A 57,671-nucleotide genomic window follows, 5' to 3' on the forward strand; every position below is an offset into this window, starting at 1 on the left:
GGGTGGTGGCGCGGCGGGGTCTCATCCTGAAGCAGGCGAACGCGAGGAGCACCGCGCTTGTCAGGATCATGAGTGCGATGGCCACCCATTCGCGGGAACCGTCCGGGCCGTACACACGGCTGGCGCGTCCTACATCGATGGCCTTGGTCTGCGCTCCGACATGAAGTGAGTCGCGGCCTGCGCCGTGGAGGGAGACGCCCGTCCGGTGGATTCTTCCGGTGTCGGACCTGAACTCGCCCTTCCAGCTACAGCTCTCATGTCCGGGATGCTTGATGCACTGCAATTGTTGCGCGGTGAATACGCCTGGAGTTCCTTCGGCACTGGCGGCGCGGAAGGCCGGTCCCACGTTCGGGATGGCCAAGTAGAGCAAATAGGCCGCCACGACGATCGAGATTACGGTCAATGCGTGAGAGCGACGCCGGTCGGCCATCCCCGGCCTTTATCGTTTGGCATGGACGGCGCAGGTGCAAAGCATGCGACCCTGCTCGGAGTCGCGCGGTCGCCGGTGCAGGAGCATCGCCACCACCATCGGCATGAAGACGATCGCGTTGTAGAACAGGTGGAGCTCGACCCGTGGAATGAGAAGCTGGATGATGCTCGTCGGGACGGGACGGCCAGCGATGTTGTTGCCGGTGACTGCCTGCAGGAGCAGGAGCAGGTGCTCGAAGTGGTGCCAGACCTGGATCAGCAGCGCCGCGTTCCACCAGGCCTTCGACCTGCCGACGAAGCCGGATCGCAGCAGGATGAAGCCGGCGAGCATGATGAGTGCGTAGCCGTAGTGCATCCACTCCGATGTGACGAGCCAGGGGAACGGCATTCCGAGCACGCCGCGGGCGTCCTTCACCGGCCAGCCGAGCGCGTAAATCTGAATCGCCTGCGCGATGTGCTCGGCCCAGTGCGCGACGACGATCAGAAGGAAGAGGCTCAGAGCGGCGCGGTGATAACGCTGGTTGAGTGGTTGCAGTCCCGATCCGAATCGCCTTGCCGGCGCGGTTTCCGTCGCCATGCCCAGGTCTCCCTCCCTGCGTCGGCTGGTCCCGCCCTTTGATATCCAACACCTGTGCGGAGCGGCGGCTCTACTTGGAGATTGCTTTCATACCTTCTCGCCACACCGATCTGCTCTGCGTGAATTGGTGTGCCGGTCGATCGTCAACGGCGGTGACCTGAGACGGGGGCGGCGCCGCGCCGTGCCGGTCGCGGCAGGGACATGCGGCGGGCGTGCTCCTTGTCGGAGGACGCGATGGGCTGGTGGACGGCGCCCATGTCGGGCCGGGCCGTCCGCGTGCGCCCCGGATGATCGGGGCGTCCCGGGAGGTCGGGTCGTGCCGGAGGCCGCTCGTAGGAACCCACCTGCGGAAGGCGCGCCTTGTCGCCGAGGCCGCGCCGGTCGGCCGCGTGCGACGTGTCGAGAAGGGCGAGGAGGACGGGAGGGTCGAGCGGCTGCATTCGCCGGAGCCCGAGCCGCACCATCGGGAGCTGCTGGCCGTTCCTGACCGTGACGGGGCCGTGCATGGCCACCCGTGCGCTCTCGGGGTCGTCCGTTTCACCTGGCCTGGCCGCGTACGCCAGCACGTACCACGTGCCCTCCGGCACATTATCCATTTTGAATGGTCCGGGGCCGTCCAGTACCGCGCATCGAGCGGGCATGCCCTGCGGAATCGCGTCGGGAAAGAGCCCGACGAAGACGGTTCTTTCAAAGCTGTCCGGCTCGGCCGGCGAAAAGTCTCCCTGCAGCGTCGTGGAGAGTGTTTCCGGACGCTGGGTCTCGATGGGGGAGGTCAGCTGCAGGCTCTGCAGGTCGCGATAGTCAGTGGGACAAAGACCGACACTGCTCTTGAAGCGGGAGCTGAAGGTGCCGACGCTGCTGTATCCCACCATGTGACTGATCTCGGTCACGCTCAGGGACGTTGACAGAAGCAATCGCTTGGCCTCCTGGAGGCGGACCGCGGAGAGGAACCGCCCAGGTGAGACGCCCGTGGCCTGCTGGAAGAGGCGGGTGAAATGGAACTTGCTGAACATCGCCGTGCGGGCCATGTCGTCAATCGTGATCTGTTCGCCTATGTTCTCTCGGATGCTTTCGATGACACGCCGGATGCTTCGGACGGTGGCGTCGTTCATGGGTTCCCGTTTCGTTGCTGACCGTGTCGAACTAGTGCGATTCTGTAAAAGCAATGCCAGTTCCGAGTGTTCTGGTCGGACGTCCAGGGTCAAGAAGCGGAGAGCTGCGGGGGAGGCGTGCGCCGGAGATGCCGGAGAGCTTCTCGGTCGCTTTTTATGGCCATCATATTATCAGAGCTATTTTGCGGGTAAAGGGCGGGAAGTTGAACATAAAACAGCCCTGCGGACCAATTCGGCTACCCAGAGTGCCGGTCGGAGCACCGAGCCCGGCGCAGGTGGTCGAGCCGATCCGTGAGGTGGCGAGTCAGTCGGCGGCGAGGCTTCGGTCCTCGAGAGCGCGCGCGAGATCGTTCCAGCTCTCCTCGCACAGCCGGGCGATCGTCGCGACCGTGGTGGCCTGGTAGGGCGGGACGGCCTCGACGAGGGCGGTCCAGTTCTCGATGGCCGTCGACCAGGTGTTCAGCAGCCGCAGGAGCTCGCGGCCTCGGACGGTGTTCCGGAGTGCGGGATCCTTGGCGATCTTTCGCAGCAGGAGCAGCGGGTCCTCGGCCGGTCCGGCCGGGCACGCGATGGGGGCGGTCTCGGGGTTCGGGGCGTCATCGTCCCTGGCGGGGGGCTGTTCGGTCGTGGTGGGGTTCTGCCCGCCGTCCCTCGTCCGGCGCTGGCGGGCGGGCAGGGGATCCTCGCCGCGGTCCAGCCGGCGGCGCACGTCGTGGACCGTGCCGAGGGAGACTCCGGCGATGCGGGCGATCTCCCGGAGCGAGGCGCCGGGGTGCCGGGCGATCGCCTCGGCGGCCCGGTTCCGGCCCGCCTTCCCGTTCAGCGGGCGCACCCGCCCGTCGGCCCCGAGGCGCGTGTTCGACTTCTGAGATTCCTCGGTTGAACGCGTTCGGATCGCGGCGACCGTCTTGGCCGCGAGGCCGGCGTGCCGGGCGATCTCCCGGTCCGACAGCCACGGGTGGGAGACGATGATCCGCTCCGCGGCGGCCTTGCGGTCGGCCAGGCAGAGCGGCAGGCCGTGCGTCACGTTGTGCGACACCGCGCAGAGGAAGGCGTCCCTCAGGTCGCCGTCGAAGTAGCGGACCTCGATCTCGGTGTGCCCGCGCCGGGTCGCGGCCTGCAGCCGGTGCACGCCGTCGACGACCCGCAGGGTGTCTCGGTGGACGAGGATCGGCGGCAGCCGATCGACGATTTCGCTGAGCCGCCGGACGTGCTCCTCGTCCAACCGGCGGCGGGGAGAGAGACTCGATGTCAGCGCGGAAACGGCAACGGTCCCGAGATCCGGGCGAGCAGTGGACGGCGCCTCTCCCCGTTGATCTTCCAGCGGTCCGTTGCGAGGTAAAGGCCCAGGTCGTCTCACGGAATTACCCCCGTCCTTTCCGGCGCGGTGTCGCCAGAGGGGACGCGGTCATCCCGACGATGGCGACGTGACGAGCACCATGCCTGTTCCCGATTGAGTCAAAAAGATACCGGCTGTCCGACTTCTGGCAATACTTCGTGGATGCTCACCTTGATTGGCCGACGTGCGGCGGGCGCCGTCCATGTCAACGCACAGTACACAGACATGGCGGTGATCAATCTCCGGACCGGTGGAAATCGGCTCCGCTCGGTGACCGAAAAGGCGGGCGAACATTTTACTCACCTGCACTTGACAAGCGCCACGACGTGCAGCAAAGACCTTTGTCCCCAGGTGGTCGGCCTGTCCCGCCTCGGCGCGTTCCGGTCGCCTGACGTCACGGAGCGTGGTGATCGCGGTGCGGCTCCGGCTCGATCCCGCGCCGCCGGGCGGGAAGGTGCGCGGACTCGCTGTCAGCTCAGCGCCCGAAGGGCAGGTCGTGGCGTCCATAGATGATCTCCTGAGCGCATTTCTCCCCAGCCGGGAGGCGAAATGGAGTCGGCGTCCATGTCCACGTTCTTACTGGCCATCGAGGCCCTCAAGGTGATGCGCGCAGATAGCCGCGAGTGTTCATCTGAGATTCACGCACAGCGGCGGCTCTGATCTGCAGGTGGGCCGGCAGGGCTATTTCCGCGAAGCACGGCGCGGGCGATTCGGTTGGGCGGCAAGCCAGATGGATGAGGACTGTGCCAAGCCTTCTTATCTTTGTTGCGTTTGTGGTTGGAGTGATCTCTTGTTCCATGGGTCGGCGAGGGATGCCAACGAGGTGAGAAAGCCTTGCTGCCGCCTTGGGGCAGGGAAGCCCTGGCGCGGACCGGGCAGGGGCAGGCGGGCCGCCGGCCGGCCGGGCCGGACCGCATGCTCAGAGATGCGGCGGTGATCGTCGCTGGGCAGGCTGGGAACGCCGGGGCCTTTCATTCTGCGTCATTGAATGGCTCCGTTGTATTCGGCGTGTTTCGCGAAATATCAATGGCGCGGGAGATGGTTCGATGTTGGTCAGCGTGACCGGCGGCACCGGGTTCGTCGGGGCGCATTCGGTCGCCGCGCTGGTGCGGCGGGGGCATCGCGTCCGTCTGCTGGTCCGCGACGAGGGCAAGGCCGAGCGGGCGCTGGCCCCGCTCGGCGTCGACCTCGGCGCCGTGGAGACGGCGGTCGGCGACGTCACGGACGCGGCGGCCGTCGACGGTGCGGTGCGGGGCGCGGACGCGTTGCTGCACGCCGCCTCGGTCTACTCCTTCGACAGCAGGCGCCGCGCCGAGATGCGCAGGGTGAACGAGCGGGGCACCGAGGTCGTCCTGGACGCGGCCCGGCGGCACGGCGTGGGCCAGATCGTCCACGTGTCCACGTTCGGTGCGCTCGCCCCCGGTCCGGGAAGCACCGTCCTCCAGCCCCCACCCACCGCCATCCAACGGACGAGCTCCGCTCGACGGATCGTCGGGGTCGACGCGCCGGTGGGCCGTCCCCGGGAGCCGTACACGGCGACCAAGGCGGCGGCGGAGCGGATCGCGCGCGGCCACCAGGCGGCGGGCGTTCCGGTGACCATCACCTATCCGCCCGCGCTCCTCGGCCCGCACGACCCCAATCTCGGCGACCAGACCGCCCGGCTCCGGAACGCGCTGCGCGGGCTGATGCCCATGTGGCCGACGGGCGGTTTCCCGGTGGGCGACGTCCGCGATACGGCGCAGTTCCACGCGGACCTCTTCGACGGCGGGCCCGGCGGCCGCGGCCGCCACCACACGCCGGGGCGCTACCTGTCCACGCGGCAGTACGTGGCGGCGCTCCGGGAGGTGACCGGCCGGCGGCTGCCGGCGGTGTTCCTGCCCGCGCGGATGATGCTGCCGGTCGGCCTGCTGACGGACGTCCTGCAGCGCGTCTGGCCCTGGCACATCCCTGCCGAGTACGGCGCCGTCCACATCTGCGCCGCGGACCTGCGGCCCGCCGGGGCTCCGGAGCCGCGGCCGGTGGACGAGACGTTCCGCGACGCGGTGCGGTGGCTGCGCGGGACGGGACTGCTGACGGCGGGGCAGGCGGGCCTCGCCGGGCGGACCGGTCCGCCGGGCGGCGGGGGCCTGCCGGGCGATGAACGCGAACTACGGAGGGAGGGGCGGTGAGCGCTCCGGAGGCCGATTACGTCCCGGTCGCGGTGCCGCGGCCGAACGGGCAGGGGCCCCGGCCCGTCCGGGAGGGAACCCGGCCGGGCGCGGACGGGGCCGGGCCTGGCGCGGAGGGGCGCGGGCCTGGCGCGCCGTCCATGCGGGAGCTGCGCGAGGAGCGCGAGCGGCTGCGGTCGCGTGTGCTCACCGGGAGCGAGGCGGCGGTCGAGCGGCAGCACCGGCAGGGCAAGCGGACCGCGCGGGAACGGCTGGACCGGCTCCTGGACGAGGGCTCGTTCGTCGAGATCGGCATGTTCCGGCGGCACCAGGCGCACGGCCTGAAGCTCGGCGAGAACCGTCCGCACACCGACGGCGTGGTGACCGGGTCGGGGACGATCCACGGCCGCCGCGTGTTCGTCTACGCGCAGGACTTCACGGTCTTCGGCGGCTCGCTCGGCCAGGCGCACGCCGCCAAGATCCACAAGGTGATGGATCTGGCGCTGGAGAACGGCGCCCCGCTGATCGGGTTGAACGACAGCGGCGGCGCGCGGATCCAGGAGGGCGTGCTGGCCCTCGACGGCTACGGCGGCGTCTTCCAGCGCAACGTCCAGGCGTCCGGGGTGATCCCGCAGATCAGCGTGGTGCTGGGGCCGTGCGCCGGCGGAGCGGCCTACTCGCCCGCGCTGACCGACTTCACGTTCATGGTGCGCGACACCGCGCAGATGTACCTGACCGGCCCGGACGTGGTCGAGGCCGTGAGCGGGGTGCGGGTCACGCACGCCGAGCTGGGCGGCGCGGACGTGCACGGCGGCAAGACGGGCGTGGCGGCGTTCGTGTACGACGACGAGGAGACGTGCCTGGACGAGGTGCGCTTCCTGGTCTCGCTCCTGCCGAGCAACAACCTCGACCTGCCGCCCGCCGCCGCGCCGACCGGCGCGACCCGGGACCAGCGGCCGCGGCTGGCCGAGATCGTCCCGGTGGAGCCGAACCGGCCCTACGACATGCGCCAGGTGATCGAGGAGCTGGTGGACGACGCCGAGTTCTTCGAGATCCATGAGAACTGGGCGCGGAACGTGATCTGCGCGCTGGGCCGGATCGACGGCGAGGTGGTCGGCGTCGTGGCCAACCAGCCGCTGGTGCTGGCGGGCGTGCTGGACGCCGACGCGGCGCAGAAGGCGGCGCGGTTCGTCCGGTTCTGCGACGCGTTCGGCATCCCGCTGGTGTCGCTGGTGGACGTCCCCGGGTTCCTGCCGGGCGTCGACCAGGAGCACGCGGGCGTGATCCGGCACGGGGCCAAGCTCCTGTACGCCTACTGCGAGGCGACCGTGCCCCGCGTCCAGGTCATCGTCCGCAAGTCCTACGGCGGCGCCTACATCGTGATGGACTCGCGCTCCATCGGCTGCGACCTGTCGCTGGCCTGGCCGACCAACGAGATCGCGGTCATGGGGGCGGAGGGCGCGGTGAACGTCCTGTTCCGCAAGGAGCTGACCGCGGCCGCCGACCCCGGCGTGCTGCGCGCCGAGCTGGTGGAGGAGTACTCCAGGCAGCTCATGCATTCCTACTACGCGGCCGAACGGGGGCTGGTGGACGATGTGATCGATCCGGTGCAGACCCGTGCGGCCGTCGCCCGGGGGCTGGCGATGCTGCGGGACAAGCGAAAGCAGGGGCCGCGCCGCAAACACGGCAACACCCCCCTCTGAGAGACGGACGCGCGACGGAGAAGGAGTCGGCATGGGCGAATGGGAACCGGCACCCAACCACCTCGTCTACGAGCGGGTGCGGAACAACGTGATCGGGTTGCTGGAGGAGCGTCCGGACGCCGCCGGCCTGCCGGTGCCCGCCTGCCCGGAGTGGACGGTGCTCGACCTGGTGGGGCACCTCCTCGACATCTGCGGGCTGGCGACCCGCCGGCTCACGGGTGACGGGCCGGACGGGAAGCCCCGCGCGGTCCCGCCGCCGGGCGACGCGCCGCGGCTCGCGCGGCTCCTGTGGGAGTGGCGCGAGTCCGGTGCTCGGCTGGACGACCTGATCGCCGCCCAGCTCAACCCTTCGACGAACGTCCTGGTGATGGACGCGTTCACGCACGAACTCGACCTGCGCGAGGCGCTGGGCGAGCCGCTGGAGGAGGCCGCGGTCGGGGCGGTGGCCGATGCGCTGGTCGACGCGCATCCCGCCTATCCCGGCGTGCTCGGCGTCGTCGTGGGCGGGTTCTCGGGCGAGGTGCGCAAGCGGGGCCTGCCCGCGCTGGAGATCACGACTCCCGGTGCGCGCTGGAGCGCGGGCGTGGACCGGCCGTCCGCGACGCTGACCGTCCCGAGCCCGCACGACCTGCTCCGCAGCCTCACCGGCCGCCGCACCGTCGAGCAGATCGCGGCACTGGGGTGGAGCGCCGACCCGGCGCCGTGGCTGCCGGCCTTCGCGTGGGGCCCGTTCACGCCGCCGGAGCGGCCGGTCGAGAAGGCCGCCGGATCGATGAGGGCCGGGTAATGATCGTTCCCATTACGCAGGCCAGATGGACGGGTGCGCGAAAGGCGCTCGACGAGACCGGTGACCGTTTCGCCGAACTGCTGGAGAGGGCGGCGCGGACGCCGTCCAACGCGACCCGGGACTGGTCGGTGACGGACACCGCCGCCCATGTCGCGACCCTGGCGCGGATCTACGCCTCGATCGTGGACGCGAACGGCCGCCCCTATCCGTTTCCCGGGGCCGAGAGCCTGGTGAACGAGACCGTCGTCGACACGGTCGACGATTTCAACGAGGTGCTCCTCAGCGAATTCACCGAACGGGACCCCGAGAAGATCGGCCGCATCCTGCGCACTGACCTGGACACGATTCTCCAGGTCACGGAGGGAGCAGACCCCGCGGCGGCCATTCCGTGGCTGGGCGGCTCGGAGGTCCCGCTGGCCGGGGTCCTCGCCCATCTGGTCAACGAGCTCCAGATTCACGGCCGCGACGTCGCGCTGGCCGCGGGCTCTCCGTGGTCCGTGCCGCCCGAAGAGGCGGGCCTGTTCTTCGACCTTTTCCTGCTGGGCGTCACCCACTACGGCTACGGCAGGCTGCTCGACGGCCATGGGCCCGCCCCGAAGGGCCGGGTCGCAGTGGAGTTCTCGTCCAAGTTCACGTCCACTCGTGTGATGGCCTTGACCGATGGGTTCGTCACGGTGGAGGAGCCCGGCGCCGGCCCGGTGGACGTGAAGTTGTCGTTCAACCCGGTGGCGCTCAACCTGATGCTGTTCGGGCGGATCAGCAAAGCGCGCGCCGCAGTCACCGGCGGGGTCGTCCTGCGGGGCGGGCGCCGTCCGTGGACGCTGCCGTCGTTCCTCCGCATCGTCCGGCTCCCGTCGTGAGCCCTGCCGAGAGGCGCTAAAGAGGAGGGCCGGGCGGGGCGAGGCCGGGCGTCAGCTTGGCCGCGCAGACCGGCGTGACCAGGCCGGGGAACATGTGGCGCCACATCGCCCGTATCCGCCGGTTATGGTCGACGGTCCAGCCCTCGACCGGCCGGGACGGCTTGCGCCCGGCCACGCCGACGGTGGCGACGATCACCTCGGCCACGCTCCTGACCTCGACGTCCGGGAGCAGATCGCCCTGCTCCCTGGCCTCGGTGAGCAGGTCCTCGACCGCGTCGGTCCAGGTGGGCAGGAGCGGCGGCGCCGGTGTCCCGATCCGGTCGAACTCGCAGGCGAGGCGGGTCCCGGCGCGGATCGCGACATCGTCGCGGAGCATCTCGGTCGTGCGCAGGGACAGGTCGACGAGAACCTGGATCGCGCTCCGGCGGCGGTCGCGGAGCTCGTCGGCCAGGGACGGTACCAGGCCGAGTTGTTCCTCCAGGATGGCCGTCGCGAGCGCCTCTTTGGAGGGGAAGTGGAAATAGAGGGCGCCTTTGCTTATACCTCGGCCTCTGACTATGTCACTGAGGTGCGTGCCGACGTAGCCCCGGGCCTCGAAACGTTCTGCGGCCGCTTGCAAGATGAGACGCCGGGTACGGTCAGCTCTTGCCTGCATGTTCCTGCCGTCCTTCCTGGGGGTCTTTAAGCCTACCGCAGAGACCGATCTGGAGAAATTGTCCGCTGCGCCGTTTCCGGCTTCGCCGGGTTTGGCGATGGAGGGGTGAGTACGGTTTTGACTCTGGTCATGTGCAGGGTGGCAGGCCCTGGTGGAAGGGGCGCGCCGGCCCTTCGGGCGCCGTGACGCCTTCGCCCTCGGTGCGGGGCATGGTTACAGAGTTCTTCCCCTCTGGCGTGAGGGTCCGAACCAGGAGACGCCGGTCGGATGGCGCGGGAGACACGGTTCGGCGGTACGCCTGTGCCTCCGGCCTACTTTGGCCCGCTCCACCGATGTCTTCTCGCCCGACCGGAACCGATCAAGATCATTGACGTGTCGCCGACATCCGCGCCCGGCCGTGCCGGGGCATGACGGGAGAAGCGTCCGGTCCGGCGGTGTGCGAACGTTGGTCGTGAATCGTCGGATTTCCGATGGGGAGATGTGATGGCGACCGTTCTCGGGTCGGTGCGCAGGCTCGTATTGGCTCCGTCTCTGCGGGACGTGACCTTTGTGGAACGGGGCTTTCCTGCCGCGCCGGCGCCCGCGACCGAACATCTCGAAGCGATTCCCCAGTCAGTGGTCTGCGGATTTGAATGGGGTATCGACGCGTCCGGTCTCTGGGAGCTCCAGCGCCGGCTGGACATGGTGACCCCGGAATTGCGCGGCTTCGCCTACGAGGGCGCGACGATGGCCTGCACGGTGCGCGACGTGATGCCGGGCCGCGGCGGACGCGCGCATGAACTTCTCGCCGGGCCCGGCAGGGCGCATATCTTTCTCGCCTACATCGGTATCGGCTTCGCGATGGCGCGGCTGCCGAGAATGATGTGGAAGAAGGTCCTGCCCGACCTGAAGGACAGCGGATACTACCCCGAGATGAATTGGCTGGCCGTGGACGGCTACGGCTTCGATCTCGCCTACTTCGACGTCAAGCGATGGGTGCGGGGCCAGGAGCGTCCCGCTTCCTATCCGTGGCAGGGATTCCCCGACTACTTCCCGCGGGCGGTGGACCAGGGAATCGGCCGGGCGCTGTGGTTCATCTGCGGTGCGCAGGTCGCGGACGTGGGCGCGGCGGTGCGGCGCTTCGCGTCCGGACGGCACGCCGACCTCTGGAGCGGGGTCGGGCTCGCCGCGGCGTTCGCGGGCGGCAGCGACCCCGCCGGCCTGGCCGCGCTCGCGGACGAGGCGGGCGAGCACCGGGCCGAGCTGGCGCAGGGCGCGGTCTTCGCGCTCAAGGCGAGGTCGTACGCGGGACACGTGCCGCCGAGTGGCGAGCAGGCGGCGTCCGCCCTGGTCGGCATGCCCGTGCCGGCCATCGTGGACCTCGCTGACGACACCGCACCCGCAGGCGGCCGAACGGACGGCCGAGCGAACGGCCGGGCGGACGGCCAGGCGGACGGGGTTCCGCGATACGAGCATTGGCGCCGGAACGTCCGGGAGCGGCTCGCGGCACTCGGCCCCTCCCGCCACATCTGATCAGCCGAGGCCCCTGCTTACCCGGCCAGGCCGTGCCGCCGGATGCGGGACCGGGTTCGTGCGCGCCCCGGCCCGCCGGGCGATGCCCACCGGCGGCGCGGCCGCCACCCGTTTCCGATTGCCGCCGACTTATCTCGCAAATTGCTCTTCTTGTTTTGGCGGGTTGCTCTTCTGTTGGGTGAGCACAGATGAAGTAGCCGCCGACTTGCTGGCCTTGTTTCCATGAGTCAAGGTGCGCCACGGGTTGCCGGGCGAAGGAGTCGGGTGGATCAGCGGCGGGAGAACGCCCGCGGATCGAGGAGTAACATTGTCCAGAGGATCGAAAGCGCTGCTACGTCGAATGCTCACTCCGAATGTCTCGGCGACATCGCTTGAGACGCGCAAGTTCCACGTCAAGGACGCAATCGCCAAAGACCTTCTGGAAAAGGTCGGACGCACATTCCTCGCCGGCTACGGCCACGCGGTGGAGACGGGCGACGACGCGGCGCTGGCGGAGCGGCTCGCGGAGATCCCATCCCGCTTCCGCGGCTTCGCCTACGAGGGCGCCGCGATGGGGTTCACCGTCGTCGACGGGCTGACCTTCGCCCGGGGCCGCAGGGTCGGGCGGTTCATGGCCGGGTCGGGCGCCCCCCACATCTACATGGTCTACGTCGGGATCGGCTGGGCCATGGCGCGGCTGCCGAGACCGCTGTGGCCGAAGATGGCGTTCGACCCGCTGCTGCAGTGGTTCATCCTCGACGGCTACGGCTTCCACCAGGCGTACTTCAAGACCGGCAAGTACGTGAAGGGGCAGCACCAGGACCCGGCGTTCCCCTGGCCGGGCGGCCCGCACCAGTGGTACGCCGACCGCGCCCTGGACCAGGGCATCGGCCGCGCCCTGTGGTTCGTCGGCGGGACGGACGCCGACGTCGTCACCGACCTCATCGGGGAGTTCCCCGTCCGGCGGCGTCCGGACCTCTACGCGGGCGCCGGGCTCGCGGCCACCTACGCCGGCGGCGCCGACGAGGACGAGCTGCGCCGCTTCTGGAAGGCCGCGGGCGACTGCCGTCCCCAGGTGGCGCAGGGCTCGGCGTTCGCGGCCGAGGCCAGGCGGCTGGCCGGGCTGGAGTCCCCGCACACCGGGATCGCCACCGGGGTGTTCTGCGACCTGCCGCCGGACGAGGCGGCCGACATCTGCGTCCGGACCCGTCCCGACGGGCGGGACCAGGGCGAGCTCCCTGCCCACGAGGTGTGGCGCAGGCGCATCGCCGACGAATTCGTTTCGCGTGGGAGGAGCTGATCCATGGCAGTCCTCAGCTGGCTGCGCCGGCAACTGCCGGGTGTCGTGGCGCTCGTGGCGGTGGTCGGGATGTTCTTCGCCGTCCGCCTGCCCGACGCGCCCGCGGCCGAGAAGTCCGAAGTGGCGCAACGCTACAGGTTCACGCCGATGAACATCGCGCTGCCCGGCGGGTTCCGGCAGCAGACGATCCGGCGCGTCAACAAGGACTACAAGAACATCGACGCCTGGATCTCGTCCGTCGGCGCCGGGATCTCGATGAACGACCTCGACGGCGACCGTCTCGCCAACGACCTGTGCGTCACCGATCCCCGCATCGACCAGGTCGTGGTGACACCGACGCCGGGCGCCCGCGCCGACCGCTACCGGCCGTTCGCGCTCAGCCCCGGCTCGCTGCCCATGAACCCGGCCATCGCGCCGATGGGCTGCTCCCCGGGCGACTTCAACGAGGACGGCCGCATGGACCTCCTCATCTACTACTGGGGCCGGACGCCGATCATCCAGCTGGCCAAGCCGGACGCCAAGCAGCTCACGGCCGCCGCCTACACCCCCGTCGAGGTCGTTCCCAACGCGGGCGGCTCGACCTACACCGGGGCGGAGTGGAACTCCAACGCCGTGGCGGTCGACGACTTCGACGGCGACGGCCACGTCGACTTCTACCTGGGCAACTACTTCCCGCACGGGCCCGTCCTCGACGACCGCAAGAGCGGCGGCGTGGCGATGAACCGGTCGCTGTCGGCCGCGCACAACGGCGGCGAGGACTACTTCTTCCGCTGGACGGGAGCCACGTCCGGGGACAAGCCCTCGGTCACCTTCCAGCGGGCCGACCACGCCCTCCCCAAGAAGATCTCCAAGGGCTGGGTGCTGGCGGCGGGCGGCAACGACGTCGACGGCGACGGCCTGCCCGAGCTCTACATCGCCCAGGACCACGGCACCGACGCGATGCTCTACAACATCTCCCGGCCCGGCAAGATCGAGTTCCAGTCGGCGCAGGGGGACCGCTCGTCCGGCCTGCCCAAGTCCAAGCGGATCGGCGACGACTCGTTCAAGGGCATGGGCATCGACTTCGCCGACTTCGACCACGACGGCCTGTACGACATGTTCGTCAGCAACATCACGACGACGTTCGGCATCCAGGAGAGCAACCTCCACTTCTACAACACGGCCAGGAACCAGGCGGACCTGCGCGCCCAGCTGGGCGACGGCAAGGCCCCGTGGAAGGACCGCAGCACCGAGACCGGGACCGCGTGGTCCGGCTGGAGCTGGGACGCCAAGGCCGCCGACTTCGACAACTCCGGCCGTCCGGCGATCGCGCAGACGACCGGGTTCGTCAAGGGCGAGGTCAACCGGTGGCCGCAGCTCCAGGAGCTGGCGGCGTCCAACGACCTGGCGGTCGAGCACCCGGAGCTGTGGCCGAACGTGCGGGCCGGCGACGACATCGCCGGCAGCCAGCGGCTGCACTTCTGGGCCGAGAAGAGCCCGGGCGAGTACGTCAACGTCGCGCAGGAGCTCGGCCTCGGGATCCCGGTGCCGACCCGCGGCATCGCCACCGGCGACGCCGACGGGGACGGGCGGCTGGAGATGGCCGTCGCGCGGCAGTGGGACGAGCCCGTCTTCTACCACAACGACAGCCCGAAGCCCGGCGCGTTCCTGGGGCTGCGGCTGACCCACGACACCGAGCCCGCGAAGGGGGCGGCGGGAACGCTGCCCGCGCCCGGGTCCCCGGTGGTCGGCGCCCAGGTGACCGTGACGACCCCGGACGGGCGCAAGCACGTGGCCCGCGTCGACGGCGGCAGCGGCCACTCCGGCAAGCGCAGCACCGACGTCCACCTGGGCCTCGGCGGCTTCTCGGGGCCCGTCCAGGTCAACCTGTGCTGGCGGGACCGCTCCGGCCGGATGCACAAGCAGGATCTGCAGCTCACCCCGGGCTGGCACGCGTTGAAGCTCGGCTCTCAGGCCAAGGAGGAGTGACCGCTCATGTCCACCACCGCTCCCTCGAACGACAACGTCTCGAACGGCGCCGTGGCCGCCCCGGCCGCCCCGGGCGGCCCGGCGGCTCCGCGGCACAGCCCCAAGGTCGTCATCGCGCTGCGCAACTTCGCGATGTCGATCACGGTGTTCAACATCTTCGGCTATACGGTCCTGGGGTTCGAGCAGCCGTGGATCTGGCCGTTCATCGCGCTGGCCACCGCCTACTCCTTCGAGTCGGCGCTGGAGTTCATCTCGGCCCGGGTGGAGCGCCGCACGCCGCGCTTCATGGGCAACGGGATGCGCGGGGTCATGGAGTTCCTCTACCCGTCGCACATCACCGCGCTGGCCGTGAACATGCTGATCTACGTCAACGACAAGGTCTGGGTGATGATCTTCGGGGTGCTGGTCGCGGTCGGGGCCAAGTGGGTCCTGCGCGCCCCGGTCAAGGGCCGGATGCGGCACTACATGAACCCGTCCAACTTCGGCATCGCCGTGATCCTGCTGGTGTTCCCCTGGGCGAGCATCGCGCCGCCGTACCACTTCACCGAGCGGTTCGAGAGCCCGGTGGACTGGCTCGTCCCGGCGATCATCCTCGGCGCGGGCACGATGCTGAACGCCAAGCTCACCGGCCGGGTGTGGCTGATCATGGGCTGGCTCAGCTGCTACGTGATCCAGGCGGTCGTCCGCGGGGTCCTGCTGGACGTCTCCATCCCCGCCGCGCTGATCATGATGACCGGCGTCGCGTTCGTCCTCTACACCAACTACATGGTCACCGACCCGGGGACCAGCCCGTCGGCGCCCGCCTCGCAGTTCGCGTTCGGCGCCGGGATCGCCGTCGTCTACGGCCTGCTCACCGGCATGAGCATCGCCTACGGCCTGTTCTTCGCGACCGCCGCCGTCTGCGCGATCCGCGGCGGCTTCCTGTGGTCGCTGCACATCTCCAACCGCGCCCGCGAGCAGCGCGAGGCGCAGGAGAGAGCCGCCAAGGCGGTCGAGGGCGGCGGGCATGACGGCGACGCCGGCCAGGACGGCGAGGCCGCCAACGGCTCGCTCGACGGGAAGAAGGTCGTTACCGCATGAGCAGGCTGGCAATCGTGGGGATGGCGTGCCGCTATCCGGACGCCACCTCACCGCGGGAACTGTGGGAGAACGCCCTGGCGGGGCGCCGGGCCTTCCGGCGCCTGCCCGACGAGCGGATGAACCTGGACGACTACTGGGACCCGGACCCGGCCGCGCCGGACCGGTTCTACGCCAAGAAGGCCGCCGTCATCGAGGGCTACGAGTTCGACCGGGCGGCGCACCGCGTCGCCGGGAGCACCTACCGCGCCACCGACCTCACGCACTGGCTGGCGCTGGACGTGGCGGGCGAGGCCCTCGCCGACGCGGGCTTCGCCCAGGGCGAGGGGCTCCCGAGGGAGCGGGCCGGCGTGATCGTCGGCAACACCCTGACCGGCGAGTTCGTCCGGGCGAACAACCTGCGGCTGCGCTGGCCCTACGTCCGCCGGGTCGTGTCGGCGGCGCTGCGCGAGCAGCAGGGGTGGGACGACGACCGGCTGTCGGACTTCCTCGACGATCTGGAGGCGGCCTACAAGAAGCCGTTCCCCGGCATCGACGAGGACTCCCTGGCGGGCGGCCTGTCCAACACGATCGCCGGGCGCATCTGCAACCACTTCGACCTCAAGGGCGGCGGGTACACCGTCGACGGCGCCTGCTCCTCGTCGCTGCTGTCGGTGGTGACGGCGTGCAGGTCGCTGCTGGAGGGCGACGTCGACATCGCCATCGCGGGCGGGGTGGACCTGTCCATCGACCCGTTCGAGATCATCGGCTTCGCCAAGACCGGCGCCCTGGCCAAGGGGGAGATGCGGCTCTACGACCGGCACTCCAACGGCTTCTGGCCGGGCGAGGGCTCCGGGATGGTGGTGCTGATGCGGGAGGACGACGCCCGCGCCCAGAGCCGCCGGATCTACGCGACCATCGCCGGCTGGGGCGTCTCGTCCGACGGGCAGGGCGGCATCACCCGTCCCGAGATCGGCGGCTACCGGCTGGCGCTGGCGCGCGCCTACGAGCGGGCCGGGTTCGGCATCGAGACGGTGTCGATGTTCGAGGGCCACGGGACGGGCACCGAGGTCGGCGACAAGACCGAGCTCACCGCGCTGTCGCTGGCGCGCAGGGCGGCCGACCCGGGCGCTCCGCCCGCCGCGGTCAGCTCGATCAAGGGCATGATCGGGCACACCAAGGCCGCGGCCGGGGTGGCCGGGCTGATCAAGGCCGTGATGGCGGTGCACGACCAGGTGCTGCCGCCGACCACCGGCATGGTCGACCCGCATCCGGTGCTGGCGGAGGAGGGCGCGGCGCTGCGCCCGCTCCGCAAGGCCGAGGCGTTCCCCGCGGGACGGCCCGTCCGGGCGGGCGTGACCGCGATGGGCTTCGGCGGCATCAACACCCACGTCGTGGTGGAGAGCACCGCCCCCCGGCGGCGCGTCGCCGTGGACACCCGGATCCGGGGACTGTCCGCCTCGGTCCAGGACGTCGAGCTGCTGATCGTCGACGCGGACTCGCCCGGACGGCTGCGCGAGCGGCTGGCCGAGCTCGCCGGGTTCGTCCCGAAGCTGGCCTACGCCGAGCTCGGCGACCTGGCGGCGACGCTGCAGGAGCGGCTGCGCGACCTGCCCTACCGGGCGGCCGTCGTGGTGTCCTCCCCGGAGGACGCCGAGCAGCGGCTGCGGCAGGTGCTGGACGCGCTGGACGAAGGCGAGCTCCGCCTGATCTCCCCGGACGCGCGCGCCTTCCTCGGGCACGCCGCCCGCGCCGCCCGCATCGGGCTGCTGTTCCCCGGCCAGGGTTCGGGGCGCGGCACCAGCGGCGGCGCGCTGCGGCGCCGGTTCGCCGAGGTCGAGGAGGCCTATCTCAAGGCGGCGCTGCCCGCCTCCGGCGACATGGTGGCCACCGCCGTGGCGCAGCCGCGCATCGTGACCGGGTCGGTGGCGGGGCTGCGCGCCCTGTCGGTCCTCGGCCTGGACGGCGAGGTCGCGGTGGGCCACAGCCTCGGCGAGCTGTCGGCCTTGCACTGGGCCGGGGCGATGGACGAGGAGACGCTGCTGCGGGTGGCGGGCGTGCGCGGGCAGACGATGACCGAGCACAGCTCGTCCGGCACCATGGCCGGGATCAGCGCCCCGCCGCCGCGGGTGGACGAGCTGATCAGCGGCCTCCCGGTGGTGATCGCCGGGTACAACGGCCCCGGGCAGACGGTCGTGGCCGGGTCGCGGGAGGCGGTCGAGGCTGCCGGGCGCAAGGCGGAGGAGGCGGGCGTCGGCTTCACCCGGATCCGGGTGTCGCACGCCTTCCACTCGCCGCTGGTCGCCCCCGCCGCCGGGGCGTTCGGCGACAAGCTGGCCGGGGAGTCGTTCGGCGCCGTCGGACGGCGGATCGTGTCCACGGTCACCGGCGAGGTGCTGGCACCCGGCACCGACCTGCCCGGGCTGCTCCGGCGCCAGATCACCGATCCGGTGCTGTTCGCGCAGGCGGTGGAGCTGGCGGCCAAGGACGTCGACCTGTTCGTCGAGGTCGGGCCGGGCACGGTGCTGAGCGGGCTCGCCGCCGGCATCGCCGACCTTCCGGCCCTGCCGCTCGACACGGACGCCGAGTCGCTGGCCCCGCTGTTCGGGGTGATCGGCGCGGCGTACGCGCTGGGCGCTCCGGTGCGGCACGAGGCGCTGTTCCACGGCCGGCTGACCCGTCCGCTGGAGATCGGCGCCGAGTTCTCCTTCTTCGCCAGCCCGGCCGAGGCGGCTCCGCCGGTCACCATCCGCGGGGGCAGCGGCCGCAAGGCGGGCGGCCCGGAGGCCCCGGCCGGCGTCCCGGCGGACGATGCGGCGGACGGCCTGCCGGGCCTGGAGATCCTGCGCCGGCTCGTGGCGGCGCGGATCGAACTGCCGCCGGAGATGGTCACCGACGACAGCCATCTGCTCGACGACCTGCACCTGAGCTCCATCACGGTGGGGCAGGTCATCAACCAGGCCGCGCAGGCGATGAACCTGCCGGTGGCCCAGGTCCCCACCAACTTCGCCGTGGCGACGCTGGCGGAGCTTGGGCAGGCCCTGGACACCCTGGCCGAGACCGCCACCGCCGACGCGGGTCCCGCCCCGGTCGTGGCGGGCGCGGCCTCGTGGTCGCGGGCGTTCGGCCTCGACCTGGACGAGCTGCCGCTCCCCGCGCGGACCGCGCCGCAGGACAACGGCGCATGGCACGTCCACGCCACCGAGGGGCACCCGCTGGCCGAGCCGCTGCGCCGCGCGCTGGAGCGCGCGAACGTCGGCTCCGGCGTCCTGGTCTGCCTCCCGCCGGACGTCGAGCGGGATCACGTCGAACTGGCGCTGGACGGTGCGCGGCAGGCCCTGCGCGAGCCGGACGGCCGGTTCGTCCTCGTCCAGCACGGCCGGGGCGCGGCCGGGCTGGCCAAGACCCTGCGGCTGGAGACGCCGGGGCTGAAGGTCACCATCGTGCAGTTGCCGTCCGTGTCGCCGGACTCCGGCACCGCTGTGGCGCAGGTCGTGGACGAGGTGGCCGCGACCGCCGACTTCAGCGAGGTGCACTACGGCGCCGACGGCGTCCGGCGCGTCCCGACGCTGCGGGCCATGCCCGCGACCGCCGGACGGGTCGAGCACGTCCTCGGCGGCTCGGACGTGCTGCTGGTCACCGGCGGCGGGAAGGGCATCACGGCCGAGTGCGCGCTGGCGGTGGCCGCCGACACCGGCGCGAAGCTGGCGCTGCTGGGCCGTTCGGACCCGGCCGACGACCAGGAGCTGGCCGCCAACCTGGCGCGCATGGCCGACGCCGGCGTCACGGTCGGCTACGCCCGCGCCGACGTCACCGAGCCGGACCAGGTCCGCGCCGCGATCGCGGAGCTGACCGGGTCCGTCGGGCCCGTGACCGCCGTGCTGCACGGCGCCGGGCGCAACGAGCCGGCCGCGATCGCGGGCCTGGACGCCGAGGCGTTCCGCCGCACCTTCGCGCCCAAGCTCGACGGGCTGCGCGCCGTGCTGGACGCCGTCGACCCCGGCGCGCTGAAGCTGCTGGTCACCTTCGGCAGCATCATCGGACGGGCCGGGCTGCGCGGCGAGGCGCACTACGCCACCGCCAACGAGTGGCTCGCCGAACTCACCGCCGAGTTCGCCGAGCGGCACCCCGCCTGCCGGACGCTCTGCATGGAGTGGTCGGTCTGGTCGGGCGTCGGCATGGGCGAGCGCCTGTCGGTGGTCGAGGGGCTGTCCCAGGAGGGCATCACCGCCATCACGCCCGACCAGGGCGTGCAGATCATGCGGCGGCTGGTGTCCGACCCGGACGCGCCCGTGATCACCGTCATCAGCGGCCGGACGGGCGGGATCGACACCGTCCGGCACGACCTTCCCGAGCTGCCGCTGCTGCGGTTCGTCGAGCGGCCGCTCGTCCGCTACCACGGCGTCGAGCTGGTCACCGAGGTCGAGCTGAACGCGGGCACCGACCCGTACCTGGCCGACCACCTGCTGGACGGCAACCTGCTGTTCCCGGCGGTGATCGGCCTGGAGGCCATGGCGCAGGTGGCGACGGCCGCCACCGGCTGGACCGGTCCGCCGGTCGTGCAGGACGCGGAGTTCCTGCGCCCGATCGTCGTCCCGCCGGAGGGCTCCACCACCATCCGTGTGGCCGCCGCCGTCGTGGACGACCGCGCGGTGCGCGTGGCCGTCCGCAGCGAGGAGACCGGCTTCGCGGCCGAGCACTTCCAGGCGACGCTGGTGTTCTCCGGCGCCGAGGTGGCCTCCGGGCCGCCCGACCAGGCCGCCGAGGGCCTGCCCGGCGTACAGCTCGACCCGATGACCGAGCTGTACGGCGGGGTGGCGTTCCAGGGGGCCAGGTTCCAGCGGCTCCGCGCGTTCCACCGGGCCGCGGCCCGGCACGTGGACGCCGACGTCGCGCTGGTGCCGGGCGTGACGTGGTTCGCCGGGTTCCTGTCCGGTGAGCTGCTGCTCGGCGACCCCGGCACGCGGGACGCGCTGATGCACGGGAACCAGGTCTGCGTCCCGGACGCGACGCTGCTCCCGCGCGGCATCGACCGGGTGCACGTCGGCCCGGCGGCGGTGGAGGCCGATGGCGTCCTCCGGTACACCGCCACCGAGCGCAGCCAGGACGGCGACACCTACGTCTACGACATCGCCGTCCGGAACGGCGCGGGCGAGGTCGTCGAACGATGGGACGGCCTGCGGCTCCAAGCCGTCCGCAAGGGCGACGGGAGCGGCCCCTGGGTGGCGCCCCTCCTCGGCTCCTACCTGGAGCGCGAGGTGGAGGACCTCACTGGAGTCCGCGTCGCCACGGCCGTCGAACCCGACGTGGAAGGCGCCGATCGGCGCGCGCAGACCGCGCTGGCCGCCGGGCGCGCGCTCGGCCGTCCCGTGGACGTCCGGTACCGCCCCGACGGGCGGCCCGAACTCGACGGCGGCGCGGTCTCGGCGTCGCACGGCGCCGGGCTGACCCTCGCCGTCGCCGGCGACGGCCCGCTCGGCTGCGACGTCGAGCCGGTCGCGGAGCGCTCCGCCGGGGACTGGGACGGCCTGCTGGGCGGCAACGCGCCGCTCGCCGCCCTCATCTCCCGGGAGGCGGAGGAGTCTCCCGACACCGCCGGGACGCGGGTGTGGTCGGCCGTCGAATGCCTGCGCAAGGCCGGGCTCCCGGCCGACGCGTCCCTCACCCTCACGCCCGGACGGCGGAACGCCTGGATCGTCCTGGCCTCGGGCCCGCTGCGGATCGCGACGCTCGTCACGACCCTGCGGGACCGCCCGGGGTCGGTCGTCTTCGCGGTCCTCGTGGAAGGACGGTCATGACCACGGACAACTACTACGAGTACCGGCACATCGTGGGTTTCGAGGAGACCAACATCGTCGGCAACGTCTACTACGTCAACTACCTGCGGTGGCAGGGCCGCTGCCGCGAGATGTTCCTCAAGGACCGCGCGCCGGACGTGCTGGACGACCTGCGCGACGACCTCAAGCTGTTCACCCTGAAGGTGGACTGCGAGTTCTTCGCCGAGATCACCGCGTTCCACGAGCTGTCGATCCGGATGCGCCTGCTGGAGCTGGCGCAGACCCAGCTGGAGTTCGGCTTCGACTACGTGCGGCTGGATCCGGGCGGCCTGGAGACCCTCGTCGCCCGGGGGCGGCAGCGGGTGGCCTGCATGCGCGGGCCCAACACGCGGACCGTCCCCACACGCGTCCCCGAGGCGCTGACCCGGGCCCTGGCGCCCTACGTCCCCGGGAACGGGGCGCGCATCGAGGCGGGGAGCACGGCGTGAGCGTCAACTCGACATCCGCCGAGCGGCTGCTGGACGCCAAGGCGCTGCGGAGGACGTTCGGCACGTTCGCCACCGGGGTCACGGTGGTGACGGTCGGCGGCGCGACCCCGCACGCCATGACGGCCAACTCCTTCACCGCGGTCTCGCTCGACCCGCCGCTGGTGCTGGTCTGCGTGGGCCACAAGGCGGTCATGCACCACGCGCTGGGCGCCGGGCTGTTCGGGGTGTCGGTGCTGACCGCGGGCCAGGAGCGGATCGCGCGGCACTTCGCGGACACGTCGCGTCCGCTGGGCGCCGCGCAGTTCGAGGACGTCGACACCGACACCGGGCCCCTCACCGGGGCGCCGCTGATCGCCGGCGCCCTGGCCAGGTTCGAGTGCGAGACCTGGAACACCTGCGACGGAGGCGATCACTCGATCTTCCTCGGCCGGGTCCTGTCCATGGACCGGCCGGACGCCGACCACGACGAGGCGCTGCTGTTCTACCAGGGGCGCTTCCACCGGCTGGAGCCGGGACGAAACGAGGTCCAGACATGACGAGGACGCCATCCTCCGGCGGGGGGCCGCCATGAGCACGACCCGTCAGGCGCGGGGGGCCCGGCGCGCGGGCCGCGCACGCCGGCTGCCGCCCGGGACCCCCTTCAGCGCCACCCCGCGCCTGCTGAAGCAGCTGGTCTCCGACCGGCTCGGCATGATGACCACGGCCGCGGGCTACGGCGACGCGGTGCGGATGGTCATGGGCCCGCGCCAGCTCTACTTCTTCAACCATCCCGACCACGCCAAGCACGTGCTGGCCGACAACGCCGGCAACTACCACAAGGGCATCGGCCTGGCGCAGGCGCGGCGGGCCCTCGGCGACGGGCTGCTGACCAGCGAGGGCGACCTGTGGCGCATGCAGCGCCGCGCCATCCAGCCCGCGTTCCAGCACAAGCGCATCGCCCGGCAGGCGGACGCGATCATCGAGGAGTCCGCCAAGCTGGTCTCCCGCCTGCGCAGGCACGCGGGCGGCCCGCCGGTCGACGTCGTCCGCGAGATGACCGACCTCACGCTCGGCGTGCTCGGCCGCACGCTGCTGGACACCGACCTCAGCGCCTACTCCTCCATCGGGAAGGCGTTCGAGGCCGTCCAGGACCAGGCCATGTTCGAGATGGTCAGCCAGGGCATGGTGCCGACGTGGGTGCCGCTGCCCAAGCAGCTCCGGTTCCGCCGCGCCCGCCGGGAGCTGGACGAGATCGTCGGCCGCATGGTCGCCGAGCGGTCGGCCCGGTCCGCGGAGGGCGACGACGCCCTCTCGCTGCTGATCGTCTCCACCCGCGCCGAGGCGGACCCGGCGGTCGGCCGGCGCCGGATGCGGGACGAGCTCGTCACGCTCATGCTCGCCGGGCACGAGACCACGGCGAGCACCCTCGGCTGGTCGTTCTACCTGCTCGACCGGCACCCCGAGGTCATGGAGCGGCTGCGGGACGAGGTGACCCGCGTCCTCGGCGACCGCACCCCGGTCCTGGACGACCTCAACGCGCTGCCCTTCACGAACATGGTCCTGCAGGAGGTCATGCGGCTGTACCCGCCCGTCTGGCTGCTCAGCCGCATCGCCCAGGCCGACGACGAGATCGGCGGCTACCACGTCCCGGCGGGCTCGGACGTCCTGATCTCCCCGTACACGATCCACCGGCACCCGGGGCTGTGGAAGGACCCGGAGCGGTTCGACCCCGGCCGGTTCGACCCGGACAGCCCCGACACCCGTCCCCGCTACGCGCACATCCCGTTCGGCGCGGGGCCGCGGTTCTGCGTCGGAAACCACCTCGGAATGATGGAGGCCACCTTCGTCCTGGCGATGGTGGTGCGGGAGCTGGGCCTGGCCAAGGTCCGGAGCCACACGGCGGTCCCCGAGGCCATGCTCTCCCTCCGCCTCCGCGGCGGCCTCCCCATGCACATCACCGAACGCTGACGACAGGAGGTGACGCCGGTGTCTGCCGAAACCCCGGCGAGAGAAGAGGACCGGGCCGTCAGGGTCATGACGCTCGAAGCCTTCGCGGACACGATCGTCCCCGGTGAGAAGCGGTGGCCGGACGACCGCGCCGTCGCGGGCGCGTCGCCGGGGCCCGGCGCCGTGGCGGCCGGCGCGGTCGACCTGCTGGAGACCCCGGCGGCCGGTGTGCTGCCCGGCCTCGACGAGCTGGTCGCCATGCTGAACGGGCACGCGCGCCGGCACGCCGAGTGGGCCGGGCTGACGCCGGACCCAGCGGTTCCGCCGTTCGTCGCGCTGCCGTTCGCCGAGCGGACCGCCCTCGTCCAGGCGCTGCTCGCGCCCGGCCACCCGGAGAAGGACGCCTGGGTCAGCGTGGCCCTGTTCGCCAACATGGCGTTCGACACCGGCGCGCACCTGAACACGCTCGACGCGATCGCCGGCGGCCATCCCGGCATCGCGGCCCTGGGCCTGGCCCGACCCGACGAGGACGGTCTCTGGCGTTTCCCCGAGTACGGCTACGGCCGGAAACTCGCCGACGTCCATCCCGACACGACCCCTTCAGGGAGCCCGGCATGACCAGCGTTGAGAGCACCGACGTCGTTGTGGTCGGAAGCGGATTCGGCGGCGCCATCGCCGCCTACCACCTCGCCGCGGGCGGGGCGAGGGTCACCGTGCTGGAGCGCGGCCCGTGGCTGGACGGCGACGACTTCGACCACGACTTCAAGCTCGGCTCGTCCTACACCCGGATCTTCGACTTCGTCGTCGGGGACGGCATGAGCATCCTCGGCGGGAACTGCGTCGGCGGCGGCAGCGTCGTCTACTTCGCCGCCATGCCCCGGGCGCCGCGCTTCGTGTTCGAGCGGCGCGGCAGCATCAACCGCCGGGTGTGGCCCAAGGCGGTGTCCCGCGAGACCCTCGAACCCTGGTACGACCGGGTGGAGGAGGCGATGCCGGTCGTCCAGCAGACCTGGGACGAGGTCACCTACGCGGGCGGGCTGTGGGGGGCGGCCTGCAACCATTCGGGTCTCACCGCCAACCCGGTCCCCGTCGCGGTCGACAATTCGCTCTGCGTCAACTGCAATTGGATGATGGCGGGCTGCAAGTTCGACGCCAAGCGGTCGCTGCTGTTCAACTACCTGCCCGCCGCGCTCTCCCACGGCGCCGTGATCCGTCCCATGCACGAGGTCCAGCACCTGACCCGTAACGACGACGGCGGATACCGGGTGCACTACAACGTCATCGACGACGTGGACTACCGGGTCAGCGTCGGCAGCGGGACGATCGACGCCAAGCTCGTCGTGCTCGCGGCGGGCACGGGCGCCACGCCGGTGATCCTGCAGCGCTCGGAGCCGATGCTCGGGAAGATGCCGCACGGCGTCGGACGCTACTTCTCGGGGAACGGCGAGCGCCTCAACACCGCCGTGATCGACGAGGACCGCGTGCGCGAGGTGCTCGGCCTCGACCGGGGGAACGGCCTGTCCTACGCGGCCAACCAGATCGGGCGCGGCCCGGTGGTGGCCAACTGGGACCGGCTGGACGGCTCCCTGCCCGAGTACTCCCGGTTCTCCCTTGAGCAGCTCTACTTCCCGCCGGGGCTGGGCACCATCCTGGCGCAGACGTCCGACGCGACCGGCTTCTCGCCGACCTGGTTCGGCGTGGAGAAGAAGGAGATGCTGAAACGCTGGCAGTCCTGGCTGACCATTTTCACGATGTCGGAGGACGACAACGAGGGCGTCTTCGGCCCGCCGCCCGCGACCGGCAACGCGCACCGCATCTCCCAGCAGATGCTGGGCCGCGGCAACCTGCGCTACGACCCGACCGTGAACACGCAGCGCGGCTGGCGCGAGTCGGACGAGGCCGTCCGCGCGATCATCGAGAAGGACGGCCTCGGCAAGGTCATGCCGTGGACGAACGACGTGGTCGGGGCCTACACCGTCCACCCGCTGTCTTCCTGCCGTATCGGCGACGACCCCTACACCTCCGCGTTGGACGACCGGCACGAGCTGCGCGACCACCCGGGCATCTTCGTCACCGACGGGTCCGCGGTCCCGACCGGGCTCACGGTCAACCCCGCGATGACGATCGCCGCGCTCGCCGAGCGCGCCATGCCGGGCCTGGTCGAGGCCGCCCGGGACCGGGGCGTCGAGGTCTCCTACGGCGCGCCCGCGCCCGACGGGTCGACCACCGCGCGCCGTGCCGCGGCGCCGCTCGTCGCCGGCCTGACGCGCGGCTAGCGGAAGGACGACGCGATGACCACGCTGTTCGCGCGGATCGCCCGGCCTGGCGCCCAGGATCTGGTCCGGCACGTCGCCATCGTGCGGCACAAGGCGGCGCGGGCGTCGGTCGGGGAGGTCTACGCGCAGGTCGAACGGGACTTCGGCGTGCTCGCCCCGCCGGTGATCCTGCACTCGCCCGCGCCGGAACTCCTCGCCGCCTGCTGGATGACCCTGCGGGAGACGCTGGTCGCGAGCGGGACGGCGGACCGGGCGGCCAAGGAGGCCGTCGCGTCCGCCGTCTCGCTCGACAACAGGTGCCCGTTCTGCGTCGAGGTGCACGGCATGACGCTGCACGGGCTCGTCCGCGGCGAGGACGCGGCCGCCGTCATGGCCGACGGCCTCGGGGCGATCGGCGATCCGCACCTCCGGTCCATCGCGACCTGGGCGCGGACGCTGGCGGCGCGGGCGCCGGGCGGCGAGCGTCCCGCGACGGGCGGCGGGCGTCCCGCGCCGTTCCCCGCCGAGCAGGCGGCCGAGCTGATCGGCACGGCGGTGGTCTTCCACTACATCAACCGCATGGTGAACGTGTTCCTGAGCGACTCGCCGTTCCCGCCGAGCCTGCCCTCCCGGGCCCGGGGGAGGGTCGTCCGGGTCATGGGCAGGTTCCTGCGGAGGATCGTGCTCAAGCCCCGCACTCCGGGGGCTTCCCTGCGCCTGCTGCCCGCCGCCGAACTCCCCGCAGACCTGGCATGGGCCGCGGGTTCCCCGGCAGTGTCGGGTGCGTTCGCGCGAGCCGCCGCGGCCGCCGCCGCGGCCGGCGAGCGGTCGGTACCCGCGTCGGTGCGCGCCCTCGTCTTGGCCGAGCTGGCGAGCTGGAACGGCCGGCCGCCCGGCATCGACACCACCTGGGTCTCCGACGCGGTGTCCGGCCTGCCCGAGGAGGACCGCCCGGCCGGACGCCTGGCGCTGCTGACCGCCCTCGCGTCCTACCAGGTGGGAGACTCGGCCATCGAGGACTTCCGGCGCGACCATCCGGGCGACGCCACCCTGATCGAGCTCACCGCCTGGGCCGCTTTCGCGGCGGCCCGCCACATCGGGTCACGGGCGGTCGATCCGTCCCTGCGGGCCATGCCCTCCGTTCCGCGACCGCGCCGCCGGAACCCCGAACCGAACGCCTCCTGACCCCGTGCGAGAGCCGCGCACCCCGGACCGGGATGCGCGGCTCTCGGGCGGGCGTCTCAGCTCTTCGCGGCCGCCGCGAACTGCCCCGGCTTACGGCCCTCGCCCGCCGGGCCGCGGTAGGCCTGCGCGACGTCCAGATGCAGGTTCGCCGCCGCGCCCGTGGCCGTGAGCGCCAGATCGTCGCGGTGCCGGCGGCGGAGCACCAGCAGGCAGAAGTCGCTCGCCGGGCCGCTGATCCTGTTCTCGGCGTCCTCGGGCCCGAATTCCCACGGCGTGCCCGACGGCAGGGTGAGCTCGTACCGGAACGGCGCCGTGGGCGGGTTCAGGCCGCGCGCCTCATAGCCGAAGTCCTGCACCAGGACGGCGAAGCCGACCAGGTGGACGATCCTGTCGGTCCACTCGCGCCGCACGCCGAGCGCGTCGAAGACGTCCTGCCCGTGCCCGAGCGTCTCCATGATCCCGGCGCAGGCGAGGATCGCCGGGGGAAGCGGCCGGACCAGCCACGGCACCGTCTGGTCGGGCGGCACCGCGGCGAGGTTCGCGACCGACGCGGCGACCTTCCCGCGCCAGGTGGCCAGCAGCTCGCCGGGCCCCTGAGCCAGGTAAGGCTTCATCGCGGCCTCGATGTTGGCCTTGAAGTCCTCGCTGAGCCGCGCCGTCATCGCGGTGAACGCCTCCGGGTCGCCGGCGGAGAGCCCGGCCATGTCGAAGATATGGCTCAGATGGGCGATCTGGTGATGGATCGTCCACCCCGGCGCCGGGGTGGGCGTCTTCCAGCCGGCCTCGTCGAGACCGGACAGCAGCCCGTCGAGGACCTCCGTTTCGGCGGTGAGATCGGCGAGCACCTGGTGCAGGTCGGTCATGGTGATCTCCCTGAGATCGTTCGTCGTGAATCGCCCGGGCCCGCGCGGAGACCGTGGTGGGAAGCCGTTTCGGCGAAGCCCGACACCATCGTGTGATCGGCCCTGTCACGGGTGCATCTTCTGAATTGCGGGGCCATTCATCGGACCGTTCCGAACCGGTTATTCCGTTCTTGTGCGGAGCGCAAGGACAAAGAAGCCGTGCAGGCGCGGGCGGCACATCATGTTGTGAGGACGCATTTCCGGATCGGATCGAGGAGATTTCATGGCTGACGGTTCCGCGCCTGCCGCAACCCCGGACCAGGCCGCCGCGGCCGCGCTGCCGCAGCGCATGATCGCGGCGTGGGCGGCCAACGACGCGAGCGCATTCGCCGACCTGTTCACCGAGGACGCGACGATGGTGCTGCCCGGCGACGTGTTCAAGAAGGGCCGCGGCGAGATCCACGCCTTCATGACCGCCGGATACGCCGGCGACTTCAAGGGCACCACGGTCGTCGGGAAGCCGCTCGACGTCCGCTTCGCCGGTGCCGACACCGCCATCCTCATCACCCAGGGCGGTGTCGTCGCGGCAGGGGAGAACGAGCTCCGGCGCGAGCGGGAGATCCGCGCCACCTGGGTGCTGGCCAGGCAGGGCGGCGACTGGCTGATCAGCGCCTACCACAACAGCCCGGTCAACCTGGGCTGACCCGGCCTCCCGTCACCTCCCGGAACCGGCGGCGCGTCCGCCGGGCCGGGAGGTGATCGCTTTCCGGTCGCGGCTGGGGAGGCGCAGGGACATCAGCGCGCCCGCCAGGACGACGACGCTGCCCAGGATGACCGCCGGGACCAGGCCGTTGGTGAAGGCGTCGCCGGAGGCGTACCCGCCGTTCGCCGCGAACACCGAGGTCAGCACCGCGATGCCGAGCGCGACGCCCAGCTGGCGCAGGGTGCTGTTGGTCCCCGACGCCTTGCCGTGGTCCTGGTCGTCCACACTGGCCAGCACGAACGTGGAGAGCGGCGTCAGGGTCAGCCCCATTCCGGTGCCGGCGAACACGAACGGCAGCACGAGGGCGCTGTAGGGGACGTCGGTCTCGATGACGGCGCCGAGCCAGGCGAGCGCCACCGCCTGCAGTGTCAGCCCGGCCGCGACGAGCACCCGGCCGCCGACCTTCCCGGTCACGATGCCCGCGATGGGCGCCACGACCATCGGCACCATCGTCCAGGGGAGGGTGCGCACCCCGGCTTCGAGCGCCGAGTAGTGCTGGACGACCTGGAAGAACTGGGCCAGGAGGAACACCGAGCCGAAGGTGCCGAACGAGAAGGTGAGCGTGACGGCGTTGGCGACGCCGAACCCGCGGGACCGGAACAGGCGCAGCGGCAGTAGCGGCGCGGTGGCCCGGCGCTGCCAGGCCAGGAAGGCGACCAGCAGCGCCGCTCCGGCGATCAGGGGCGTGATCGTGGCGGTCGACGTCCAGCTCCGGGAGTCGGCCCGCACGATCGCCCACACGATCGTGAGCACCCCGATCCCGGCGAGGACCAGGCCGAGCGGGTCGAGCGTCCGGTCCGGGCCGCGCGATTCGCGCAGCACGGTCAGCACCAGGGGGATGGCCACGACCCCGGCGGGGACGTTGATCCAGAAGATCCACTGCCAGGCCAGCCCGTCGACGATGACGCCGCCGAGCACCGGGCCGAGCGCGACTCCGAGGCCGCTCATCCCGCCCCAGATCCCGATCGCCACCGTGCGCCGCCCGTCCGGGACGCAGGCGGCCAGCAGCGTGAGCGAGAGCGGCACGATCGCCGCCGCCGCGGCGCCCTGCAGGGTGCGGGCGGCGATCAGGAACTCGGTGGTCGGGGCGAGCGCGGCGAGCACGGACGCCAGGGTGAACAGCGCGATGCCGCCCGCGAACATCCGGCGGCGGCCGAGCCGGTCGCCGAGCGCCGAGGCGGTGAGCAGCAGGCTCGCGAACGCCAGCGTGTAGGCGTTGACGACCCACTGCAGGGTCTCCAGCGAGGCGTTCATGTCGCGGCGGATCATCGGGAGGCCGAACGTGACCACCAGGCTGTCGAGCGTGGCCATGAACATCGGCAGCCCGGTGATGACCACGGCCGCGGCGAAGGACGGGCGGCGGAGGCCGGGAGCCGGTCGAACGTGCGCCACCGCGGGCCTCCTCGGCGTCCGATGATTGCCAGCGGTTCGGACGTTATGGCATTGACCGATGGCCTTTCAACGGCGCATGAGTGCGGCGTAAGTCGATCCTGGAAAAAGGGCACGCGAGAAGAAGGAAGGCGGGAATTGCGGTTTCTGTTTTCCGGTTCGGCGGCCGGGCGTCGGTGCCGTTTTCTCCGCGGCGGGTCAGGCGCCTCCGGCGGGGATCCAGCCGACCTCGTGCTGGAAACGCTTCCGGGACGCGTCGACCGAGCGGGCGGCGGCCTGGTTGTCGTCTCCCGCACTCGTCATCAGGCCGACGAGCTGGACCTCGAAGAGGCTTTCGGCGTCATAGGGCTCGATCAGGTAATGGCCGAGTTCCAGGGTGATCAGGCCGTGTAGCCCGCTCCACGCCTGGTGGGCGATGAGCTCGGGGTCGCCCGCACGGAACCGGCCCGCCGCGATGCAGCGGGCGGCGCACGTGGTGACGTTGGCCAGGGTGTAGCGGCCGGACTGGCGGTCCTCCTCCGAGAGCGAGAACCCGCCCAGCGAGGAGCCGCCGAACATGACCGCGTACAGGTGCGAGTTGGCCAGCGCGTTGTAGCGGTAGGCGCGACCGAGCAGCGCCATGTCGGCGACCGGGTCGTCGGTCCGGCGGACGGCGGTGAGGTGCCGCTGGAGACGGTCGAAGCCCTCGTGGACCATCTCGCGCACCAGGCCGCTGAGCGCCCCGAAGTGGGTGTACACGGCCATCGTCGAGCTGCCCGCCTCGTTGGCGATGCGGCGGGTGGTCAGCGCCTGGGGGCCCTCCTCGTCCAGGAGCCGGGCGCCGATCTCGATGAGGGCGGTGCGGGCGTCCGGGGCGGTCCGTCGTGGGCTCACGTTGACAGTGTGGCATAACACCGATATGTTTTAACCACAACACTGTTATGTGTGTCCTGTGCGAGCCCCGGAGAGGGGGCGGTGAGGATGGCCACGGCGACCCGGAGCGCCGGTCCGCGGACGGCCCTGGCCGCCGCCGCGATCGGCCGTTCGACCGCGGACGAGCCGCTCCCCGTCGCGGGGACGCTGCCCGAATGGCTGGACGGCGCCTTCGTGCAGGCCGCCCGGCATCCGGCCGCGTCCGGGCCCGTCGGCAGGGCCTCCGCCGGGCCGCACGCCTTCTCCGGCGTCCGGGTGACCGCCCGCGGCGCCCGGTGGCTCCGGGAGCGGCTGCCGGTGCGGCACGGCGCGCCGCTCGGACCGCTGCCCGCCCTGGCCCCGTCACTGTGGAACGCCGACCTCGGCCCGCCCGACGGACCCGGCGCGGCGTCGCTCGCCCGGCCCGTCCGCGAGGGCGGCTCGGATCTCTGGCACACCGTGGCCGCCTACCCCGGGATGGGGCACGCCGAGCACCTGATCGCCGACGGGGACGGGACCGTCCTGCACGCGGAGCCCTTCCCCCTCGGCGGCGCGCCGCTGCTGCACGCGGCCGCGGTCACCCGCCGCCATCTGGTGGTGCTCGACCTGCCGGTCGCCTACTCGCGGGCGGCGGCGCTGGTCGGCGCCCGTTCGCCCTACGTCTGGCGGCCCGAACGCCCGGCGCGCATCGGGCTGCTGCCGCGCTGGTCGCCCGGGGCGGCGCCGCGCTGGTTCCGGGTGACCTCGTGCTACGTGTTCCGGGCGGTCAACGCTTACGAGGACGGCGAACGGGTCGTCCTCGACGGCATCCGGCACGAGCGGGCCTTCGACGCCGGGCCCGCGCCCGCCGCCGAGACCCCGCGGCTCCAGCGCTGGGTGCTCGACGGGGCGACCGGGGCCGTGCGCGAGGAGGTCCTGGCGGACGGGCTGGACGACGCCGTCGTCGACGGACGGGTCTGCGGATCGCGGCACCGCGTCGTCTTCGGCTCGGTCCACGCGGGCGCGGGCGGCGGCGCGGTCGTCCGCCACGACCTGGAGACGGGACGCGTCCGGCGGGTGCCGTTCGGGCCGGGCTGGACCGCCGGGCAGCCCGTGTTCGTCCCCGGAGGCCGCGACGTCGCGGAGGGCGCGGGCGTGCTGCTGGTCGCCGCGCGGCACGCGGGGACGCGGCGCTGCGAGCTGCGGGTGCTGGACGCCGCCGCGCCGGACGAGCCGCCGCCCGCGGTCGTCCGGTTGCCCGTCGAGCTGCCGACCGACCGTCCCACCGCCTGGATCTGACCGGCAGGCGCCGCCGTCATCGCTCGGAGACCAGTGCGCGGATTTCTTCGTCGGTCAGGAGGCGTCCCAGCCGGGTCAGTTCCGCGTGACATCGCTCCGCGATGGACGGGAGCAGAGCCGGGTCTGCGTTGATGCCCAGGCGGTGCAGGGTGGCCGCGATGACGCGCGGGCCGCTCTGGTGAGTCAGTGGAATCCGGCGCTCATTGCCGAACAGGGCCGGTTCCACGCAGTTGTGCATCAGCGGGTCCACTTCGGACTCGACGATGACCCAGTCGCCGCCGCCCCAGCAGAAGGCGTCCGGGCCGGTGATGGGCTGGTTGACCGCCGGGTTGCGGCCGGTCAGTTCCGCGGCCGTCCGGGACAATTCCGTCAGCGCGGCGAGGCGGATGCCCGTTCCCACCCCGTAGAGCGCCTCGAAGGCGGCAGCGGTCGCGGCGAGGTCGGCGTTGCCGGGGCCGCCGCAGTAGCCGTTCACCGAGGATTCGACGACGGTCGCCCCGGCCCGCGCCGCGCTCACGGCGCACGCGACGCCGAGGCCGAAGGTGTTGTGCGGGTGCAGGCCGATCTCCAGGCCAGGCGCGGCGGTGCCGGCGGCGCGGACGAGCCGCCCGAACGCTTCGGGCCCGAGCGCGCCCGGTCCGTCGAAGAGGGTGATCTCGTCGGCGCCTGCCTCGGCCATGATCGCGGCGGTCTCGGTGAGCTCCCCGTCCGTCAGGAAGGACACCATCGTGAAGGCGACGGCGACCCGAAGGCCCTGCGCGTGGGCGTGCCCGGCGACCTCGGCCGCCTGCGCGACGACCTCCTCCCGGGAGGCCGGGACGGACGGGCGGTAGATGCCCGCCGCCGGGCCGAACGCGGGCACCGCCACCTGCACGCCGTCGAAGCCGAGGTCGCGCGCGAGATCGACGCCGTCCGTCGCGGACACGAAGGGGCAGTACACGACGCAGTCCGGCTGCTCCTGCCTGACCAGCGCCAGGTCGGCGCGGACCGCGTCCAGGTCGCGCCCGTCGCCGTGGTGACCGGACCGGCCCGGGGTGGCGAGGACGATCTCCGGCACCCCCGAACGGGCCAGCAGGCGCAGGAACTCGGTCTTCGCCTCGCGGGTGGCCGTGACGCCGGGCAGCGACTCGATCGCCCGCATCGACGTGTCGCGGAGCCGGACGCGTTCGGGCATCGCGCCGGTCACCGCGGTGTCGCGGTTCGCGGGCGCCACCGACCAGCGGCCCGGCTCGTAGGCGCCGGGCGTCCTCGAACGGTTGACGTCCGCGCGGAACTGTTCGAGCCGGGTTTCGGACAGGTCGTCCACGGCTAGCGGCCCTTCCTGCCCGTGAGCGTGCCGATCACGTCGGCGAACAGCGCGCCGTGCAGTTCGACATCGGCCTCGGCCGTCATCGGCGACATCAGCGCCGAGCCGCTCATGGCGTTGAGGACGACGCCCCGGTTGGCCAGGTACAGCCATAGCGCTTGGCGCGCCGACGACCCGACGCGCGGGTAGAGCTGCCCGGCGTTACGCGGCGGGGTGGGGGTGAACGCGTACGAGACGCGGCCGCCGAGCCGTCCGACGTGCCACGGCAGGTCGTGCTCGGCGATGACCGCGGCGACGTCGCGTTCGTAGCGTTCGGCCAAGCGGCCCATGTGCGCGTAGTTCTTGTCGGTCATCACTTCGGTGAGCACCGCCCGCATGGCGCGGACGGCCAGCGGCCCGCCCGCCATCGTGCTGCCGAGGCCGCCGTCCCCGTGCTCGGTGTAGCGCTCCGCCGCGGCGGCGACCGCGTCCGACATCCCGTACAGGCCCGCCGGGATGCCGCCCGCGATCGGCTTGCCCATGGTGATCAGGTCGGGGTCCAGGCCGAACTCCCGGGTGCAGCCGCCGGGACCGGCCGGGATCGTCTGCGTCTCGTCGATGATCAGCAGCGTGCCGGTGCGCCGGGTGAGGTCGCGCAGCGCGGCGTGGAAACCCGGCTCCGGCCGGATCACCGCGCCGCCGTTGGTCAGCACCGGCTCGGCGAGCACGGCCGCGACGTCGCGTGGGGCGAGGGCCTGTTCGAGCGCGTCGAGGTCGTTGAACTCCACGACCTTCGTGGTCTGCCGGACGTCCACGCCATTGGGATCGACGCCGGGTTCGGGCGCCACCTCCCCGTCCGCCGTCAGGACGACCCCGGCCTGCTCCAGCGAACCGTGGTACGCGCGGTGGAAGACGAGGATCTTCTGCCGTCCGGTGGTCACCCGCGCGAGCAGCAGGGCGAAGCGGTTGGCGTCCGTCGCGGACACGGTGAACTGCCAGAACGGGAGGCCGAAGCGGCGCGCCAGTTCCTCGGTCACCGCCACGTGGTCTTCGCCCGACCAGAGGGTGACGCTGCCCTTGTCGAGCTGGTCCCGGATGGCCGCGACGATCGCCGGATGGTCGTGGCCCCAGAGCGCGGCCGTCGCGGCCATGCCGAAGTCGGCGTACTCGTGCCCGTCGGTGTCGTACAGGCGTGCGCCCACCGCGCGGTCCACCACCAGCGGGACCGGGGGAGGGAACTGGCTGATCCAGTGCTGCGGGGTGCCGTGCAGCTGGGACCGGCGTGCCCGCTCGCGCAGCGCCGCGGCCCGCGGCCGGGCCTCGACCCACCTGGTTCGTTCGGCGTCCAGTAGCGCGGCGAGCCGGTCAGGGTCGATCCCCGGTGGCACCGTGCTCGGTCGATCGCTCGTCATCGCTCTCCCGGATGGTCGGTCGGTCGTCAGGTGGACGGTCCATGGACGAATGGCGCCGGGTCCAGGAACCGGTGCAGGACGTTGCCGGTCACCTTGGCCACCGGGTTGGCGTATCCGTCCACGCCCAGCGCCGTGCACCAGGCCATCGAGCCGGTGCTGAACACGGCGCCGCCGTCCGGGTACTCGAAGAACGCCATATCGGCGCGGACGCGGGGCTCGACGCTGCCGCCCAGCTGCGAATTCGACTGGAGGACGTCTTCGACCGCGAGCTGGAAGGAGTCGCTGAACCCGTCGGCCGTGGCCACGACGACGGTGTGCGGCGGCGTCCCGAGAGCGGCGTCCACCCGGTCGATCTCCATCCCGGCGGCGGCGTGGGCGACCAGCCCGTCCGCCTCGATGAGACCGTCCACCCCGGACAGCGCGAACGCGCCGCGCTTGTCGTCGGCGGGCGGCGCGAGCCGGTAGGGACGGCCCGTGCCGCGCCCGCCCTGCGCGGCGAAGCCGACCCCGACGTGCCGCTGCGGCGCGCGGCCCCGGTGCCGCCACAGCCCGCCCGCCTCGCCGGTCGTGCTCAGATGCGTCTCGCCCGGCGGGACCTCCCAGCCCCTGGTCCCGGTGTGGCCGCGGCGTATCTCGATGATGTGCGGCTGCAGCGGCGACACCCCGGTCACCCAGTAGTAGCCGTTGCCGCCGAGGTACATCACCCGTCCGCCGCCCGCCAGGTACGCCTCGTGCGCGTCGAGCATCTTCCCCGTGAAGTACTCCGGGTGCGCACCGGTCAGGACGACGTCGTACCCGGCGAGCGCGGCGACGCCCTCGGCGTGCAGCTCGTCGTCGCAGACCACGTCGTAGCCGATGCCCTCGTGTTCGAGCCAGCCGAGCAGGCACAGGTCGGCGCTGAGGATCCACGGCCCGAACGCGCTGGTGTAGTCCGGCGTCAGGGTGGTGAGCGGACGGAGGCGCGAGGCGTAGTAGCAGCCGCTGCCGTCGCGGTGGAAGTCGTACAGGCTGCACACCTTGTGCGCCGCCGACCACTGGTGCTGCTCGGTCGTCGGGTAGCCGAGACCGTCCGGGCCCGACCGCTCCAGGTTCCAATGCGAGTTGGCGTAGGCGAGATAGGTGAAGGTGGAGATCAGCACCGCCAGCCGGGACGTCGTCGTGCCCTGCGGCGGACGGACGAAGAACGGGATGCTCAGGCGCTCCCGCCCGGCGCGGAGCCGGAAGGCGTAGGCACCGCTGCGCAGGCCGTCCGGCAGGCGCAGGGTGATCTGCGGTTCCCAGCGGGCGTCGGTGAGATCGTCGTCATGGACGTGGATCGCGTCGTACTCGTCCGGGGCCAGCCGGAAGTCGATCTCCCGGCCCGTCCAGTTGGCGCCGGGGACGCCGCGGACCGGCGTGTTCACGGCCTCGGCGGTCAGCCCGTGCGGACCGGCGTCGGGCACCGTCACGCCCCCCGCGTCCTGGCCGGGACGCCAGCGGGCCAAGACCGGCAGGCCGAGCCGCCGCTCCGGGTCAGCGGTGGCGAGCGCGTCTCCGTCCGCGGCTCCGGCGAAGATCGTTGGACGGTCGATGCGGCCGTTGAAGCATGCGCCCGCCGTCGTCCCGTCCGTCCACCACGCTCCGACCTGCAGCCGGAGGCCGGTCGCAGCGGCGTCGACGGCTCCGGTGGCGGACGCGGACGCCCGCCATGACCCGACCGGCCACTCGGGCACCGGGACCTGAACCAGTGTCACCTCCCGGGAGCCGAAGGAGGCGGCGACGAACGTCCAGCGGCCGGTCGGGATCGCTTCGCCGGTGGCGGCGACGGGCTCATCGGCCGCGCCCGCCCACGCCGCGAGCCGGTCGTCCCCGGTGAGGCCGAGCGCCCAACCGCGACGTCCGGACGCGTCGCGGCGGGCGATGACGGCGCGGGGACGTCCACCGGCGGGCATCGTCGGCATGATCCACGCCGTCACGGTGAAGGCGTCGACGTCGAGCGACGGATGCGCGGGCGCGCGCAGGTACGAACCGGACGGCAGCGGCTGGACGCGCCCCGCCTGCGTATCGAACGCGATGTCGACGCGCTCCTCGCGGGGCCCCGGCCCGCGCGGATCGTCCGTGCCGTGCACGAGGCGCACCAGTTCGACCTGGTAATCGGAGGTGGCGCTCACCATCAGCCGGATTTCGTCGCCCGCCGCGACGCTGAGCGGATCGACGTAGCCGAGCAGTGTGGGCCCGGCCGTCATGGGCGGCGGACGGGCAGCGCTGACACCAGCTCGCCGAACGCCTCAAGCTGGTCCATCCGGTCGTACATCGGGTAGAGGACCAGCTCGTCCACTCCGGCGTCGAACAGCTCGCCCAGCCGCTCGGCGCAGTGCTCCGGCGAGCCGAACACGGCGACCCGGTCGGCCATCCCGGCGGCGTCGTAGACCGGATTCCCCCCGAACGCCCGGTCGAACGCGGGGATCAGCCGCTCCCGCGCCTTCTCCTCGGTGTCCTCGACCGCGACGTAGATGCTCCTGGAGATGGTGAACCCGGCCGGGTCGCGTCCCTCGTCGGCCAGCGCCTGCCGGACGATCGCGAGTTGCCGGAGGAAGTCGTCCATCGCGGCGGGCGCGGCGCCGGTCCAGCCGTCGGCGATGCGCACGGCGCGCCGCAGGGCCGGCTCGGCCCGCGCCCCGATCCAGATGGGCGGACCGGGCCGCTGGACCGGCTCCGGCTGCGACCGGATGCCGGAGAACGAGTACAGCTCCCCGTCGTAGGTGGCCTCGGCGCCGCTCCACAAAGCCCGCATCACGTCGATGCCCTCGACCAACCGGCGGACGGGCCGCTCGGTCGAGATCCCGAGCGCGGCGAGGGTCTCGCGGTGGTAGGCGTTGCCGACGCCGAGCCCGACGGTGAGCCGCCCGCCGGACAGCTGGTCGATGGTGGCCAGCTCCCTTGCCTGGACGGCCGGGTTCCGGCGTCCGGAGTACAGCACGCCGATGCCGAGGCGCAGCCGTTCCGTGACGGCCGCCAGGTAGGAGAGGACGTGCAGTCCGTCGAGTGAGAAGTTCTGGGTGCTCAGCGTGTCCTGCGTCCAGATTCCGGCGAAGCCCAGCTCCTCCGCGCGCCGTGCGAACGGCACCAGCCGATCCGGCTCGTTCGGCGCCCCGACCGAAAGCCTGGGACCACTCGGCACGACCCTGTCAGTAACGGACACCACGCCCCACCGCCCGGCTATTCGATTCGCGTTTCCCGTCGGACCGCCCCAAGCCAGACCGCTCCCGTCGGACGGTCCTGGAGCGCTCCGAGTATGTGAGCGGTGTGTTGTGATTGTCAACAGTAATGTCGGCATCGCTATGAACTGCGACGCAGCCCTCCCATAGCGGGGGAGGTGCCGACCTCGCGAGCACGCCGCCCGGCCCGCGTGAGCAAGCACACCACCCCCCGTCACGACCCTTCCGGACGGCCGGGAACAGATCGTCCGCCCGTCGACCGGTGCCCTTCGCCGCCACGACCGGAACGCCGCGCGCCTCGCCGTCCGATGTATTTGACCTGCACATTCATCGCATCAAGCCGACAGTTTCCCGACGATCGCCACCGAGCGCACTGAGTGCCTGTCGGCCGCTCTTCACGTGCCCGCCGGGTTCCCTGAACGGGTCTTCGACCGAAACGTCGATCGACACAAAAACTGTCTCAGAAGCGAGACTCTTTTCATTCCTTCACTGTTGACATCCACAACAGAGCCGCCGCATTCTTCCGGGGACGACGAGGTGATGAAGTTGGGCGAACGTTCCCCCCATGCCCGCTGGCTGTGGCTGGCACGCCGGCTGCTGCTCGGCGCGGCGGTGGTGCTGCTGGTGTCGGTCCTGGTGTTCTTCGCGACGCAGGTGCTGCCCGGCGACGCGGCGCGCGCAGCCCTCGGGCGGGAGGCGACGCCGGACCGGGTCGCCGCGCTCCGCGCCGAACTCGGTCTCGACGAGCCGCTGCTGCGGCAGTACTTCTCGTGGCTGGGCGGCATCCTCACCGGCGATCCCGGCCAGTCGCTGGTCACCAAGGAGCAGGTCGGCACCCTGGTCGGCGACCGGGTGGTGAACTCCGCGGTGCTGGTGGTCATCTCGGCGGCCATCGTGGTGCCGCTGTCGGTGCTCGTCGGCGCGCTGACCGGACGCTGGCGCGACCGTCCCGCCGACCGGGCGATGCTCGTGGTCACCCTCGGGCTCACCGCGCTGCCCGAGTTCATCATCGCGCTGCTGCTGGTGATCCTGTTCGCGACGTCGGTGTTCCACCTGCTGCCCGGCACGGTGCTGCTCGCGCCGGGGCAGAGCCCGTTCAGCAACGTCGAGCAGCTCGTGCTTCCGGTGGTCGCGCTGGTGCTGGGCGTCCTGCCGTATCTGGCCCGGCTGGTCCGCGGCTCGGTGATCGACGCTTACGAGTCGGAGTACGTGCGCACCGCGCGGCTCAAGGGCGTGCCGGAACGGGTCGTGCTGCGCCGCCACGTCCTGCCGAACGCGCTCGTCCCGGCGATCCAGGGAACCGCGCTCGCGCTCGCGTACCTCACCGGCGGGATCCTCGTCATCGAGCAGGTGTTCAACTATCCGGGCCTCGGCAGCGCCCTCGTGGACGCGGTGAACAACCGCGACGTCCCGGTGATCCAGCTGATCTGCCTCCTGTTCGCCGCCTGCTATGTGGTCTTCAACCTCCTCGGAGACGTCCTGACCGTGTACGTCACGCCCCGGCTCCGAACGGCCGGCTCATGAACACCGCACTGCTGCGCCGCTGCCTGCGCGAACCCCGCATCCGTGTGGGGCTGGTGCTGACCGGGCTGATCCTCCTGGTCACCTTCGCCGGCCCGTTCCTCGCGCCGCACGGCCATGACGACATCGTCGGCGCGCCCTACGCGGCCCCGTCCTCCACCGCCCTGCTCGGCACCGACTACCTCGGCGAGGACGTGCTCTCCCGGGTCCTCGCCGGCGGGCGGAGCATCGTCTGGATAGCGTTCGCCGGGACGCTGGCGGGCGTCGCCGTCGGCGCCGCGATCGGCATGACCGCGGCCTACAGCGGCGGCGTCCTGGACGAGATCCTGATGCGCGCGATGGACGTCCTGCGCGCGTTCCCGCCGCTCGTCCTCATCCTGCTCCTGGTGGCGATGGCCAGGGCCAGCACGGCGCTGCTGCCGCTGATCGTGGCCGTCGCATGGGTGCCGCAGGTCGCACGGGTGGCGTACGGCGCGTCCAGGGAAGTGGTGTCCAGCGAGTTCGTCGAGTCGGCGGAGACCCTCGGCGCGCCCCGCCTGCGGATCGTCCGCCGGGAGATCCTGCCGAACGTGATGACCCCGCTGATGGTCGAGTTCGGCCTCCGGCTCACCTGGTCGATCGGGATCGTCACCGCGATGAGCTTCCTCGGCGTCGGCCTGCAGCCGCCCGCCGCCGACTGGGGCCTGATGATCAAGGAGAACTACCAGGGCCTGGCCCTGCAGCCGTGGGGCGTGGTGCTGCCGGTGCTGTGCATCGCGGTGTTCACGTTCGGCACCAACCTGATCACCGAGGGCTTCTCCTGGACGGTGGCCCGCGTCTCGTCCCAGGACGTCTCGTCCCCGGAGATCTCGGAGGTGAAGTCATGACGGCGGTGACGGTCAAGGGCCTGCGCATCGACCTCGCCGGACGCGGCGTCGACGTCGTCGACTGCGTGGACTTCACGATCGCGGCCGGCGAGGTGCTCGGCCTGGTCGGCGAGTCCGGCTCGGGCAAGACCACGGTCGGGCTGGCGCTGCTCGGCGACGCCCGGCGCGGTGCCCGCATCGCCGGCGGCAGCATCCTCATCGACGGGCAGGATGTCGCGAGCCTCGCCCCCGGCAAGCTCACCGCGCTGCGCGGCAGCACGGTCGCGTACGTGCCACAGGACCCGTCGATGGCGCTGAACCCGGCGCTGCGGCTCCGCCGCCAGCTCACCGAGCTGTTCGAGTTCCACCAGCCGGACCTGCCCGGCAAGGAGCAGGACGAGCGGATCAGGACCACCTTGCGCGAGGTCGGGCTCGACTCCGACGACACGTTCCTCGACCGCTTCCCCCATCAGCTGTCCGGCGGGCAGCAGCAGCGGGTCACCCTCGCGCTCGCGTTCCTGCTGCGCCCCCGCGTGATCGTGCTGGACGAGCCCACCACCGGGCTCGACGTCACGACGCAGGCGCGCGTCCTGAAGACCGTGCGGGAGCTGTGCGCCGTCCACCGGGTGGCGGCGCTGTACGTCACCCACGACATGGCGGTGGTCGCCGAACTCGCCCACCGGATCATGGTCATGTACGCCGGACGCGTCGTCGAGGCCGGGACCAGCGCCCAGATCTTCGACCGGGCCGTCCACCCCTATACCCGCGCCCTGCTCGCCGCGGTGCCCGTGGTGTCGGAGCGCCGGGAGCTGGCCGCGATCCCCGGTGACACCCCGCCGCCCGGACGGCGCCCCACCGGCTGCATGTTCCACCCCCGGTGCGCCGAGGCGCTGCCGGAGTGCGCGTCGACCGTCCCGGAGCCGGTCAAGGTCGACAGCGGCCACGACGTCCTCTGCATCCGGGCCGAGCATCTCGCGTCGGGCCCGTCCCGCGAGGCGCCCCGGCAGGCCGCCGCCCGCACCGGAGGCCGGGACGAGGTGCTGCTGCGGGTGTCGCATCTGGACGCCTTCCACGGCCGGCGCCAGATCCTCCACGACGTGTCCCTGGAGCTGACCCGCGGGGAATGCCTCGCGCTGGTCGGCGAGTCCGGATGCGGCAAGACGACCTTGGCGCGCAGCATCATCGGCCTGCACCGCCAGCACAGCGGCGGCATCACGTTCCGGGACGCCGCGATGGCGACCCGCGCCCGCGACCGTCCGCTCGAACAGCGGCGCGCGGTGCAGTACATCTTCCAGAGCCCCTACAACTCGCTCAACCCGCGCCGCTCGATCGGCGAGACGTTGCGCGAGCCGCTGAAGATCCTGTTCTCGATGCCGTCGGCGAAGGCCGCGACCACGATCGCCGAGGCGCTGGAACGCGTCTCGCTCTCGCCGAGCGTCGCGTCGTCCTACCCCAACGAGCTCTCCGGCGGGGAACGGCAGCGGGTCGCGATCGCGCGTGCCCTGGTATGCCGTCCCGACGTGCTGGTCTGCGACGAGATCACCTCCGCGCTGGACGTCTCCGTCCAGGCGTCGATCGTGCGGCTGCTCCGCACGCTGCAGGACGAGGAGGGCCTGGCGCTGCTGTTCGTGACGCACAACCTCGCGCTGGTGAGGACCATCGCGGACCGCGTCATCGCCATGCGCGCCGGCAGGCTCGTCGAGACCGGACAGGTGGACGACGTGCTCGACCACCCCGATGACCCGTTCACCAGGCAGCTCATCGCGGCGACCCCCGAGTTCGGGGCCCCCGGCCTCGGGGCGTCGGGGGCCGCGGCGGGCGGCGTCCCAGCGGAACAACGGTCGCAGGAGGACCGCACATGACCACGCAACCACCATCAGGTCTCAGCAGACGCGGGTTCCTGGGCACGGCGGCCGCGCTCGGCCTCACCACCGTCGGCGGCGCGGCGCTCGCGGGCTGCGGCGACGACGGCGGGAAGCAGGCCGCGGGCAAGCCGCGCCGCGGCGGCCGGCTCACCGTCGCGACCGGCGGCGCCAAGGGCTCCGACACGCTGGACCCGATGCTGCTCAACAGCGTCCCGGTCAGCTTCATGGCCCGCGTCCTCTACGACCAGCTCGCCGACTACAGCAACGAGATGCAGTACCACCTGCAGATGGCCGAGCTGATCGAGTCCAACCCCAAGGGCGACGAGTGGACGATCCGCCTCAGGCAGGGCATCGAGTTCCACAACGGCAAGACCCTCGACGCCGACGACGTGATGTTCACCTTCAAGCGCGCCCTCACCCTGCCCGGATCGGTGATCGTCGGGAAGTTCAAGCCGCTCGTCGACCTCAACGAGATCAAGAAGCTCGACGGCCGCACGCTGCGGATGAAGCTGCTGCGGCCCGCCGCCACCTTCCAGAGCACGCTCGCCAGCCCGTTCAAGATCGTCCCGGTGGACTTCGACCCTCGCAACCCGGTCGGCACCGGCCCGTTCAAGTACAAGAGCTTCACCCCGAACCGGCAGTGGGTCTGCGAGCGGTTCGCCAACTACTGGAACGCCACGGGCGCGTCCCAGCCGAGCGACTCCGCCGCCCCCGCGAACCTGGGGCCCAAGCCCTACCTGGACGAGCTGGTCGTCAACGTGGTCAACGACGACTCGGCCCGGATCGACGCGCTGGTGACCGGCCAGGTCGACGCCATCAACCAGCTGCCGTACCCGCAGATCCCCACCATCGAGAAGCACCGTCAGCTCAAGCTGATGGAGTCCAAGACCGGGGCGTGGACCGGGATCTACATGAACATGGAGCAGCCGCCGTTCAACGACGTCCGGGTCCGGCAGGCGCTGCGGCTGGCGATCGACCGGGAGCAGGCGCTCACCGCCACCCTGTCCGGGCACGGCGTGGTGGCCCACGACCTGCCCGAGCCGTTCACCTCCGCGTACCCGAAGCACCTCACGCGCAAGCGCGACGTCGCCAGGGCGAAGCAGCTCCTCAAGGAGGCCGGGCAGGAAGGCGTCACGGTCGAGCTCGTCACCGGCCCGGTCTCGACCGAGGCGGTGCCGATGTGCACCGTCCTGGCGCGGAACGCCGCCGAGATCGGCATGAACATCAAGGTCCGGCAGGTGGACACCGCGACGCTGTTCGGCCCCAACTTCCACAGCTGGAAGTTCTCCGTGGACAAGTGGCCGACGCAGGGCAACTACCTGACCCTGATGGCGCTGACCGACCTCAGCGAGACCAACTCCCTGACCCACCTCGGCGGGGACGACCTCAAGCAGGTGCGCTCGCTCTACGAGCAGGCGCAGAGCACCACCGACCAGGCCAAACAGGACCAGCTGACCCAGCAGATCTACCAGATCCAGTTCGAGCGCGGCGGCTGGATCATCCCGTTCTTCGCCAACGTCGAGAACGCGCACCACGTGAAGAACGCCGGCTGGCCGAAGAACGACTTCTCCGGCCGCACCTTCGGCAACGCCCACTTCGAGCAGGTCTACCTGACTGAGTGACGCAGCCCGCGCCCGTCCGTCCGGTTCCGTGCCCGTCCGCCCGCCTGCCACGAGCGGGCGGGCGCCGTCAGCCGGGGTACGGGCTGATGTCGGACGTCGTGGTGTGCGTGATCTCCAGGTCGGCGCAGACGACGTCGTAGTAGCCGTGCTCGTCGAAGCCCAGCCGGTAGTGCCTCAGCTCGTCCTCGGGGACGGACGCGCCCGCGCGCTGCCCGGGCGGGTAGTGCGAGAAGTGCCCCTCCTCGACGATGCGCCGGACCAGCTCGGAGTCGGTGATCTCGATGAGGTGGAAGCCGGAGTCCTGCGGGTTGCCGAGCGAGAGCGGGAACTCGAACTGGCCCCACGCGTACTGGACGACCCGTCCGAACACGAGCCGGGTGACGCGCTGCTCGTCGCCCGGCCTGCCCGGGGACGAGACGTACTCCAGCCGGAGGCCCGGCCAGTCCTCGCCGGCAGGTTGGACTGTCACCAGGGGCCCCGCCGCCCACCGGGTGGCCGTCCCCTCTTCCGAAACCCTGCGGTGAGCCATGCCCGCTAAGACCCTCCCTCGCAGCCCGCGCTGGGCGGCGGCGCGATGCGCACTTCGCGCAGGACCGTATCATCGCTCTGGCTCGGGGTGATCGCGACGCGGGTGGACGGCAGCCGCGGCGGCCCCGAGACCGGGGTCTCGTTCAGCCGGTCGAGGACGTGCTGCGGCACCCGGTCCATGACCCGGATGTTCGTCGGCTGCATCCCCGCCATGCTGAGCGCCGTCAGGCTCCGGTTGTTCTCCGCGACGAGCAGGCCGCTGCTGTGGCGGAACACGTTGACGGGAACGTCGTTGGGGCTCATCCGGCCGGCTCGCAGGTCGTCCGCGACGTCCGCGATCGGGCGTCCCTGGAAGAGGCCCTGCGAGCTGAAGTTGGGACCGACCCGGCGCTGCCCGAACAGGACGGTGTGCCCTTCTTCGAGGCCCAGCGGGTCGATCATCGCCAGCGGGTTGGCCACGTAGGCGTGCGGGTCGGGCGAGGGGGTGAGGCCGAGAGGGTCGGCCGTCTGGTAGCGGCCCGTCGCCGGGTCGTAGTACCGCTGGTAGTTGTAGTTCAGGCCCGTCTCGACGTCGTGGTACTGGCCGGGGAAGCGCAGCGGGCAGCCTCCGCCGGGCGGCACCGGGCCCGCCTGGGCGCCCCAGAGCGTGCCGCGCGGGACGGCCTCCACGGCGCCGTCGGCTCCGACGAGTTCGGCGGGGGTGCCGGTGAGGTCGGCGACGATCCCCTGGAAGAGCTGGTCGATCCACTGCTGCGGCGCCTCGCGGAGCGGCGCGCGCCGGACCTGGGTGAGCGGGCGGTGGGTGTCCGGCTCGTAGTTCCAGCTGGTGGCGGCCGCCGTCCACGCTCCGCCGTTCCAGCGGGTGTGGAGTTCCTCGGCGAGGACGGCGCCGTCCCAGGTGAAGTCGACGCGCTCGACGCTGGACGAGCCGTCAGGCGACAGCCTGTACTTGCCGATACGGCGGCCGAGGGCGTCGTAGGTGTACCGCCATCGGTCGCCGCCGGGCGCCTCGACGCCGATGAGACGGTCGGCGGCGTCCCAGTGGTATCGCCAGTTCAGCCCGCCGTCCTGCTTCTGGACGAGCCGTCCCTGCCCGTCATGCTCGTAGCGGACGTGACCGGCACGGCGGATCAGCGTGCCGCTGTACTCGCGATCCTCCACGGACCGCTGCGGCAATCCGGCCTGAACGAGGTTTCCGGCGGGGTCGTACGCGTACCGTTCGGTCCACCCGGCGGCGTGGACGGCCGTGACGCGGCCCTGCGCGTCGAGGTCGAGTCCGCGATCGCCCGCGAGCCTGTCGGAGATTCCCCTGAGATGGCCGTCGGCACGGTAGCCGTAGCCGCGATGCTGCAGTGGCGCCGCGTGCTGTGTGGCGTCGGTGCCCCAGAGCGTCTGCGCCAGCAGGCGGTGCGCCGCGTCGTACTGCTGGGTCAGGACCGTCCCCGCACCGATCTGCCGCTGGACCTCGCGGCCGGCCGCGTCGCGGGTGAACGTGGTGACCTGGCCGCCCGTGCGCAGTGCTTCGGGCCTGCCCGCGGCGTCGTAGCTCCACGCACTCTCCGCACCGGACGGCGTCCGGCGGAGGACAGGCCGCCCTACCGCGTCATAGCGGGTGGACAGCGTCCGGCCGTTGCACACTTCGGCGAGTACACGTCCCAGCGGGTCGCGTTCGAAACGGACCTCTGCGTCGGGATTGACCGCCGTAAGGAGTTCCCCGGCCGGGTTGTAGGTGAAGGAGGCCGTGACGCGGTCGCCGACGCGCTGTTCGAGCACCTGGCCCAGCGCGTCCCGGCTGTAGAGCGTCGTCTCTCCGGCGCCGTTGGTGCGCGAGATCAGCCGGCGTGCCCCGTCGTAGGAATAGGAGAGGGTACGGCCGTTGAAGTCGGTCTCGGACGACAGGTTCCCGACGGCGTCATAGGTGTAGTGCCATGTGAGGCCGTGCGGATTGGTCACCGTGCTGAGGCGCAGCTCTGTGTCGTGGACGTAGGTGTGCCGGGTGCCGTCCGGAGCGGTCTCGGCCACCACGGCGCCGAACGCCCCGTACTCGGTGCGGAAGACCTGGCCCATCGGATCGGTGTGCTCGACCGGACGGGCTTCGGCGTCGTACGTCCAGCGCTCGGTGGTCCCGTCCTGCAAGGTGCGCCAGGCCGGTCTGCCCTCGGGCGTCCAGCCGTACCGCGTGACCCCGCCGAGCGGATCGGTGACGGCGACGGGCCGTCCGAGCGGGCCGAGCTCCACGCGTGTGGTGTTGCCGAGCGGATCGGTGACGCGCACGGGCAGGCCCGCCGGGTTGGACTCGACCCGTGTGGTGTTGCCCAGCGCGTCGGTCACGCCGGTCAGGTTGCCGCGCTCGTCGTAGGTCTGCCGCGTCGTCGTGCCCGCCGGGTCGGTGACCTGGACGATGTTGCCCGCGCCGTCATAGCCGTAGCGCCAGATCCGGTCGCCCGGCTCGCTGACCTCGATCGGGAGATGGTGCTCGTTGTAGGTCACCAGGATCCGGCCGCCGTCCGGGCGGACCATCTCCGTCAGATCGCCGTGCTCGCTCCAGCCGTAGCGGGTGGTCCCGCCGAGGGGGTCGGTACGGGAGAGGAGCCGGTCGTAGCGGTCCCACTCGGTCCTCACCGTCGCGCCGGACGGGTCGGTCACGGCGACGATCTGGAGGCGCTCGTTGTAGCGGTAGGTCGTGGCACGGCCGAGCGAGTCCGTGAGGACGGTGGTCCGGTTCCCGGGGTCGTGCGCGAGGGTGACGGAGAGGAAGCCGTCCTTGCCGATCCCGCGGACCGCCCGTCCCTCGTCGTCGTACTCGTACCGGTACCAGAAGCCGTCGCGGCCGGTCCACCCGGTGAGGCGGGCCTCGTCGTCGTAGGTGAGGCGGAGCGGCCGTCCCGAGGAGTTGACGACCTCGGAGAGCAGCCCGTTCTCGTCGTAGCCGAACCGGACGAGGGTGGTCTCGCCCGCCGTGCCCGTCCCGTCTGTCTCGGCGGTCAGCAGCCGCAGCGACTCGACGCGCCGTCCGGTCTCCGGGATCTCCCGCGTGTCGACCGCGATCCGGTACCCGCCGGAATGACGCACCTCCGTCAGCGTCTGCTCTTCGTACAGGAACTCGATGCGGTTGCCCGCACGATCGGTGACGGCGGTCAGCGGCAGCGTCGACCAGCCGTGCTCCTCTCCGGGGGCGGGGAAGTGGAACGTCCAGCCCCGTTGCGGGTCGGTCAGGGCGTAGCCGCCGTCCACGGTGAGCACCAGCGGCCACTGCGGCCCCTCCACCGGAACGAAGCGGACGTTCGGTAACAGCGCCTGCGGATAGGTGAGGATCGTCCCGTCGGCGGCCAGGAAGTGCACGCCCCGGGCGTCGAGCTCCAGCCGCTGGTCCAGCGTCGAGGCCCACGACCGTCCGAACAGGAGCCCGTCGCGGTAGCTGGAGATGTGCGTGCGCTCCAGGACGAGGGGCAGCACACCCGGCAGCTCCGCGTCGGTGTGCGTCAGCAGCACCTCCCCGGTGATCAGGTCGATCGGGTCGCCGCCCTTGCACCGGCCCCTCGGCGGCCTGCCGTCCGCCCTCGGATCCTGGCCGTCCCGGTTCCGCCCGCCCTGGCCGGGACGCCCGCGCCCGCTCGGGCTCCGGCCCCTGCCGCCGGGGTCACCGCCTCTTCCGCGCCCGCGCCCCTTCGGCGCCCGGAACGCCTTCCCGGCCATGCGGCCGAAGACCCCGCCGGCCGCTCCGCTCCCGCGCCCGCCGCGCCGCCCGCCTCGCCGTCCGCCCACGGAGAACTCCGCTCACTCGGCCGTCCAACGTCGTGACCGACATTCTGCCCCGGAAGGGGACACTGCGCCCGAAACAGTCGAAGCCGGAATGGGCGCTCAGGCGCGGTGGCGGTCGTGCCAGAGGCCGTACAGCGTCAGCGACAGGCAGGTGACCGTGATCCCGGCGCCTATGGGGAGCCAGATCTCGGGGGCGAGCCAGACCAGGACGCCCGCCGCGATCCCCACGAGGACGCAGGCCGCCGCGGCGACCACATGCTGCGGCACGAACACCCCGGGACCCCGTCCGTCGGGCGGGAGAGCCGGGGACTGGGGGACGTTGTTGGCGGGCTGAGGCATTCCTGACGGTCCTTTCGCCGATCGGGGAACACCAGCAAGCCAGATCCGCGCGGCGTTGCGCCACGGCGCAACCGGTGCGGCGCGGGTGTTGCAGCAAACGGCAACACTCGAATGGCGGCATCGGGCGGTTTTCCGGAGCGCGAGCGCCGACCATTGACCCCATGACCGAACTGGCACCCCGGCAGACGGCCGCCTGCGATGCGGGCGGCTTCGCGGCGCTGAGCCCCGCGCTCAGCCCCGAGGTCGCGTCCTGGACGCGCGAGCTGCGCACGATCTGGACGGCGGCCGGGGTGTCGATCAACCGGTTCGCCGGCCGGTATCCCGTGGACAAGGGCACCCTCTCGCGCTACCTCAACGGCAAGCGCGTGCCCCGCGACCACTGGTTCCTGAACACGCTGCTGGCGATCCAGGCCGAGCAGGGCAAGGAGGTCTCCCAAGAGGTCCGAGACCATCTGACCGAGCTGCACCTGGAGGCGCTGAAGGTCGCCCATCCGCACGAGTACCGCGTGCGGGTGGTCAGCGACGAGCTGGAGCTGGCCCTGGTCGGCCAGCACGAGGCCGAGCGCTACGCCCGCGCACTGCAGGAGCAGCTGGCCGAACGGGTCCGCCAGATCGAGGAGCTCATCGACCAGAACGGCCAGCTGCGCGCCGCATGGGACGTCGACCGCACCACCATGGCGGCCGAGAAGGACCGCTTGCGGCGGGAGATCGCCGTCCTCGAACGGCGCCTGCGGCAGGCCCAGGAGCGCACCGCCCAGACCGAACGGCGCTGCCGTCATCTCGAAGACCTCCTCAACCATTTGCAGGAGGGGTTCTCCGGCGACTCCGGCGAGTTCTCGGACGGCGACTCGGGCCCCGGCGGCCCGGCCGGGTCTGTCAGCGACCTTCCGCTCACCGACCCGGTGAGTCTGGCGGAGATGCTGGGGGCGCTGCGGAAGGTGGACGCCAGACCGCAGGCTCTGGCGCTGGCCGCACGGGCCGTCGCCGAGGTCAGCGTCACGACCGACCCCGGCGACGCGGCGAAACTGCTGGAGGAACTGCGGGAGCTGGGTGCCCGGGACGCCGCCAGGACCTGGGCCGAGCGAGCCGTTCCCGCGGTGCTCGTCACCGCTCCGAGCGAGGTCGCGAGGCTGCTGGAGGAACTTCGGCTGGGTGCGGCGCAGGACCTTGCCCTGGTGCTGGCCCGGCGAGTCGTCGCCGAGGCCGGCGGCACCGCAGACCCCGGCGCCGTCGCCAAGCTGCTGGAGCAACTGCGTCAGCTGGGCGCCCGGGAACCGGCCCGGACGCTGGCCGAGAGCGCCGTTTGGAGAGTCGACGTCGACGACGCGTGGAACGTGTCGCGAATGCTGGGGGAACTGCGGAAGCTGGACCAGAGTTCCGCCTTCGTGCTGGCTGAGCGGGCCGTTCCGGAAGTCAACGCGACCAACGCGTACAACGTCTCTCAGATGCTGGCGGAACTGCGGATGCTGCAAAAGCAAGGATTGGCCAGGGCGCTGGCCGAGCGGGCCGTTCTGGCGGTCGACGTCACCAACGGGTTCAACATCACGCAGATACTGCAGGAAATGCGGAGGGTGGACCCGCGGCTGGCTTTGGCATTGGCCGAGCGGGCCGTCCCGGCGGTCAATGCCACCAACGCGCTCAACATGACGTTGATGCTGGGGGAGCTGCGGGCGCTCGGTGCCCGGCACCAGGCCAGGGTGCTGGCCAAACGGACCGTCCAAGTGGTCGACCTCACCACCGGCATGGCGGAGCTGCTAGTGGAACTGCGGCGCATGGGCGCCCAGGACCTGGCCAGGGCATTGACCGAACGGCGGATCCCCCGGGCGCCGATGCTGTCGGCACCGAGGGGCGCACGCCCCACGACCTCGCCATGAGAGCCCGCCGGGTGGACGTGCGTCCGGCGACGGGCTCAGGAGTGCCGGACCCGGATCGGTGAGCCCTTTGCGAAGGCGACGATGTTCTCCACCGCGTCGCCGTACCAGGAGGCATAGGTCTCCTCGGTCACGTAGCCGATGTGCGGTGAGGCCAGGACGTTGTCGAGGGTGCGCAGCGGGTGGTCGGCCGGAAGCGGCTCCCGGTCGTACACGTCGAGGGCGGCTCCGGCGATCCAGCGTTCCTGGCAGGCGCGGAGGAGGGCCTGCTCGTCGCAGATCGGTCCCCGGCTGGTGTTGACCAGCCACGCGTCCGGCTTCATCCGCCGCAGCTCCGGCTCCCCGACCAGCCCGCGCGTGCGGTCCGACAGGACGAGATGGATCGTCAGCACGTCGGACGCGGCGAACAGCTCCTCCTTCCCGACGAGCACCGCGCCGGCTTCGGCGGCGCGTTCCGCCGTCAGGTTCTGGCTCCAGGCGACCACCCGCATCCCGAACGCGTTGCCCACGGCGGCGACCTGCGAGCCCAGGCGGCCGAGGCCCAGGACGCCGAGCGTCCGGCCGGTGAGGGTGGTGCCGAGCCGGGTCGTCCAGCCGCCCGCGCGGACGCTCGCCAGCTCGGCGGGCAGCCGCTTCACGGCGGCGAGGATCAGGGCCCAGGTCAGCTCGGCGGCCCCGCCCTCGGCCAGCGGGCCGGTGCCGCTGACCGTGATGCCCAGCCCGGCGCAGGCCGCGATGTCGATCGCCGCGATGCGCCTGCCGGTCACGACGATCAGCCGCAGGTTCGGCAGCCGTTCGAGCGTGCTCTTCGGCAGCGCCGTCCGGTCCCGCATGGTCACGAGCACGTCGTAGGGCTGCAGCGCCGCCACCACCGCGTCCTCGCCGCCCAGCGGGGCGCGGAACACGTCGATCGTGGCGTCGACCGGCGACCAGTCGGCCGTCCGGAGTGCGACGTCCTGGTAGTCATCGAGGATTGCGACGCGCATGAATGTCCTTTCTCGGCTTATCCATGAGCATGTCAAAGCTCCGAATTCGCGGCAGGATGGGGCGGTATGGACGACCCACCGGTTCAGCCCCCCGAGATCGACACGACCGTGCCGCACCAGGCCCGGGTCTGGAACTACTTCATCGGCGGCAAGGACAACTACCCGGTCGATCGCGTGTTCGCCGAGAACATCCTGCAGGTGTATCCCGGCTTCGAGGAGGTGCCGCGGCACGCGCGGGTGTTCCTCGGACGCGCCGTCCGGTTCCTGGCGGGCGAGGCCGGGATCCGCCAGTTCCTCGACATCGGCACCGGACTGCCCACGCACGACAACACCCATGAGGTCGCGCAGCGGGTCGCTCCCGAAAGCCGGATCGTCTACGTCGACAACGACCCGCTCGTCCTCGCGCACGCACGCGCGCTGCTGACCAGCACCCGCGAAGGGGCCTGCGACTACATCGACGCCGACGCCCGCGATCCCGAAGGCATCCTGCGCGGCGCCGCCGCCACGCTGGACTTCACCAAGCCCGTCGCCCTGATGATCCTGGGGGTGCTGGGCACGATCTCCGACGACGACGAGGCGCACGGCATCCTCAGCCGGCTTCTGGACGCGCTCCCGTCGGGCAGCTATCTGGCGTTGGAGGACGGCACCAAGACCGTCCGGCCCGACGCCGCGGCGGAGGCCGAACGCGTCCGGGACGAATCCGGCTACGACTACGAGCTTCGCACCCCGGAACGGATCGCGCGGTTCTTCGACGGGCTGGAGCTGCTGGACCCTGGTGTGGTCTCGGTGTCCCGCTGGCGTCCCGAACCGAACCCGTTCGGCGAGGCGCCCGAGGTGGACGCGTTCTGCGGCGTCGCCCGCAAGCCCTAAGAGGCTGCGCGGTCCGGGCGGTAGGCGTCGAGCGCGGGCGAGGTGCGGCCGTGGATCTCCTGGTCGATCAGGACGGCGAGATGCGGTCCGAGCGTGATGCCGCTGTGGGTGACGGCGGTGTAGAGGCCGGGCCGCTGCGACCCGATGAGCGGGTACCCGTCGAGGGGGAGTGGACGGACGCACCGCCGTATCTGGACGAGGTCGGCCGTCAGGCCGGGGATGAGCACCCGCGCCCGCGCGAGAAGCTCGGCGCCGACCGCCTCCATCAGCGCCGGTGAGGCCGATTCGTCGACACCGGCGTCAAGGTCGTCGGCTTCCAGGACGAGACCGCCGTCCTCCGCCGGGCGAGTGGAGAGCCCCGGGGCATGGACGAGGCCGTTGACGACGCCGGGCGCGGCCGAAGTGGTGGCGACGAGGCACGGCGCGGCCGATCCGGGCTCGGACGGGTCGACCAGCGGAAGGACGACCCCGGCGGTGGCCAGGAGCGCGGGGCTGTGCCTGCCCGCCGCGCAGATCGTGAGGTCGGCGTCCAGGTCACGGCCGTCGTCCAGCCGCACTCCGGTCACGCGTTCGCCTTCGGTGTTGAGGCGGACCGCCCGGTGACCGGTGACGAGGACGGCGCCCGATTCGCGGGCCCGTTCCGTCAGAGCCCGCGCGGCGGAGCCTCCGTGCACGTAGCCCTCGCCGGCGTAGTGCGCGACGAGCGCGTCCCGCGGGACCCGGACGTGTGGTTCGAGCTCGCGCAACCGGCCGGGATCGATCAGCTCGGCGGCGTAGCCGAGGCCGGCGAGCCGGGCGACCCGGTCGGCCAGCCGGGACTTCGCGTCGTCGGCGTCCGCCCAGATCGTGTTGCCCACCGGCCGGTACCAGGCGGGATCGCCGAACCCGGCGGCCAGGTCGCGCCAGGTGGACAGCGCCGCCGTCCGGAACCGGTGGTAGGACGGGTCCGCGGGGTCGTTGGCGTTGAACCAGGCGTAGCTGGTGCCGGACGTCCCGGCCCCCGGCGCCTCCGCCTCGACGAGCGTGACCTCGTCCTGACCGGCGAGCCGGTCCGCCAGCGCGGCCCCGATGATCCCCGCACCCACGACCAGTATCCGCACGTCCTCAGGATGGCAGCCGCTCCCGGACATCGCGAGACCCCGCCTTTCTGCGGTCGGCGGAACGCCTAGGACCTGCCGGTACCGCCGACTTACGATGTGCGCATGGCCGAGATGACCCGTCCGCTCAAGCCCTCCGAAGAGACACCGCACGAGCCGGCCTCGCCGCACGAGCCCGCCCCGCCGCGCGACGGGGCGGAGCCGTTGTGGCGGGACGCGCTCGGCCACTGCCTGCGGCGCCTGCGCCTCGAACGCGGCGAGACGCTGGTCGAGACGTCCCGCCGTGCCGGGGTCTCGCCGCAGTACCTCTCCGAGATGGAACGCGGCGTCAAGGAGCCGTCGAGCGAGATGATCGCCGCGGTCGCCGGCGCCCTGGACGTGACGCTCGGCGACCTGACCCTCGCGGTCGCGACGACCCTCCTGACCGCCCCGGCCCCGGCCCGGACGGCTCCGGCGGGCGTGACCTGCCAGGCCGCCTACGCCCTGGCCGCATAGGCGGCGCGCCCCTACATGGGCAGCGGCTTCCGTTCTTCGATCACCTGGTCGATGAGGCCGTAGTCCAGCGCCGACCGCGCGGTGAACACGCGGTCGCGATCGGTGTCGGCGCGCAGCGTGGCGATGTCATGGCCGGTGTGCCGGGACAGGATGCTCTCCATGTCGCCGCGCACGCGGACGACCTCGTCCGCCTGGAGGATCAGGTCCGGGATCGCTCCGCGGCTCTGCCCGATCGGCTGGTGCAGGACGACGCGGGTGTGCGGCAGCGCGGAGCGCATCCCGGGAGCGCCCGCGGCGAGGAGCACGGCCCCGACCGCGACGGCCTGCCCGACGCACGTCGTCGCCACCCGCGCGCGGATGTAGCGCAGCGTGTCGTACACGGCCAGCATCGCGCTCGGGTCTCCGCCCTCGCAGTTGATGTAGAGCTGGATATCGCGGTCGGGGCTGTCCGCTTCCAGGTACAGCAATTGCGCGACGAGGGCGTTCGCGACTCCGGCGTCGATCGCGGTGCCGAGATAGATGATCCGCTCGGTCAGCAGGTGCGAGTAGACGTCCATGATCCGTTCACCGCGGGGGTGCTGCGCGATGACGTTCGGGATCGTGTAGGTGCTCATCGGACGGCCCCTTCCGAGGGAATGCCGAGCCCTATGGGCCGGTGACTGGTCGGGACGACTTCGTCGAACTCGCTGACGATCGCGTCGATGAACCCGTACTCGAGCGCTTCCTGCGCCGTGTACCAGCGGTCGTGAAGCGAATCCTCGAAGACCCGCTCAAGGGGCTGCCCGGTGTCCTCCGCGATGAGCCCGAGGACCGTGTCGCGGGTGTGGCGCAGGTCGCCGGCCTGCAGCTCGATGTCGACGGCGGCGCCCGCGATTCCGGCGGACCCCTGGTGCATCAGCACGCGGGCGTGCGGCATGGCGCGGCGCTTGCCTCGGGTTCCGGACGACAGCAGGAACTGCCCGGCGCTGTAGGCGATGCCGAGCACCATCGTGGACACGTCGCACGGGATGAGGCGCATGACGTCGCGGATCGCCAGCATCGACGGCACCGACCCGCCCGGGGAATGGATCCACAGCGCGATATCGGTCGACGCATCCTCCCGCGCCAGCGTCATCAGCTGGGTCGCCAGCAGTGTGCCGTTGTCGTCGTCGAGCGCGCCGTCGAGGACGAGGACGCGCTGCTGGTAAAGCTCGCTTCGCACTCGTTCGTTGAACAACGGGGCTTTCTGTTCCTCGCTCATGCATTCACCATGCGCGAGCCCACGCACTGCTCACAGTCGAATCTGCCCACGGCAGATCTGCCCACAGCAGCAAGCCCGCCAAGCCCGGGGGACGTCGACAGGGTCCGTGCCCCGGCTCGACGCTCCAGCCCGGCGCCGTGGCGCGTCGTGTGCGTCAAACGTTTCCCGATGCGGGGTAAAAGGGGCCACCCGGGCCTGGCGATATCCGGCGAAAATCGAGGAAATTAAGAGAAGACAGGTGGTTCGCGGATATGTGCCGACCGGGGGATATGAAATGGAATTCTATGAGCGGGAGCAGGAGCGCCAGCGGGAGACGGCGGCGCGGCGGGTGGCCGCGCGCGTTCCGGAGCGGCGCGAGCACGAGACCGTCCTGGCCTCGCCCGGCGGCGTGGCGGTGGCCGACAGCGCCGAGCGGGTGGCCAAGCGGGTCGACCGGCTGAGCCGGTTCTACGGCGACGGCTCCCTGCTGGAGCCCGGCGCGGCCGAGCCCGCCGCGCGGCTGGAGAAGATCATCAACACGGTCGACTACGTGGGCGTCCGCTACCTGGACGCCGGGGTGGCCGCGGCGCGCACCGTCGGGCGGATCAACATCCGCGACGAGGGCGGGCGCACGCTCGGGTACGGGACGGGCTCGCTCGTCTCCCTGTCCCTGCTGCTGACCAACCATCACGTGCTGCCCGACGCCGGGACGGCCGCGACCAGCATGGTCGAGTTCAACTACCAGGACGGCGTCGACGGGCGGCCGCTGGCCGTCGCGGCCTACGCGCTCGATCCGGAGCGCTTCTTCCTCGCCGACGAGGGGCTCGACTTCGCGCTCGTGGCGGTCGACGCGCCGTCCGCCGAGCTGGCGGCGTTCGGCCACAACCGGCTGATCGAGGCCGAGGGCAAGGCGATCATCGGGGAGTTCGTGACGATCATCCAGCATCCGCGCGGGGACCGGAAGCAGGTCGCGCTGCGGGAGAACCGGATCGTCGACATCCCCGAGCTGTTCCTGCATTACGCGGCCGACACCGAGCCGGGGTCGTCCGGTTCGCCGGTGTTCAACGATCAGTGGGAGGTCGTCGCGCTGCACCACGCGAGCGTTCCGGTGCCCGAGCCGGAGGAGACCGGCGCGTTCGTGAACGAGGGGATCCGCATCAGCCGGATCTGCAAGCAGGTGCGCGAAACGTCGCTGCCCGAGGCGCAGCGGGCGCTCGTCGATGAGCTGTTCGCTCCTCCGCTGACGGAGAGCGCGGCTCTCCAGTCGTCGGCGGTCGGCCCGCCTCCGGTCGCGGCCCCCGTCGCGGCCCCGGACGCGCGTCCGCCGGCGAGGGCGATGGCCGCCGTTCCGCTGTCGCAGAGCCGCGCGGGGACGGTCACGATCCCGCTGGAGGTCACGGTCCGGCTCGCGGACGGGCATCCGGGCGAGGCCGCGCGCGAGACGGAGGCGATCGACCCCGACTACAGCACCCGCGACGGCTACGATCCGGTGTTCCTGGCCCGTCCGCTGCCGATGCCCGTGCCGTCGCCCGACCTGGCCGCCGTGGCGTCGGCCGAGCTCCGCTACCACCACTTCAGCGTCGTCATGCACCGGCAGCGGGCGCTCGCGCTGTTCACCGCCTGCAACATCGACGGCCGGAGCGCGCGGCGTCCCAAGCGCGACAGCGACCGCTGGTTCTTCGACCCGCGGCTGCCCGCCGGGGAGCAGACCGGCGAGGACGTCTACCGCGCCAACGACCTGGACCGCGGGCATCTGGTCCGCCGGCTCGACCCCGCCTGGGGGACGGAAGCCGTCGCCCAGGCCGCCAACGACGACACGTTCCACTTCACCAACTCCACCCCGCAGCACCACAAGTTCAACGCGGGCCAGACGCTGTGGCTCGGGCTGGAGGACTACGTCCTGAACAACGCCGACAACCTGGACCTGGCGGTCAGCGTGTTCACCGGGCCGGTGCTGGCCGAGGACGACGACGTCTACCGCGGCGTCCGCCTGCCCCGCCAGTTCTGGAAGATCGTCGCGATGGCGGGCGCGTCGGGCGAGCTGTCGGTGACCGGCTACCTGCTCAGCCAGGCGGTCCTGATCGAGGACCTGGCCGGGAAGGAGGCCTTCTCCTACGGCGCGTACAAGACGTACCAGGTGCCGGTCCGCAGGATCGGGGAGTTGACCGGGCTCAACGTCGATCCGCACGTCCAGGCCGATCCGCTGGAGCGGCTGGAGGCCGTTCCGGGGCCGCGCGAGGTCGTCAGCCCCGAGGACCTGATCCTCTGACGGGACGGTGAAACCAGCGAAACCGGCGAAACTGATATGAGCGCGAATATGCGGAAAAGGAGATCTCCTGATGCCTCTCCTTGGTGGTTTCTCCGCCTGTTCGCTGGTTCGCTGGTTGGGACGGGGTCCATAAAAGGCAGTCCAATTAAAGGAGGCGCCATGACGGCCCCACCGTTCAAGCCGCCGAAGCTGTCCTACCCGCCGATGATGAGCGGTCCCCGCGTCCAGCAGTGGCAGCAGCAGATGAAGACGCGCAGCTGGAACATCGTC

The 57,671-nt window shown here is 71.7% G+C and carries 46 protein-coding genes (1 of these 46 running past the window's edge); 26 read left to right on the plus strand and 20 right to left on the minus strand.

The annotated features are described in order from the left end of the window. The 5 genes from E1287_RS44665 to E1287_RS13555 all read right to left on the minus strand — a co-directional run. On the minus strand, positions 1–430 hold a 430-nt coding region (locus E1287_RS44665), incomplete at its 3' end, for a hypothetical protein (protein ID WP_207934196.1). A gap of 9 nt (positions 431–439) precedes the next feature. Then, entirely contained in the window at positions 440–1,006 is a 567-nt protein-coding gene (locus E1287_RS13540; protein WP_131965271.1) for a hypothetical protein, read from the minus strand. Between the two features lie 143 nt (positions 1,007–1,149). Next, the gene (locus E1287_RS13545) at positions 1,150–2,118 is read right to left on the minus strand and encodes an AraC family transcriptional regulator (RefSeq protein WP_207934197.1); all 969 of its coding nucleotides are present in this window, start codon (positions 2,116–2,118) and stop codon (positions 1,150–1,152) included. Between the two features lie 304 nt (positions 2,119–2,422). Continuing rightward, positions 2,423–3,478, minus strand: coding sequence for a ParB/RepB/Spo0J family partition protein (locus E1287_RS13550; RefSeq protein WP_131965272.1), 1,056 nt, complete (start codon positions 3,476–3,478; stop codon positions 2,423–2,425). A gap of 48 nt (positions 3,479–3,526) precedes the next feature. Continuing rightward, complete coding sequence (locus E1287_RS13555; protein WP_131965273.1) at positions 3,527–3,964, minus strand: hypothetical protein; 438 nt, start codon at positions 3,962–3,964, stop codon at positions 3,527–3,529. 539 nt (positions 3,965–4,503) lie between these two features. On the opposite strand from E1287_RS13555, the gene E1287_RS13560 reads away from it, so the two are divergent. The 4 genes from E1287_RS13560 to E1287_RS13575 are packed head-to-tail and all read left to right on the plus strand — an operon-like array spanning position 4,504 to position 8,954. After that, entirely contained in the window at positions 4,504–5,625 is a 1,122-nt protein-coding gene (locus E1287_RS13560; protein WP_131965274.1) for an NAD-dependent epimerase/dehydratase family protein, read from the plus strand. Further along, positions 5,622–7,307 carry an acyl-CoA carboxylase subunit beta gene (locus E1287_RS13565; protein WP_131965275.1) on the plus strand — a complete coding sequence of 562 codons (1,686 nt, stop codon included), beginning with the start codon at positions 5,622–5,624 and terminating at the stop codon, positions 7,305–7,307. The genes E1287_RS13560 and E1287_RS13565 overlap by 4 nt, the downstream gene beginning before the upstream one ends. 31 nt (positions 7,308–7,338) lie before the next feature. Further along, positions 7,339–8,094, plus strand: a complete 756-nt coding sequence (locus E1287_RS13570; RefSeq protein WP_131965276.1) for a maleylpyruvate isomerase family mycothiol-dependent enzyme — start codon at positions 7,339–7,341, stop codon at positions 8,092–8,094. Beyond that, entirely contained in the window at positions 8,094–8,954 is an 861-nt protein-coding gene (locus tag E1287_RS13575; RefSeq protein ID WP_131965277.1) for a maleylpyruvate isomerase N-terminal domain-containing protein, read from the plus strand. Before E1287_RS13570 ends, E1287_RS13575 begins: the two co-directional genes overlap by 1 nt. Before the next feature lie 16 nt (positions 8,955–8,970). On the opposite strand, the gene E1287_RS13580 is transcribed toward E1287_RS13575, so the two are convergent. After that, the gene (locus E1287_RS13580) at positions 8,971–9,609 is read right to left on the minus strand and encodes a ScbR family autoregulator-binding transcription factor (RefSeq protein ID WP_131965278.1); all 639 of its coding nucleotides are present in this window, start codon (positions 9,607–9,609) and stop codon (positions 8,971–8,973) included. A 483-nt stretch (positions 9,610–10,092) separates the two neighbouring features. Between E1287_RS13580 and E1287_RS13585 the strand changes: the two genes are divergently transcribed. The 11 genes from E1287_RS13585 (at position 10,093) to E1287_RS13635 (ending at position 27,055) form a co-directional block, all read left to right on the plus strand. Then, positions 10,093–11,121 carry a DUF1702 family protein gene (locus tag E1287_RS13585; protein WP_131965279.1) on the plus strand — a complete coding sequence of 343 codons (1,029 nt, stop codon included), beginning with the start codon at positions 10,093–10,095 and terminating at the stop codon, positions 11,119–11,121. A 307-nt stretch (positions 11,122–11,428) separates the two neighbouring features. Continuing rightward, positions 11,429–12,400, plus strand: a complete 972-nt coding sequence (locus E1287_RS13590) for a DUF1702 family protein (RefSeq protein WP_279504671.1) — start codon at positions 11,429–11,431, stop codon at positions 12,398–12,400. A 3-nt stretch (positions 12,401–12,403) separates the two neighbouring features. Then, a complete protein-coding gene (locus E1287_RS13595) occupies positions 12,404–14,368 on the plus strand; it encodes a CRTAC1 family protein (RefSeq protein WP_131965281.1) in 1,965 nt (654 codons plus the stop codon). 6 nt (positions 14,369–14,374) lie between these two features. Beyond that, on the plus strand, positions 14,375–15,448 hold the full coding sequence (locus E1287_RS13600) for an enediyne biosynthesis protein (RefSeq protein ID WP_243718965.1): 1,074 nt from the start codon (positions 14,375–14,377) through the stop codon (positions 15,446–15,448). Then, positions 15,445–21,222 carry a type I polyketide synthase gene (locus tag E1287_RS13605; protein WP_131965282.1) on the plus strand — a complete coding sequence of 1,926 codons (5,778 nt, stop codon included), beginning with the start codon at positions 15,445–15,447 and terminating at the stop codon, positions 21,220–21,222. The genes E1287_RS13600 and E1287_RS13605 overlap by 4 nt, the downstream gene beginning before the upstream one ends. Then, the gene (locus tag E1287_RS13610) at positions 21,219–21,689 is read left to right on the plus strand and encodes an acyl-CoA thioesterase (protein ID WP_131965283.1); all 471 of its coding nucleotides are present in this window, start codon (positions 21,219–21,221) and stop codon (positions 21,687–21,689) included. Before E1287_RS13605 ends, E1287_RS13610 begins: the two co-directional genes overlap by 4 nt. After that, a complete protein-coding gene (locus E1287_RS13615; protein ID WP_131965284.1) occupies positions 21,686–22,225 on the plus strand; it encodes a flavin reductase family protein in 540 nt (179 codons plus the stop codon). The genes E1287_RS13610 and E1287_RS13615 overlap by 4 nt, the downstream gene beginning before the upstream one ends. A 31-nt stretch (positions 22,226–22,256) precedes the next feature. After that, positions 22,257–23,636, plus strand: a complete 1,380-nt coding sequence (locus E1287_RS13620) for a cytochrome P450 (protein ID WP_131965285.1) — start codon at positions 22,257–22,259, stop codon at positions 23,634–23,636. 18 nt (positions 23,637–23,654) lie between these two features. Beyond that, a complete protein-coding gene (locus tag E1287_RS13625; RefSeq protein ID WP_243718967.1) occupies positions 23,655–24,233 on the plus strand; it encodes a DUF5987 family protein in 579 nt (192 codons plus the stop codon). Further along, positions 24,230–25,891, plus strand: coding sequence for a GMC family oxidoreductase (locus E1287_RS13630; protein WP_131965286.1), 1,662 nt, complete (start codon positions 24,230–24,232; stop codon positions 25,889–25,891). The genes E1287_RS13625 and E1287_RS13630 overlap by 4 nt, the downstream gene beginning before the upstream one ends. A gap of 15 nt (positions 25,892–25,906) precedes the next feature. Beyond that, positions 25,907–27,055, plus strand: coding sequence for a carboxymuconolactone decarboxylase family protein (locus E1287_RS13635; protein WP_131965287.1), 1,149 nt, complete (start codon positions 25,907–25,909; stop codon positions 27,053–27,055). 56 nt (positions 27,056–27,111) lie between these two features. On the opposite strand, the gene E1287_RS13640 is transcribed toward E1287_RS13635, so the two are convergent. After that, positions 27,112–27,918: a TIGR03084 family metal-binding protein gene (locus E1287_RS13640; RefSeq protein ID WP_131965288.1), complete on the minus strand. Its 807-nt coding sequence runs from the start codon at positions 27,916–27,918 to the stop codon at positions 27,112–27,114. Between the two features lie 262 nt (positions 27,919–28,180). On the opposite strand from E1287_RS13640, the gene E1287_RS13645 reads away from it, so the two are divergent. Beyond that, entirely contained in the window at positions 28,181–28,600 is a 420-nt protein-coding gene (locus E1287_RS13645) for an SgcJ/EcaC family oxidoreductase (protein ID WP_131965289.1), read from the plus strand. 12 nt (positions 28,601–28,612) lie between these two features. Here the strand turns inward: E1287_RS13645 and E1287_RS13650 are convergent, their stop codons facing one another. Further along, the gene (locus E1287_RS13650; RefSeq protein WP_207934198.1) at positions 28,613–30,052 is read right to left on the minus strand and encodes an MFS transporter; all 1,440 of its coding nucleotides are present in this window, start codon (positions 30,050–30,052) and stop codon (positions 28,613–28,615) included. Between the two features lie 195 nt (positions 30,053–30,247). After that, positions 30,248–30,922 carry a TetR/AcrR family transcriptional regulator gene (locus tag E1287_RS13655; protein WP_131965290.1) on the minus strand — a complete coding sequence of 225 codons (675 nt, stop codon included), beginning with the start codon at positions 30,920–30,922 and terminating at the stop codon, positions 30,248–30,250. An 87-nt stretch (positions 30,923–31,009) separates the two neighbouring features. On the opposite strand from E1287_RS13655, the gene E1287_RS13660 reads away from it, so the two are divergent. Further along, entirely contained in the window at positions 31,010–32,218 is a 1,209-nt protein-coding gene (locus tag E1287_RS13660; RefSeq protein ID WP_131965291.1) for a carotenoid oxygenase family protein, read from the plus strand. Positions 32,219–32,234: 16 nt separating this feature from the next. Here the strand turns inward: E1287_RS13660 and E1287_RS13665 are convergent, their stop codons facing one another. Genes E1287_RS13665 through E1287_RS13680 form a run of 4 tightly spaced genes read right to left on the minus strand, consistent with a single transcriptional unit; the run spans position 32,235 to position 38,231 of the window. After that, entirely contained in the window at positions 32,235–33,524 is a 1,290-nt protein-coding gene (locus E1287_RS13665; protein ID WP_131965292.1) for a hypothetical protein, read from the minus strand. A gap of 2 nt (positions 33,525–33,526) precedes the next feature. Further along, entirely contained in the window at positions 33,527–34,915 is a 1,389-nt protein-coding gene (locus E1287_RS13670) for a transaminase (protein WP_131965293.1), read from the minus strand. Positions 34,916–34,941: 26 nt separating this feature from the next. Next, positions 34,942–37,140, minus strand: coding sequence for a LamG domain-containing protein (locus E1287_RS13675; RefSeq protein WP_131965294.1), 2,199 nt, complete (start codon positions 37,138–37,140; stop codon positions 34,942–34,944). Continuing rightward, a complete protein-coding gene (locus E1287_RS13680; protein WP_131965295.1) occupies positions 37,137–38,231 on the minus strand; it encodes an LLM class flavin-dependent oxidoreductase in 1,095 nt (364 codons plus the stop codon). Before E1287_RS13680 ends, E1287_RS13675 begins: the two co-directional genes overlap by 4 nt. Positions 38,232–38,658: 427 nt before the next feature. Here E1287_RS13680 and E1287_RS13685 point away from each other — a divergent pair, with 427 nt between their 5' ends. From E1287_RS13685 to E1287_RS13700, 4 genes are read left to right on the plus strand one after another with little or no spacing between them, the layout of a single operon-like run. Continuing rightward, positions 38,659–39,636, plus strand: a complete 978-nt coding sequence (locus E1287_RS13685; protein ID WP_243718970.1) for an ABC transporter permease — start codon at positions 38,659–38,661, stop codon at positions 39,634–39,636. Continuing rightward, positions 39,633–40,499, plus strand: a complete 867-nt coding sequence (locus tag E1287_RS13690) for an ABC transporter permease (protein WP_131965297.1) — start codon at positions 39,633–39,635, stop codon at positions 40,497–40,499. The genes E1287_RS13685 and E1287_RS13690 overlap by 4 nt, the downstream gene beginning before the upstream one ends. Further along, positions 40,496–42,340: an ABC transporter ATP-binding protein gene (locus E1287_RS13695; protein WP_131965298.1), complete on the plus strand. Its 1,845-nt coding sequence runs from the start codon at positions 40,496–40,498 to the stop codon at positions 42,338–42,340. The genes E1287_RS13690 and E1287_RS13695 overlap by 4 nt, the downstream gene beginning before the upstream one ends. Continuing rightward, a complete protein-coding gene (locus E1287_RS13700) occupies positions 42,337–43,965 on the plus strand; it encodes an ABC transporter substrate-binding protein (RefSeq protein WP_131965299.1) in 1,629 nt (542 codons plus the stop codon). Before E1287_RS13695 ends, E1287_RS13700 begins: the two co-directional genes overlap by 4 nt. Positions 43,966–44,032: 67 nt before the next feature. Here E1287_RS13700 and E1287_RS13705 read toward each other — a convergent pair whose 3' ends face one another. The 3 genes from E1287_RS13705 to E1287_RS13715 all read right to left on the minus strand — a co-directional run bounded on the left by E1287_RS13705 (position 44,033) and on the right by E1287_RS13715 (position 48,594). Further along, positions 44,033–44,434: a hypothetical protein gene (locus E1287_RS13705; protein WP_131965300.1), complete on the minus strand. Its 402-nt coding sequence runs from the start codon at positions 44,432–44,434 to the stop codon at positions 44,033–44,035. A 65-nt stretch (positions 44,435–44,499) separates the two neighbouring features. Next, positions 44,500–48,258, minus strand: coding sequence for a DUF6531 domain-containing protein (locus E1287_RS13710; protein WP_131965301.1), 3,759 nt, complete (start codon positions 48,256–48,258; stop codon positions 44,500–44,502). A 96-nt stretch (positions 48,259–48,354) separates the two neighbouring features. Beyond that, positions 48,355–48,594, minus strand: a complete 240-nt coding sequence (locus E1287_RS13715) for a hypothetical protein (RefSeq protein ID WP_131965302.1) — start codon at positions 48,592–48,594, stop codon at positions 48,355–48,357. A 161-nt stretch (positions 48,595–48,755) separates the two neighbouring features. Here E1287_RS13715 and E1287_RS13720 point away from each other — a divergent pair, with 161 nt between their 5' ends. Beyond that, entirely contained in the window at positions 48,756–50,468 is a 1,713-nt protein-coding gene (locus E1287_RS13720; RefSeq protein WP_131965303.1) for a hypothetical protein, read from the plus strand. Positions 50,469–50,503: 35 nt separating this feature from the next. Here E1287_RS13720 and E1287_RS13725 read toward each other — a convergent pair whose 3' ends face one another. Next, positions 50,504–51,451: a D-2-hydroxyacid dehydrogenase family protein gene (locus E1287_RS13725; RefSeq protein WP_131965304.1), complete on the minus strand. Its 948-nt coding sequence runs from the start codon at positions 51,449–51,451 to the stop codon at positions 50,504–50,506. A gap of 66 nt (positions 51,452–51,517) precedes the next feature. On the opposite strand from E1287_RS13725, the gene E1287_RS13730 reads away from it, so the two are divergent. Continuing rightward, positions 51,518–52,321 carry an SAM-dependent methyltransferase gene (locus E1287_RS13730; RefSeq protein ID WP_131965305.1) on the plus strand — a complete coding sequence of 268 codons (804 nt, stop codon included), beginning with the start codon at positions 51,518–51,520 and terminating at the stop codon, positions 52,319–52,321. On the opposite strand, the gene E1287_RS13735 is transcribed toward E1287_RS13730, so the two are convergent. Beyond that, the gene (locus tag E1287_RS13735) at positions 52,318–53,421 is read right to left on the minus strand and encodes an FAD-dependent oxidoreductase (protein WP_165968988.1); all 1,104 of its coding nucleotides are present in this window, start codon (positions 53,419–53,421) and stop codon (positions 52,318–52,320) included. The genes E1287_RS13730 and E1287_RS13735 overlap by 4 nt on opposite strands. A 102-nt stretch (positions 53,422–53,523) precedes the next feature. Between E1287_RS13735 and E1287_RS13740 the strand changes: the two genes are divergently transcribed. Continuing rightward, positions 53,524–53,913, plus strand: coding sequence for a helix-turn-helix transcriptional regulator (locus tag E1287_RS13740; RefSeq protein WP_131965307.1), 390 nt, complete (start codon positions 53,524–53,526; stop codon positions 53,911–53,913). A gap of 11 nt (positions 53,914–53,924) precedes the next feature. Here the strand turns inward: E1287_RS13740 and E1287_RS13745 are convergent, their stop codons facing one another. Then, entirely contained in the window at positions 53,925–54,527 is a 603-nt protein-coding gene (locus tag E1287_RS13745) for an ATP-dependent Clp protease proteolytic subunit (RefSeq protein ID WP_131965308.1), read from the minus strand. Continuing rightward, positions 54,524–55,153 carry an ATP-dependent Clp protease proteolytic subunit gene (locus tag E1287_RS13750; protein WP_131965309.1) on the minus strand — a complete coding sequence of 210 codons (630 nt, stop codon included), beginning with the start codon at positions 55,151–55,153 and terminating at the stop codon, positions 54,524–54,526. Before E1287_RS13750 ends, E1287_RS13745 begins: the two co-directional genes overlap by 4 nt. A gap of 274 nt (positions 55,154–55,427) precedes the next feature. On the opposite strand from E1287_RS13750, the gene E1287_RS13755 reads away from it, so the two are divergent. After that, positions 55,428–57,401, plus strand: coding sequence for a DNA/RNA non-specific endonuclease (locus E1287_RS13755; RefSeq protein ID WP_131965310.1), 1,974 nt, complete (start codon positions 55,428–55,430; stop codon positions 57,399–57,401). A gap of 159 nt (positions 57,402–57,560) precedes the next feature. Beyond that, a protein-coding gene (locus E1287_RS13760) for a peptidoglycan-binding protein (protein WP_165968989.1) crosses the window boundary here: on the plus strand, positions 57,561–57,671 show its 5' portion. Its footprint extends 369 nt past the window's final position; the window shows 111 of its 480 coding nt (coding positions 1–111); it begins with the start codon at positions 57,561–57,563; its stop codon lies off the right edge, out of view.

Origin of the sequence: Actinomadura sp. KC06, from assembly GCF_004348735.1 — a bacterium.
Lineage (GTDB): Bacteria > Actinomycetota > Actinomycetes > Streptosporangiales > Streptosporangiaceae > Spirillospora.

What these genes read in the sequence shown, in the direction of transcription:
- E1287_RS13540 (WP_131965271.1), bottom strand. Translation starts at nt 1,006, where the DNA reads ATGGCGACGGAAACCGCGCCGGCAAGGCGATTCGGATCGGGACTGCAA.
- E1287_RS13545 (WP_207934197.1), bottom strand. Translation starts at nt 2,118, where the DNA reads ATGAACGACGCCACCGTCCGAAGCATCCGGCGTGTCATCGAAAGCATC.
- E1287_RS13555 (WP_131965273.1), bottom strand. Translation starts at nt 3,964, where the DNA reads ATGGACGCCACGACCTGCCCTTCGGGCGCTGAGCTGACAGCGAGTCCG.
- E1287_RS13560 (WP_131965274.1), top strand. Translation starts at nt 4,504, where the DNA reads ATGTTGGTCAGCGTGACCGGCGGCACCGGGTTCGTCGGGGCGCATTCG.
- E1287_RS13570 (WP_131965276.1), top strand. Translation starts at nt 7,339, where the DNA reads ATGGGCGAATGGGAACCGGCACCCAACCACCTCGTCTACGAGCGGGTG.
- E1287_RS13575 (WP_131965277.1), top strand. Translation starts at nt 8,094, where the DNA reads ATGATCGTTCCCATTACGCAGGCCAGATGGACGGGTGCGCGAAAGGCG.
- E1287_RS13580 (WP_131965278.1), bottom strand. Translation starts at nt 9,609, where the DNA reads ATGCAGGCAAGAGCTGACCGTACCCGGCGTCTCATCTTGCAAGCGGCC.
- E1287_RS13585 (WP_131965279.1), top strand. Translation starts at nt 10,093, where the DNA reads ATGGCGACCGTTCTCGGGTCGGTGCGCAGGCTCGTATTGGCTCCGTCT.
- E1287_RS13595 (WP_131965281.1), top strand. Translation starts at nt 12,404, where the DNA reads ATGGCAGTCCTCAGCTGGCTGCGCCGGCAACTGCCGGGTGTCGTGGCG.
- E1287_RS13600 (WP_243718965.1), top strand. Translation starts at nt 14,375, where the DNA reads ATGTCCACCACCGCTCCCTCGAACGACAACGTCTCGAACGGCGCCGTG.
- E1287_RS13605 (WP_131965282.1), top strand. Translation starts at nt 15,445, where the DNA reads ATGAGCAGGCTGGCAATCGTGGGGATGGCGTGCCGCTATCCGGACGCC.
- E1287_RS13610 (WP_131965283.1), top strand. Translation starts at nt 21,219, where the DNA reads ATGACCACGGACAACTACTACGAGTACCGGCACATCGTGGGTTTCGAG.
- E1287_RS13620 (WP_131965285.1), top strand. Translation starts at nt 22,257, where the DNA reads ATGAGCACGACCCGTCAGGCGCGGGGGGCCCGGCGCGCGGGCCGCGCA.
- E1287_RS13630 (WP_131965286.1), top strand. Translation starts at nt 24,230, where the DNA reads ATGACCAGCGTTGAGAGCACCGACGTCGTTGTGGTCGGAAGCGGATTC.
- E1287_RS13635 (WP_131965287.1), top strand. Translation starts at nt 25,907, where the DNA reads ATGACCACGCTGTTCGCGCGGATCGCCCGGCCTGGCGCCCAGGATCTG.
- E1287_RS13640 (WP_131965288.1), bottom strand. Translation starts at nt 27,918, where the DNA reads ATGACCGACCTGCACCAGGTGCTCGCCGATCTCACCGCCGAAACGGAG.
- E1287_RS13645 (WP_131965289.1), top strand. Translation starts at nt 28,181, where the DNA reads ATGGCTGACGGTTCCGCGCCTGCCGCAACCCCGGACCAGGCCGCCGCG.
- E1287_RS13660 (WP_131965291.1), top strand. Translation starts at nt 31,010, where the DNA reads ATGGCCACGGCGACCCGGAGCGCCGGTCCGCGGACGGCCCTGGCCGCC.
- E1287_RS13670 (WP_131965293.1), bottom strand. Translation starts at nt 34,915, where the DNA reads ATGACGAGCGATCGACCGAGCACGGTGCCACCGGGGATCGACCCTGAC.
- E1287_RS13675 (WP_131965294.1), bottom strand. Translation starts at nt 37,140, where the DNA reads ATGACGGCCGGGCCCACACTGCTCGGCTACGTCGATCCGCTCAGCGTC.
- E1287_RS13680 (WP_131965295.1), bottom strand. Translation starts at nt 38,231, where the DNA reads ATGCCGACATTACTGTTGACAATCACAACACACCGCTCACATACTCGG.
- E1287_RS13690 (WP_131965297.1), top strand. Translation starts at nt 39,633, where the DNA reads ATGAACACCGCACTGCTGCGCCGCTGCCTGCGCGAACCCCGCATCCGT.
- E1287_RS13695 (WP_131965298.1), top strand. Translation starts at nt 40,496, where the DNA reads ATGACGGCGGTGACGGTCAAGGGCCTGCGCATCGACCTCGCCGGACGC.
- E1287_RS13700 (WP_131965299.1), top strand. Translation starts at nt 42,337, where the DNA reads ATGACCACGCAACCACCATCAGGTCTCAGCAGACGCGGGTTCCTGGGC.
- E1287_RS13715 (WP_131965302.1), bottom strand. Translation starts at nt 48,594, where the DNA reads ATGCCTCAGCCCGCCAACAACGTCCCCCAGTCCCCGGCTCTCCCGCCC.
- E1287_RS13720 (WP_131965303.1), top strand. Translation starts at nt 48,756, where the DNA reads ATGACCGAACTGGCACCCCGGCAGACGGCCGCCTGCGATGCGGGCGGC.
- E1287_RS13725 (WP_131965304.1), bottom strand. Translation starts at nt 51,451, where the DNA reads ATGCGCGTCGCAATCCTCGATGACTACCAGGACGTCGCACTCCGGACG.
- E1287_RS13730 (WP_131965305.1), top strand. Translation starts at nt 51,518, where the DNA reads ATGGACGACCCACCGGTTCAGCCCCCCGAGATCGACACGACCGTGCCG.
- E1287_RS13740 (WP_131965307.1), top strand. Translation starts at nt 53,524, where the DNA reads ATGGCCGAGATGACCCGTCCGCTCAAGCCCTCCGAAGAGACACCGCAC.
- E1287_RS13745 (WP_131965308.1), bottom strand. Translation starts at nt 54,527, where the DNA reads ATGAGCACCTACACGATCCCGAACGTCATCGCGCAGCACCCCCGCGGT.
- E1287_RS13750 (WP_131965309.1), bottom strand. Translation starts at nt 55,153, where the DNA reads ATGAGCGAGGAACAGAAAGCCCCGTTGTTCAACGAACGAGTGCGAAGC.
- E1287_RS13755 (WP_131965310.1), top strand. Translation starts at nt 55,428, where the DNA reads ATGGAATTCTATGAGCGGGAGCAGGAGCGCCAGCGGGAGACGGCGGCG.